The 56,407-nt window shown below is 67.5% G+C and carries 48 protein-coding genes, 3 tRNA genes, 1 rRNA gene and 3 pseudogenes (1 of these 55 cut by a window edge); 26 read left to right on the top strand and 29 right to left on the bottom strand.

The features are described from left to right. Positions 1-565, top strand: partial view of a uracil phosphoribosyltransferase gene (gene upp / locus EV691_RS04245; RefSeq protein ID WP_039802249.1) — the 3' portion only. It extends 74 nt beyond the left edge of the window; only the last 565 of its 639 coding nucleotides appear in the window; the start codon falls outside the window, past its left edge; its stop codon occupies positions 563-565. A 46-nt stretch (positions 566-611) separates the two neighbouring features. Here the strand turns inward: upp and hemH are convergent, their stop codons facing one another. Continuing rightward, on the bottom strand, positions 612-1,652 hold the full coding sequence (gene hemH / locus EV691_RS04240; RefSeq protein ID WP_131299894.1) for a ferrochelatase: 1,041 nt from the start codon (positions 1,650-1,652) through the stop codon (positions 612-614). Further along, positions 1,649-2,569, bottom strand: a complete 921-nt coding sequence (locus EV691_RS04235) for a TIGR01777 family oxidoreductase (protein ID WP_207390235.1) — start codon at positions 2,567-2,569, stop codon at positions 1,649-1,651. The genes hemH and EV691_RS04235 overlap by 4 nt, the downstream gene beginning before the upstream one ends. A gap of 185 nt (positions 2,570-2,754) precedes the next feature. On the opposite strand from EV691_RS04235, the gene EV691_RS04230 reads away from it, so the two are divergent. The 4 genes from EV691_RS04230 (at position 2,755) to EV691_RS04215 (ending at position 7,291) form a co-directional block, all read left to right on the top strand. Next, the gene (locus tag EV691_RS04230) at positions 2,755-3,744 is read left to right on the top strand and encodes an NAD(P)/FAD-dependent oxidoreductase (protein ID WP_131299888.1); all 990 of its coding nucleotides are present in this window, start codon (positions 2,755-2,757) and stop codon (positions 3,742-3,744) included. A gap of 233 nt (positions 3,745-3,977) precedes the next feature. Further along, positions 3,978-4,931 (top strand): YbgA family protein, encoded by a 954-nt coding sequence (locus tag EV691_RS04225; protein ID WP_131299886.1) that lies wholly within the window; start codon positions 3,978-3,980, stop codon positions 4,929-4,931. 3 nt (positions 4,932-4,934) lie between these two features. Further along, a complete protein-coding gene (locus tag EV691_RS04220; RefSeq protein ID WP_131299883.1) occupies positions 4,935-5,891 on the top strand; it encodes a MerR family transcriptional regulator in 957 nt (318 codons plus the stop codon). Further along, positions 5,879-7,291, top strand: coding sequence for a cryptochrome/photolyase family protein (locus tag EV691_RS04215; RefSeq protein ID WP_131299880.1), 1,413 nt, complete (start codon positions 5,879-5,881; stop codon positions 7,289-7,291). Before EV691_RS04220 ends, EV691_RS04215 begins: the two co-directional genes overlap by 13 nt. Before the next feature lie 6 nt (positions 7,292-7,297). On the opposite strand, the gene murI is transcribed toward EV691_RS04215, so the two are convergent. From murI to hemA, 5 genes are all read right to left on the bottom strand, one after another. After that, positions 7,298-8,089 (bottom strand): glutamate racemase, encoded by a 792-nt coding sequence (murI, locus tag EV691_RS04210; protein WP_131299877.1) that lies wholly within the window; start codon positions 8,087-8,089, stop codon positions 7,298-7,300. Next, the gene (locus EV691_RS04205) at positions 8,079-8,837 is read right to left on the bottom strand and encodes a molybdopterin-synthase adenylyltransferase MoeB (RefSeq protein ID WP_090900076.1); all 759 of its coding nucleotides are present in this window, start codon (positions 8,835-8,837) and stop codon (positions 8,079-8,081) included. Before EV691_RS04205 ends, murI begins: the two co-directional genes overlap by 11 nt. A gap of 171 nt (positions 8,838-9,008) precedes the next feature. Beyond that, the gene (gene prmC / locus EV691_RS04200) at positions 9,009-9,839 is read right to left on the bottom strand and encodes a peptide chain release factor N(5)-glutamine methyltransferase (protein WP_131299875.1); all 831 of its coding nucleotides are present in this window, start codon (positions 9,837-9,839) and stop codon (positions 9,009-9,011) included. A gap of 47 nt (positions 9,840-9,886) precedes the next feature. Beyond that, positions 9,887-10,969 carry a peptide chain release factor 1 gene (gene prfA, locus EV691_RS04195; RefSeq protein ID WP_131299872.1) on the bottom strand — a complete coding sequence of 361 codons (1,083 nt, stop codon included), beginning with the start codon at positions 10,967-10,969 and terminating at the stop codon, positions 9,887-9,889. Then, on the bottom strand, positions 10,966-12,234 hold the full coding sequence (hemA, locus tag EV691_RS04190; RefSeq protein ID WP_131299869.1) for a glutamyl-tRNA reductase: 1,269 nt from the start codon (positions 12,232-12,234) through the stop codon (positions 10,966-10,968). The genes prfA and hemA overlap by 4 nt, the downstream gene beginning before the upstream one ends. Before the next feature lie 175 nt (positions 12,235-12,409). Between hemA and EV691_RS04185 the strand changes: the two genes are divergently transcribed. The 9 genes from EV691_RS04185 to ychF all read left to right on the top strand — a co-directional run bounded on the left by EV691_RS04185 (position 12,410) and on the right by ychF (position 19,369). Continuing rightward, entirely contained in the window at positions 12,410-14,146 is a 1,737-nt protein-coding gene (locus EV691_RS04185) for a tetratricopeptide repeat protein (RefSeq protein WP_207390234.1), read from the top strand. A 3-nt stretch (positions 14,147-14,149) separates the two neighbouring features. Continuing rightward, on the top strand, positions 14,150-14,776 hold the full coding sequence (gene lolB / locus EV691_RS04180; RefSeq protein ID WP_131299866.1) for a lipoprotein insertase outer membrane protein LolB: 627 nt from the start codon (positions 14,150-14,152) through the stop codon (positions 14,774-14,776). A 5-nt stretch (positions 14,777-14,781) separates the two neighbouring features. Beyond that, positions 14,782-15,648 (top strand): 4-(cytidine 5'-diphospho)-2-C-methyl-D-erythritol kinase, encoded by an 867-nt coding sequence (gene ispE / locus EV691_RS04175; protein WP_131299863.1) that lies wholly within the window; start codon positions 14,782-14,784, stop codon positions 15,646-15,648. A 21-nt stretch (positions 15,649-15,669) separates the two neighbouring features. Further along, a tRNA-Gln gene (locus tag EV691_RS04170) sits at positions 15,670-15,744 on the top strand. 53 nt (positions 15,745-15,797) lie between these two features. After that, positions 15,798-15,872: transfer RNA gene (locus EV691_RS04165), tRNA-Gln, on the top strand. A 97-nt stretch (positions 15,873-15,969) separates the two neighbouring features. Next, complete coding sequence (locus tag EV691_RS04160; protein ID WP_131299860.1) at positions 15,970-16,911, top strand: ribose-phosphate pyrophosphokinase; 942 nt, start codon at positions 15,970-15,972, stop codon at positions 16,909-16,911. A 105-nt stretch (positions 16,912-17,016) separates the two neighbouring features. Continuing rightward, entirely contained in the window at positions 17,017-17,613 is a 597-nt protein-coding gene (locus EV691_RS04155) for a 50S ribosomal protein L25/general stress protein Ctc (RefSeq protein ID WP_039802219.1), read from the top strand. A gap of 28 nt (positions 17,614-17,641) precedes the next feature. Beyond that, a complete protein-coding gene (pth, locus tag EV691_RS04150) occupies positions 17,642-18,226 on the top strand; it encodes an aminoacyl-tRNA hydrolase (protein ID WP_039802217.1) in 585 nt (194 codons plus the stop codon). A gap of 42 nt (positions 18,227-18,268) precedes the next feature. Then, positions 18,269-19,369 (top strand): redox-regulated ATPase YchF, encoded by a 1,101-nt coding sequence (gene ychF / locus EV691_RS04145; RefSeq protein WP_039802215.1) that lies wholly within the window; start codon positions 18,269-18,271, stop codon positions 19,367-19,369. 55 nt (positions 19,370-19,424) lie between these two features. Here ychF and EV691_RS04140 read toward each other — a convergent pair whose 3' ends face one another. The 9 genes from EV691_RS04140 to EV691_RS04100 all read right to left on the bottom strand — a co-directional run bounded on the left by EV691_RS04140 (position 19,425) and on the right by EV691_RS04100 (position 31,148). Further along, positions 19,425-20,717: a coiled-coil domain-containing protein gene (locus EV691_RS04140; RefSeq protein WP_131299857.1), complete on the bottom strand. Its 1,293-nt coding sequence runs from the start codon at positions 20,715-20,717 to the stop codon at positions 19,425-19,427. Positions 20,718-20,851: 134 nt separating this feature from the next. Beyond that, complete coding sequence (pqqF, locus tag EV691_RS04135; RefSeq protein ID WP_131299854.1) at positions 20,852-23,374, bottom strand: pyrroloquinoline quinone biosynthesis protein PqqF; 2,523 nt, start codon at positions 23,372-23,374, stop codon at positions 20,852-20,854. A gap of 11 nt (positions 23,375-23,385) precedes the next feature. Then, a complete protein-coding gene (locus EV691_RS04130; RefSeq protein WP_131299850.1) occupies positions 23,386-25,329 on the bottom strand; it encodes an alpha/beta hydrolase family protein in 1,944 nt (647 codons plus the stop codon). Between the two features lie 244 nt (positions 25,330-25,573). Further along, a complete protein-coding gene (gene pqqE / locus EV691_RS04125; protein WP_131299846.1) occupies positions 25,574-26,716 on the bottom strand; it encodes a pyrroloquinoline quinone biosynthesis protein PqqE in 1,143 nt (380 codons plus the stop codon). After that, positions 26,688-26,966: a pyrroloquinoline quinone biosynthesis peptide chaperone PqqD gene (gene pqqD / locus EV691_RS04120; RefSeq protein WP_131299842.1), complete on the bottom strand. Its 279-nt coding sequence runs from the start codon at positions 26,964-26,966 to the stop codon at positions 26,688-26,690. The genes pqqE and pqqD overlap by 29 nt, the downstream gene beginning before the upstream one ends. Before the next feature lie 213 nt (positions 26,967-27,179). Further along, positions 27,180-27,932, bottom strand: coding sequence for a pyrroloquinoline-quinone synthase PqqC (pqqC, locus tag EV691_RS04115; protein ID WP_131299838.1), 753 nt, complete (start codon positions 27,930-27,932; stop codon positions 27,180-27,182). Between the two features lie 114 nt (positions 27,933-28,046). Further along, positions 28,047-28,955, bottom strand: coding sequence for a pyrroloquinoline quinone biosynthesis protein PqqB (gene pqqB, locus EV691_RS04110; RefSeq protein ID WP_131299834.1), 909 nt, complete (start codon positions 28,953-28,955; stop codon positions 28,047-28,049). Between the two features lie 45 nt (positions 28,956-29,000). Continuing rightward, a complete protein-coding gene (gene pqqA / locus EV691_RS04105) occupies positions 29,001-29,072 on the bottom strand; it encodes a pyrroloquinoline quinone precursor peptide PqqA (RefSeq protein ID WP_072432761.1) in 72 nt (23 codons plus the stop codon). A 192-nt stretch (positions 29,073-29,264) separates the two neighbouring features. After that, positions 29,265-31,148 carry a sigma-54-dependent Fis family transcriptional regulator gene (locus tag EV691_RS04100; RefSeq protein WP_131299830.1) on the bottom strand — a complete coding sequence of 628 codons (1,884 nt, stop codon included), beginning with the start codon at positions 31,146-31,148 and terminating at the stop codon, positions 29,265-29,267. Between the two features lie 304 nt (positions 31,149-31,452). Between EV691_RS04100 and EV691_RS04095 the strand changes: the two genes are divergently transcribed. The 6 genes from EV691_RS04095 to EV691_RS04070 all read left to right on the top strand — a co-directional run bounded on the left by EV691_RS04095 (position 31,453) and on the right by EV691_RS04070 (position 37,625). Further along, entirely contained in the window at positions 31,453-32,253 is an 801-nt protein-coding gene (locus EV691_RS04095) for an SDR family NAD(P)-dependent oxidoreductase (RefSeq protein ID WP_131299827.1), read from the top strand. A 17-nt stretch (positions 32,254-32,270) separates the two neighbouring features. Further along, entirely contained in the window at positions 32,271-33,329 is a 1,059-nt protein-coding gene (locus EV691_RS04090; protein WP_131299823.1) for an ATP-NAD kinase family protein, read from the top strand. Positions 33,330-33,349: 20 nt separating this feature from the next. Continuing rightward, complete coding sequence (locus tag EV691_RS04085; protein WP_131299819.1) at positions 33,350-34,327, top strand: thiamine pyrophosphate-dependent dehydrogenase E1 component subunit alpha; 978 nt, start codon at positions 33,350-33,352, stop codon at positions 34,325-34,327. A gap of 24 nt (positions 34,328-34,351) precedes the next feature. Beyond that, a complete protein-coding gene (locus tag EV691_RS04080) occupies positions 34,352-35,371 on the top strand; it encodes an alpha-ketoacid dehydrogenase subunit beta (RefSeq protein ID WP_090623850.1) in 1,020 nt (339 codons plus the stop codon). Further along, positions 35,368-36,480 carry an acetoin dehydrogenase dihydrolipoyllysine-residue acetyltransferase subunit gene (locus EV691_RS04075; protein ID WP_131299816.1) on the top strand — a complete coding sequence of 371 codons (1,113 nt, stop codon included), beginning with the start codon at positions 35,368-35,370 and terminating at the stop codon, positions 36,478-36,480. The genes EV691_RS04080 and EV691_RS04075 overlap by 4 nt, the downstream gene beginning before the upstream one ends. A gap of 86 nt (positions 36,481-36,566) precedes the next feature. Next, a complete protein-coding gene (locus tag EV691_RS04070) occupies positions 36,567-37,625 on the top strand; it encodes a 2,3-butanediol dehydrogenase (RefSeq protein ID WP_242672599.1) in 1,059 nt (352 codons plus the stop codon). A gap of 613 nt (positions 37,626-38,238) precedes the next feature. On the opposite strand, the gene EV691_RS04065 is transcribed toward EV691_RS04070, so the two are convergent. Both EV691_RS04065 and EV691_RS04060 read right to left on the bottom strand, forming a co-directional pair. Then, on the bottom strand, positions 38,239-39,945 hold the full coding sequence (locus tag EV691_RS04065; RefSeq protein ID WP_131299808.1) for an AIPR family protein: 1,707 nt from the start codon (positions 39,943-39,945) through the stop codon (positions 38,239-38,241). Positions 39,946-40,826: 881 nt separating this feature from the next. Next, entirely contained in the window at positions 40,827-42,272 is a 1,446-nt protein-coding gene (locus EV691_RS04060) for a SulP family inorganic anion transporter (RefSeq protein WP_131299805.1), read from the bottom strand. Positions 42,273-42,695: 423 nt separating this feature from the next. On the opposite strand from EV691_RS04060, the pseudogene EV691_RS04055 reads away from it, so the two are divergent. Continuing rightward, positions 42,696-42,983: pseudogene (locus tag EV691_RS04055) on the top strand (type II toxin-antitoxin system RelE/ParE family toxin). A gap of 13 nt (positions 42,984-42,996) precedes the next feature. Continuing rightward, on the top strand, positions 42,997-43,284 hold the full coding sequence (locus EV691_RS04050) for a HigA family addiction module antitoxin (protein WP_090900022.1): 288 nt from the start codon (positions 42,997-42,999) through the stop codon (positions 43,282-43,284). Positions 43,285-43,467: 183 nt separating this feature from the next. Here the strand turns inward: EV691_RS04050 and EV691_RS23740 are convergent. Continuing rightward, positions 43,468-43,587: pseudogene (locus tag EV691_RS23740) on the bottom strand (DUF4172 domain-containing protein); the annotation flags it as partial. Positions 43,588-43,688: 101 nt separating this feature from the next. Continuing rightward, positions 43,689-44,576 (bottom strand): LysR family transcriptional regulator, encoded by an 888-nt coding sequence (locus EV691_RS04040; RefSeq protein WP_131299802.1) that lies wholly within the window; start codon positions 44,574-44,576, stop codon positions 43,689-43,691. Between the two features lie 118 nt (positions 44,577-44,694). Between EV691_RS04040 and EV691_RS04035 the strand changes: the two are divergent. The 3 genes and pseudogenes from EV691_RS04035 (at position 44,695) to EV691_RS04025 (ending at position 46,735) form a co-directional block, all read left to right on the top strand. Next, a pseudogene (locus EV691_RS04035) lies at positions 44,695-45,916 on the top strand (benzoate/H(+) symporter BenE family transporter). A 185-nt stretch (positions 45,917-46,101) separates the two neighbouring features. Further along, positions 46,102-46,178 (top strand) — tRNA-Met (locus EV691_RS04030). Between the two features lie 323 nt (positions 46,179-46,501). Continuing rightward, on the top strand, positions 46,502-46,735 hold the full coding sequence (locus EV691_RS04025; RefSeq protein WP_089167264.1) for a hypothetical protein: 234 nt from the start codon (positions 46,502-46,504) through the stop codon (positions 46,733-46,735). 37 nt (positions 46,736-46,772) lie between these two features. On the opposite strand, the gene otsA is transcribed toward EV691_RS04025, so the two are convergent. Together otsA and otsB are read right to left on the bottom strand one after the other, a co-directional pair. Then, on the bottom strand, positions 46,773-48,179 hold the full coding sequence (otsA, locus tag EV691_RS04020) for an alpha,alpha-trehalose-phosphate synthase (UDP-forming) (RefSeq protein ID WP_089167263.1): 1,407 nt from the start codon (positions 48,177-48,179) through the stop codon (positions 46,773-46,775). Beyond that, positions 48,176-48,937, bottom strand: a complete 762-nt coding sequence (otsB, locus tag EV691_RS04015; protein WP_039802131.1) for a trehalose-phosphatase — start codon at positions 48,935-48,937, stop codon at positions 48,176-48,178. The genes otsA and otsB overlap by 4 nt, the downstream gene beginning before the upstream one ends. A gap of 151 nt (positions 48,938-49,088) precedes the next feature. On the opposite strand from otsB, the gene EV691_RS04010 reads away from it, so the two are divergent. Beyond that, positions 49,089-49,607 carry a hypothetical protein gene (locus EV691_RS04010; RefSeq protein ID WP_089167261.1) on the top strand — a complete coding sequence of 173 codons (519 nt, stop codon included), beginning with the start codon at positions 49,089-49,091 and terminating at the stop codon, positions 49,605-49,607. A 4-nt stretch (positions 49,608-49,611) separates the two neighbouring features. On the opposite strand, the gene rimI is transcribed toward EV691_RS04010, so the two are convergent. From rimI to rrf, 7 genes are all read right to left on the bottom strand, one after another. Beyond that, positions 49,612-50,064: a ribosomal protein S18-alanine N-acetyltransferase gene (gene rimI, locus EV691_RS04005; RefSeq protein WP_131299798.1), complete on the bottom strand. Its 453-nt coding sequence runs from the start codon at positions 50,062-50,064 to the stop codon at positions 49,612-49,614. Further along, positions 50,057-50,851, bottom strand: coding sequence for an energy transducer TonB (locus EV691_RS04000; RefSeq protein ID WP_131299794.1), 795 nt, complete (start codon positions 50,849-50,851; stop codon positions 50,057-50,059). The genes rimI and EV691_RS04000 overlap by 8 nt, the downstream gene beginning before the upstream one ends. Then, positions 50,848-52,398 (bottom strand): 2-isopropylmalate synthase, encoded by a 1,551-nt coding sequence (locus tag EV691_RS03995; RefSeq protein ID WP_039802123.1) that lies wholly within the window; start codon positions 52,396-52,398, stop codon positions 50,848-50,850. The genes EV691_RS04000 and EV691_RS03995 overlap by 4 nt, the downstream gene beginning before the upstream one ends. A 222-nt stretch (positions 52,399-52,620) precedes the next feature. Further along, positions 52,621-54,933 (bottom strand): PqiB family protein, encoded by a 2,313-nt coding sequence (locus EV691_RS03990; RefSeq protein ID WP_131300255.1) that lies wholly within the window; start codon positions 54,931-54,933, stop codon positions 52,621-52,623. Continuing rightward, positions 54,926-55,549 (bottom strand): paraquat-inducible protein A, encoded by a 624-nt coding sequence (locus tag EV691_RS03985; RefSeq protein ID WP_039802121.1) that lies wholly within the window; start codon positions 55,547-55,549, stop codon positions 54,926-54,928. Before EV691_RS03985 ends, EV691_RS03990 begins: the two co-directional genes overlap by 8 nt. Then, a complete protein-coding gene (locus EV691_RS03980) occupies positions 55,536-56,195 on the bottom strand; it encodes a paraquat-inducible protein A (RefSeq protein ID WP_131299791.1) in 660 nt (219 codons plus the stop codon). The genes EV691_RS03985 and EV691_RS03980 overlap by 14 nt, the downstream gene beginning before the upstream one ends. A 120-nt stretch (positions 56,196-56,315) precedes the next feature. After that, positions 56,316-56,407, bottom strand: a 5S ribosomal RNA gene (gene rrf / locus EV691_RS03975); the annotation flags it as partial.

Here is a 56,407-nt window from a genome sequence, read left to right as displayed (position 1 = left end):
CAAGAGCTTCCGCGAACTGGCCCAGGAGGTTGGCGCCCTGCTCACCTACGAGGCCACCCAGGACCTACCCCTGGAGAGCTGCCAGATCGAGGGCTGGTGCGGTCCGGTGGAGGTGGACAAGATCGCCGGCAAGAAGATCACCGTGGTGCCCATCCTGCGCGCCGGGATCGGCATGCTGGACGGCGTGCTGCGGCTGATCCCGAGCGCCAAGGTCAGCGTGGTCGGCCTGTCGCGGGACGAGGAAACCCTGGTCGCGCATACCTACGTCGAGAAGCTGGTGGGCGAGATCGACCAGCGCCTGGCGCTGATCATCGACCCCATGCTCGCCACCGGCGGCTCCATGATCGCCACCATCGACATGCTGAAGAAGGCCGGCTGCAAGGAGATCCGCGCCCTGGTGCTGGTCGCCGCGCCGGAGGGCATCCGCCTGCTCGAGCAGACCCACCCCGACGTGACCATCTACACTGCGGCCATCGACCAGCGCCTCAACGAGAACGGCTACATCATCCCCGGCCTCGGCGATGCCGGCGACAAGGTGTTCGGCACCAAGCAGAAGCCGAGTTGAGGCTTAGGGTCTGTTGCCGTTTTGGCGTGAGCCGCGTTGCTGCGGCCTACGCCAAAACGTCAGCAGACCCTACGTTCGGCGCACGGCAAAGCTGCGCCAGCGCGGCCGCCCACGCCGGATGGTCGTTGAGGCAGGGCACCAGGAGCAGTTCCTCGCCGCCGGCCGCCCGGAACTGTTCGCGACCGCGCTGGCCGATTTCCTCCAGGGTCTCGATGCAGTCGGTGACGAACGCCGGACACATCACCAGCAGCTTCTTCACCCCGCGCGTGGCCAGCGCGTCGAGCTGCTCCTCGGTGTAGGGACCGATCCACTTGGCGCGGCCCAGGCGCGACTGGAAGGCTACCGACCACTGCCCCTCGCTCAGCCCCATCTGCCGAACGAAGCCCTCGGCGCTGCGCAGGCACTGCGCCCGGTAGCAGCGCGCCAGCACCTCCGGCGGCGCCTGGCGGCAGCAATCGGCGCCGCTCAGGCAATGCCTGCCGCTCGGATCGGCCTTGCGCAGATGCCGCTCCGGAAGGCCGTGAAAACTCAACAGCAGATGGTCGAAGCCCTGCTGCAGGTGGGGCCTGGCGCTCTGCACCAGGGCCTCCAGGTACTCCGCCCGGCCGAAGAAGGGCGCCAGTACCTCCAGCTCCAGTTCCAGACCGCTCGCGCGCAGCACCCGCCGGGTCTCCTCCACCACGGTGGTCACGGTGCTGTCGGCGAACTGCGGATAGAGCGGCGCCAGGGTCACCCGGCGCACGCCATCCTCCGCCAGCCGGTTCAGCGCCGCCTCGATGGACAGGCTGCCGTAGCGCATCGCCAGCTCCACGGGTCCCTCGTGCCAGTGGGCCTGCACCGCCTCCTGCAGGCGGCGGCTGAGGGCGACCAGCGGCGAGCCCTCCGGCCACCAGATCGAGGCATAGGCATGCGCCGACTGCTCCGGCCGCTTGCGCAGGATCAGCGAGACCAGCAGGCGGCGCAGCGGCCAGGGCAGGTCGATCACGTAGGGGTCCATGAGGAACTGGTCGAGGTAGCGGCGCACGTCGGCCACCCCGGGGGAATCGGGCGAACCCAGATTGACCAGCAACAGCGCGTGATCGGTCATGCGGCATCCTTGAGTCGGTGGTCGCCCAGCAGATCGGCCAGGGCGGCGTTGAGATCGGTGAAGCGAAACGCGAAGCCCGCGTCGGACAGGCGGGCCGGCACGGCGCGCTGGCTGCCGAGCAGCAGGCCGGCGAGTTCGCCGAGGCCCAGGCGCAGGGCGAAGGCCGGCGCCGACAGCCGCGCCGGCCGGTGCAGCGCCTGGCCCAGGGCGCGGGCGAACTCGCCGTTGCGCACCGGCTGCGGCGCGCAGGCATTATAGGGACCCTGCGCATCCTCCCGGTGCAGGAGAAAGTCGATCAGCGCGACCTGGTCGGCGATGTGCACCCAAGGCATCCACTGTCGGCCGTTGCCGAGCGGCCCGCCCAGCCCCAGGCGGAACACCGGCCGCAGGCGCTGCAGAAAGCCGCCATCGGGCGCCAGCACCAGCCCGCTGCGCAGCAGCACCACGCGGATGCCCAGTTCCTCGGCGCGCCGCGCCGAATCCTCCCAGGCGCCGCACAGCTGGCTGGCGAAATCCGTGCCGACCGGCCCCATGTCCTCGCGCAGCTCGCGCTCGCCGCCATCGCCGTACCAGCCCACCGCCGAGCCGGAAATCAGCACCCGCGGCCGCTGCAGACGCGTCTGCAGCCAGCCGACCAGCTGCTCGGTCAAGGTGATCCGGCTGGACCAGAGCACGGCCTTGCGCCGGCGCGTCCAGGGCCGTTCGGCGATGGGCGCGCCGGCCAGGTTGATCACCGCATCCAGCGTCTCGCCGTCCAGTTCCTCGAGCCGCCCGATCCCGCGCACGGCAGATCCGCAGAGGCCGGGAACCTGGTCCGGCGAGCGGCTCCACACCGTCAGCCGGTGCCCCTGGGCACTCCAGTGTCGGCACAGGGAACGCCCCATCAGTCCGGTACCGCCAGTCAGCAAAATGTGCATTGTCCTCTCCTCGCATTGCCCAAAGGCACGCATGGCCCTACTTTGAATTTATGACGCTTTTACGCTTTCGCACTTGTGGATTTAGGAGTACAGATGAAGGAGCACCAACCGTTGTGATCTGCGCCGGGTGCACGGAGCGGGGAGTTCGTCGGCGGCGCGCCTGCTGAAGGGGTACGAGGTAAACCATGACTTTTCCTATTGCCATCATTGGCACGGGTATCGCGGGGCTCTCCGCGGCGGGGGCACTGCACGCGGCGGGACTCGAGGTTCAGTTGTTCGACAAGGGCCGCGGCAGCGGCGGCCGCATGGCCAGCAAGCGCACCGAGGTCGGCACCCTCGACCTGGGGGCCCAGTATTTCACCTGCCGCGACCGCCGCTTCGCCGAGGCGGTCCAGCAATGGCGCGGCCACGGCTGGGTCGCCGAATGGCAGCCCAGTCTTTACGACTCCGCCAACGGCATGCTGCGCCCGTCCCAGGACGAGCAGATCCGCTGGATCGGCACGCCGCGCATGAGCGCCCTGACCCGCGGCCTGCTCGGCGACATGCCGGCACGCTTTTCCTGCCGGATCACCGAGGTCTTCCACGGCCAGCAGCACTGGATGCTGCAGGATGCCGACGGCAAGGCCTACGGTCCGTTCAGCCAGGTGGTGGTGGCCACGCCCTCGCCCCAAGCGGCGCAGCTGCTGGCGGCGGCACCCAAGCTGGCTAGCAGCGTGGCCAGCGTGGCGATGGAGCCGAACTGGGCGGTCGCCCTGTCCTTCGAGCAGACGCTGGACACACCGGTGGACGGCTGCTTCATCCAGGACAGCCCGCTCGAATGGGTGTCGCGCAACCGCGGCAAGCCCGGTCGCGCCAGCCAGCCGGACACCTGGGTGCTGCAGGCCAGCAGCCGCTGGACCCGGCAACACCTCGATCTGCCCAAGGAGCAGGTGATCGAACAGCTGTACGGCGCCTTCGCCGAAATAATCGGCTGCACCGTGCCGGAGCCGGTGTTCAGTCTCGCCCACCGCTGGCTCTACGGCCGGCCGGTCGGCAGCCACGGCTGGGGTGCCCTGGCCGATTCCAGCCTGGGCCTCTACGCCTGTGGCGACTGGTGCCTGTCCGGACGCGTCGAAGGCGCCTGGCTCAGCGGCCAGGAGGCCGCCCGCAAGCTGCTGCAACACCGCGCGAACTGAACGCCGCGCCCCTCCCGAAGCACACCTGCCCGACGGCCACCGCAAGGCGGCCGTCACCGATGCCAGCCCAGCCGCCCGACTGCCGCGCAGCCATGCCATCTCCATGTCTCGCCCCTTCCCGGCGCCAGCGGCCGAAAGCTATACAAACAGTTGATCATGTATAGGAATGCTCCTAGGCTGGGCGCATACTTATACAAGTAAAAGACCATGTACAGCTATTTGCGAGGTCGCCCATGTCCACCGCTAGACCGAAGATCGCCATCAGCGCCTGCCTGCTCGGCGAGCGGGTGCGCTTCAATGCCGGCCACAAGGAGTCGCCGTTGTGCAGCCGCGTGCTCGCCAGCCACTTCGACTTCGTGCCGCTCTGCCCGGAAATGGCCATCGGCCTCGGCGCGCCGCGCCAGCCGATCCGCCTGGTGGGCGATCCGGCCCGTCCGCGGGCGGTCGGCACGCGCGATGCCGGGCTCGACGTCAGCGCGCCGCTCAGTGCCTACGGCGAGCGCATGGCCGGCGAGCTGGACGACATCGACGGCTTCATCTTCATGCAGAAATCGCCGTCCTGCGGCCTGGAGCGGGTCAAGGTCTACCAGGCCAACGGCCACCCGGCCGAGGGCGGCGGCCGCGGCCTGTTCGCCGCCGCCTTCTGCGCACGCCGTCCGGAACTGCCGGTGGAGGAGGACGGCCGCCTGCACGACCCGGTGCTGCGCGAGAACTTCGTCACCCGGGTGTTCGTGCATGCCGACTGGCGACGCCTGCTGGGCGAGGGCCTAAGCCGCCAGGCGCTCCTCGACTTCCATGCCCGCCACAAATACCTGCTGATGGCCAGCCATCCGCAACAGTACCGGGCGCTCGGCCGGCTGCTCGGCGAGGTCGGCCGGCATGCGCCGGAGGAACTCGGCCCGCGCTACTTCGCCCAGCTGATGATGGCGCTGCGCCAGTGCGCCAGCCGCGGCAGTCACGGCAACGTGCTGCAGCACCTGTGCGGCTACCTTCGGCCGGCCCTGGAGCCGGACGAACGCGCGGAGCTCCAGCAGCTGATCGAGCAATACCGTCTCGGCATGCTGCCGCTGGTGGTGCCCCTGACCCTGCTCAAGCACCATTTCCGCCGTCATCCCCACCCCTACGTGGCCCGACAGGTCTACCTGCAGCCGCACCCTGAAGAACTCGGCCTGCGCAACGCGATTTGAACGATGTCCGAAAAACAACTGCCCGCCTCGCCGCTCGACGAGCCTGAAGTATCCCCCGAGCCCGGCTGGCTGCCGATCCGCGAGGTCGCCCGGCAGACCGGGGTCAACCCGGTCACCCTGCGCGCCTGGGAGCGCCGCTACGGCCTGATCCTGCCGCGCCGTACGCCCAAGGGGCACCGCCTGTACAACGAGGCCCACGTGGCGCGCATCCATGCGGTGCTCGCCTGGCTGAACCGCGGCGTGGCCGTCGGCCAGGTCCGCGATCTGCTCGACCGTGAGCCGCCGAGCGAGGCCGAAGCGGCCCCCGACAGCCCCTGGCAGGTCTTGCAGGGGGAACTGCTCGCCGCCACCGAGGCGCTGGCCAGCCGCCGTCTCGATAGCCTGTTCGACCAGGCCGGCGCGCTCTACCCGACACCCCTGCTCTGCGCGCGCCTGCTCCAGCCGCTGCTCGCCGAGCTGGAGCGGCGCGAACGGGCCGGCGCCGGGCTGGAGCGCGCGTTCTTCCTGTCCTGGCTACGCAGCCGGCTCGGTGCCCGGGTACAGCAGCACAACCGCCAGAGCGGCGGCGCGCCGCTGCTGCTGGCCGGACTCGGCGGGCCGCCGCTCGAGCCCGGTCTGTGGCTCTGCGCCTGGCTCGCCACGGCGACCGGCAGCCCGCTGGAAGTGCTCGACGGCCCCGTATCCCTTACCGAACTGGAACTGGCGCTGCCACGCCTCGCGCCGCGCGCCCTGCTGCTCCATGCCGCCCAGCCGCTGACCGCGGCGCAGCTGCGCCAGCTGGGACACCTGACCAATGGCAGCACACTGCCACCACTGCTGGCCGGCCCGGCAGCGGCCATCCAGCGGGAAGCGCTCGCCTCACTGCCCGGCCTGCTGCTGGCCGAAGATCCGCCTGCCGCGCTGCAGGCCCTGCAGAACCTGCCCGCGCGCGCCCCCGAAGAGCCGCCATGCGTCAGCTGATCTGGCTGCGCAGCGATCTGCGTGTCCACGACAACCGCGCCCTGGGCGCCGCGATGGCCGCCGGACCGACCCTCGCCCTCTACCTGCCCAGCCCCGGCCAGTGGCGCGCTCACGACGATGCCGCATGCAAGGTCGACTTCTGGCTGCGCAACCTGGCCGAGCTGTCGCACAGCCTGGCGCGCCTGGGCGTGCCGCTGCTGATCCGTCAGGTCGAGCGCTGGGACGAGGCGCCTGCCGCCCTCGCCCGCCTGTGCCGCGAACAGGACATCGTCCAGGTGCACGTCAACGACGATTACGGGGTTCACGAAAGCCGCCGCGACGCGGCGGTGGAGGCCGAGCTGAAGGCGCAGGGCATCGGTCTGCAGCGGCACCTCGATCAGTTGCTGTTCGCCCCGGGCAGCCTGCTGACCCGCGCCGGCGGCTGCTTCCAGGTGTTCGGCCAGTTCCGCCGGGCCTGCCACCAGCGCCTGGCCGGCAACCTCCCTGCAGTCGCCGGTCTGCCCGCCGCGCAGCCGCCGCCGGGCATCGCCGGCGATGCCATTCCCGTTGCGGCGGAAGGCTTCGCCACGCCGCCGGAATCCCTGCGCCGGCTCTGGCCGGCTGGCGAGACAGCCGCGCAGCGGCGCCTGCACGAATTCGTCGAGAACCGCCTCGCCGCCTACGCCGAAGCCCGCGACTTTCCCGCCGAGCCCGGCACCAGCCGGCTGTCGCCCTACCTCGCCGCCGGCGTGCTGTCGCCGCGCCAGTGCCTGCACGCAGCATTGCAGGCCGGTGGCGGCGACTTCGACCGCCCGGGCGTCTCCGCCTGGCTCGACGAGCTGCTCTGGCGCGAGTTCTACAAGCATGTGCTGGTCGGCTATCCGCGGGTGTCGATGGACCGCGCCTTCCTCGCGGAAACCGAGGCCCTGCCCTGGCGCGATGCCCCGGCGGAACTGGCGGCCTGGCAGCAGGGGCGCACCGGCTTTCCGCTGGTCGATGCGGCGATGCGCCAGCTGCTCGCCAGCGGCTGGATGCACAACCGCCTGCGCATGGTGGTCGCCATGTTCCTGAGCAAGAACCTGCTGATCGACTGGCGGCACGGCGAGCGCTGGTTCATGCGCCACCTGATCGACGGCGACCTCGCCGCCAACAACGGCGGCTGGCAGTGGAGCGCCTCCACCGGCACCGATGCGGTGCCCTACTTCCGCCTGTTCAACCCGCTCGCCCAGTCGCGCAAATTCGACCCGGGCGGGCGCTTCATCCGCCAGTGGCTGCCGGAGCTGGAGGGTCTGGACAAGCGCGACATCCACGCGTCGGCCGGATTGTTCCGCCCCGCCGGCTATCCGCCGCCGATCGTCGAGCTGCCCTTTAGCCGCGCACGCGCCCTGGCCGCCTTCAAGGCCCTGCCCCGCCGCGGCTGAGCCGATTCAGCAGGACAGCGCCTCGACCGTCGCGGCCTCGCCCCACAGCCGCGGCAGCACCCGCGCCAGTCCGGCCGGATCGCCGCTCGACCAGAAACGCGCCGTGGCCGGCCCGGCGGCCAGCAGATCGCAGGCCTCAAGCAGGCGCTCGAGCTGGCGGGCCACCGCGGCGCCGGTGTCGATCAGGCTGACCGACTCCGGCACCAGCTCCCTGAGCAGCGGCCTGACGAAGGGGTAATGGGTGCAGCCGAGGATCAGGGTGTCGCAGCCCTCGGCCAGCAGCGGCGCGACGAAGCCCTGCAGCAGTTCACGGGTCTGCGGCCCGTCCAGCTCGCCGGCCTCGATCCGCTCCACCAGGCCGGGACAGGGCTGGGTGATCACCCGCACGTCGCCAGCGAAGCGGTCGAGCAGCGCGGCGAAGCGGGCGCTCTTAAGCGTCCCGGTGGTCGCCAGCACACCGACCTGGCCACTGCGGGTGGCCGCCGCCGCCGGCTTCACCGCCGGCTCCATACCGACCACCGGCAGCTCGGGATACAGCTCGCGCAATTCGGCCACCGCCGCCGCGGTGGCGGTGTTGCAGGCCAGCACCAGTGCCTTGGCGCCCCGTTCGAGGAGGAAGGCGGCGATCGCCCGGCAGCGCTCGCGGATGTACTCGGGACTCTTCTCGCCGTAGGGCACATGGCCGCTGTCGGCGACGTAGAACAGCGATTCCCGGGGCAGCCGGGCGCGGATCTCGCCCAGCACCGACAGGCCGCCGACCCCGGAGTCGAAGACGCCGACCGGCGCCTCACTGGCCATGCCGCGCTCCACAGACCGGGCACTGCGGATCGCGCCGCACGCGCAGCTCGCGGAAGCGGCTGGTCAGCGCATCGACCAGCAGCAGGCGGCCGACCAGCGGCTCGCCGAAGCCGGCCAGCAACTTGAGCGCCTCCAGCGCCTGCAGGCTGCCGACCAGACCGACCAGCGGGCCGACCACACCGGCCTCGCTGCAGGTCAGCTCGGCCTCGCTGCCGTGGCCGTAGAGGCAGTGGTAGCAGGGACTGTCCTCGCTCCGCGGGTCGAACACCGAGAGCTGGCCTTCCAGGCGGATCGCCGCGCCGCTGACCAAGGGCTTGCCGGCGGCCACGCAGGCGGCGTTGACCGCCTCGCGGGTGGCGAAGTTGTCGCTGCAGTCGAGCACCAGGTCCACCGCCGCCACCGCCGCGGCCAGCGAGTCGGCGTCCAGGGCGCCGCGCAGCGGGCGCAGGGCGACCTCGGGGTTGAGCGCCGCCAGCCGGGCCAGCGCCGAATCCACCTTGGACTGGCCGACGCTCGGCGTGTCGTGCAGGACCTGCCGCTGCAGGTTGGTCAGGTCCACGCTGTCGAAGTCCGCCAGATGCAGCGCGCCGACCCCCGCCGCCGCCAGGTAGAGCGCCACCGGCGAGCCCAGCCCGCCGAGGCCGACGATCAGCGCGCGGCTCTGCTTCAGGCGCAGTTGGCCGTCCACGTCGATCTGCGGCAGGAGGATCTGGCGGCTGTAGCGCAGCAGTTCTTGATCACTGAGCATGGGGATGTCCTAGCAAGAAAGGGGATGGATTCGAATGGTCGCGCCGGCAAGCGCAAGGTGGAAAACTCGCGCAGCGATTTTCCACCTTGCCATGCCACTGGCGGGAAAGGCCTGCGGCCGTTTCCCCCCCTACAAGAGCCGTGCAGCAGGGTGACAGCCCTCGCCCCGAACTCATGCAGGCAGCCGTCCCAGGCTGATGCGCTCGTGGCCGCCGAGGTCGCGGCGGCTGTGCACCTCGCTGAAACCGCCGGCCGCCAGCAGCGCGCGCACCGCGCCGGCCTGCTCGAAGCCGTGCTCGAGCAGCAGCCAACCGCCGTCGGCGAGATGGTCGGGCGCCGCGGCGACGATCCGGCGGATGTCGTCCAGCCCGTCGGCGCCGGCCACCAGCGCGCTGGCTGGCTCGAAGCGCAGGTCGCCCAGCACCAGATGCGGATCGTCGGCGGCGATGTACGGCGGATTGCTGGCGATCAGCTCGAAACGCCGGCCGTCCAGCGCGGAAAACCAGTCGCTCTGCAGGAACGCGGCGTTGCCCAGCCCCAGCCGCCGGCGGTTGCGCTCGGCCAGTTCGACCGCCTCCGCGACCCGGTCGACGCCGGTCAGCCGCCAGGCCGGGCGCTCCGCGGCCAGCGCCAGGGCGATGGCGCCCGTGCCGGTGCCGAGGTCGAGCACCGCGGCATCGCTCGCCGGCAGCAGCTCCAGCGCGGTCTCCACCAGCAGCTCGGTGTCCGGGCGGGGAATCAGGGTCGCTGGCGCCACCTCCAGATCGAGGCTCCAGAAGCCCTGCCGGCCGAGGATGTAGGCCACCGGCTCGCCGGCCCGGCGGCGCGCCAGGTCGGCGGCGAAACGTGCGGCCACCTCCGCCGGCACTTCGCGCTCGGGCCAGGTGCGCAGGTAGCTGGCCGGCTTGCCCAGCGCCGCGGCGAGCAGCCACTCGGCATCCAGCCGCGGGCTCGGCGAGTCGGGCAACTCGGCGCTGTTCAGCAGGTTCTCGATGGTCGGCATGCGTCGATTCCGTAGGCGTCGTAGGGGGGTGAAACCCGCCCTACGCATCAATCGCCCAGGGCGGCCAGCTGGTCGGCCTGGTATTCGCTGAGCAGGGGCTCGATCACTGCGTCCACCCCGCCGGCCATGACCTCGTCGAGGGCGTAGAGGGTCAGGTTGATGCGGTGGTCGGTGACCCGCCCCTGGGGAAAGTTGTAGGTGCGGATGCGCTCGGAGCGGTCGCCCGAACCGACCAGCAGCTTGCGCGTCTCGGAGATTTCCTTGTGCGCGGCGGCGTCCTGGCGGTCCTGCAGCTTGGCCGCCAGCCAGGCCATGGCCTTGGCGCGGTTCTTGTGCTGCGAGCGCTCCTCCTGGCATTCGACGACGATGCCGGTGGGCAGGTGGGTGATGCGGATCGCCGAGTCGGTCTTGTTGACGTGCTGGCCGCCGGCGCCCGAGGAGCGGTAGGTGTCGACGCGCAGCTCGGCCGGGTTGATCTCGATCGCCGCCTGCTCGTCCGGCTCCGGCAGCACCGCGACGGTGCAGGCCGAGGTGTGGATGCGGCCCTGCGACTCGGTTTCCGGCACGCGCTGCACGCGGTGGGCGCCGGACTCGAACTTCAGCTTGCCGTAGACGTGGTCGCCCTCGACGCGGGTGATGATCTCCTTGTAGCCGCCGTGCTCGCCGGGGTTCTCGGAGAGGATCTCGATCCGCCAGCCCTGCTTCTCGGCGTAGCGCGAGTACATGCGGAACAGGTCGCCGGCGAAGATCGCCGCCTCGTCGCCGCCGGTGCCGGCGCGGATTTCCAGGAACACGTTGCGCCCGTCGTTGGGGTCCCTGGGCAGCAGCATGCGCTGCAGGCGGTCCTCCAGGCCGACCAGCCGCTCGCGGGCCTCGGCCACCTCCTCGGCGGCCATCTCGCGCAGGTCCGGATCGCTGTCCTTGAGCAGCGCCTGGGCGCCCGCCAGGTCGTCCTGCACCTTGCGGAATTCGCGGTAGGCGGCGACCACCGGCTCGACCTCGGCGTACTCCTTGGAGTAGGCGCGGAACCGGGTCTGTTCGGCGATCACCTCGGCGTCGCCGAGCAGCGCGGTGAGTTCCTCGTAGCGGTCGTGCAGCAGGTCCAGTTTGTTCAGCAGGGAAGCTTTCATCGTTTCGACTCACCCTCGTCGAGGGCAAAGAGTTCCTGGGCCACGGCCAGCGCATCGAGGCGGCCGTCGGCGGAGAGTTTCTTCAGCTGCACGCTGGGCGCATGCAGCAGCTTGTTGGTCAGCCCGCGCGCCAGGGCGACAGCCACCTCCAGCGGATCGGAACCATTGGCCAGCAGGCGCTGGGCCTTGGCCAGCTCCTCGTCGCGCAGGCGCTCGGCCTGCTGGCGGTAGGCCTTGAGCACGTCCACCGCGGCCAGCTCGCGCAGGCGCAGCATGAAGTCGTCGGCGCCGGCGGCGACCAGCTCCTCCGCCGCCTGCGCCGCGCCCTGGCGGCTCCTCAGGTTTTCCTCGATGACCTCGTGGAGGTCGTCGACGCTGTACAGGTAGATGTCGTCCAGCTCGCCCACTTCCGGCTCGATGTCGCGCGGCACGGCGATGTCGACCATGAACATCGGCTTGTGCTTGCGCTGCTTCAGGGCGCGCTCGACCGCACCCTTGCCGAGGATCGGCAACTGGCTGGCGGTGGAGCTGATGACGATATCGCTGTTGGCCAACTCCTGGCCGATGTCGGCGAGCATGATCGCCTGACCACCGACCTGTTCGGCCAGGAGCCGGCCGCGCTCCAGGGTGCGGTTGGCGACGACGATGCGCTTGACGCCCTGTTCGTGCAGGTGGCGGGCGACCAGGGTGATGGTTTCGCCGGCGCCGATCAGCAGCGCCTGGCTGCGCTGCAGGTCGCTGAAGATCTGCTTGGCCAGGCTGACCGCGGCGAAGGCCACCGACACCGGATTCTCGCCGATGGCGGTGTCGGTGCGCACCGCCTTGGCGGTGCTGAAGGTGGCCTGGAACAGCCGACCGAGCAACGGGCCGACGGTGCCGGCCTCGCGCGCCACGGCATAGGCGGTCTTCATCTGGCCGAGGATCTGCGGCTCGCCGAGCACCAGGGAGTCGAGCCCGGAGGCGACGCGCATCATGTGGCGCACCGCGGATTCGTCCTGATGCACGTAGGCGCAGGCGCGCAACTCGTCCAGGCTCAGCCGGTGGTAATCGGCCAGCCATTGCAGCACCGTATCGACCCCCGGGCTATCCTGCTCCAGGTAGAGTTCGCTGCGGTTGCAGGTAGAGAGGATCGCCGCCTCGCGGCTGTCGGTATGCCGGCAGAGCTGCTGCAGTGCTTCGGCAAGCTGCGCGGGAGTGAACGCCACGCGCTCGCGGACATCCACCGAGGCGGTCTTGTGGTTGATACCGAGGGCGATGAATGCCATTCAGGTGCGCAGATCCGAACAGGGAAAGCACGCGATTGTCCTACTTCGTCAGATGGAGAACAACCTCCGCCCGCCTGTCCTGCGCCCCGCCGGCCCCCGTAGCCATGGGCTTGACCGGCGGCTTGTGTCATGATGCCTCCCACTTTTCCGGTGCAACCATCGCTTTCCCCTCCCTATGAATAAAATCTTCGCCTCGCTGGCCGTCATGATGTTTCTCGGCGGCTGTCAAAGCCTCTCCCAGCCGGGTAGCAGACCGCCGGCGAAAGAGGCGCTCGCACCGTCGCCCGCCCCGGCCAGCCCACCGCCGCCGCAGCCGGTCGGCTCATTCCGCGAAGACACCCTCTACAGCCTGCTGGTCGGCGAACTGGCCGGGCAGCGCAACCGCTTCGACATCGCCCTGGAAAACTACGCCGCACAGGCCCAGACCACCCAGGACCCCGGCATCGCCGAACGGGCCTTCCGCATCGCCGAATACCTCGGCGCCGACCAGAGCGCCCTGGACAGCGTGCTGATCTGGGCGGACAACGCCCCGGCCAACCTCGACGCGCAGCGCGCCGCCGCCATCCAGCTGGCGCGCAACGGCCGCTACGACGAGTCCATGCGCTACATGGAGAAGGTCCTGCAGGCCCAGGGCGATACCCATTTCGACTTCCTCGCCCTGGCCGCCGCGGAGAGCGACCCGGAAACCCGCGCCGGGCTGCTGCAGAGCTTCGACCGGCTGCTCGCCAAGTCGCCGGAGAACGGCCAGCTGCTGTTCGGCAAGGCGCTGCTGCTGCAGCAGGATAATCGCCCGGAAGAGGCCCTCGAGCTGCTCGAGGAGCACCCGGCGAGCGAGCAGGAAATCGCCCCGCTGCTGCTGCGCGTGCGCCTGCTGCAGGGCCTGGAGCGCAGCGACGAGGCCACCGCCCTGCTGAAGAAGGGCATGCGCCAGCACCCCGACGACAAGCGCCTGCGCCTGACCTACGCCCGCCTGCTGGTCGAGCAGGACCGCCTCGACGATGCCAAGGACGAGTTCGCCACCCTGGTCGAGCAGTTCCCCGAGGACGACGACCTGCGCCTGTCCATGGCGCTGGTCTGTCTGGAGGCCCAGGCCTGGGACGAGGCGGAGGTCTACCTGGAGGAGCTGATCGAGCGCGGCAGCTACGTGGATGCCGCGCACTATCAGCTGGGTCGCGTCTACGAGGAGCGCGAGGACCCGGAAAGCGCGCTGATCGAATACGCCCTGGTCAGCCCCGGCAACCACTACCTGCCGGCGCAGTTGCGCCAGACCGAGATTCTCTTCGAGCGCGGCCGCCCCGAGGAAGCCTCGGCGCGTCTGGCGCGCTCCCGCGACAACCAGCCGGACTACGCCCTGCAGCTCTACCTGATCGAGGCCGAGGCGCTGACCAACCGCGATCGTCTCGAGGAGGCCTGGCAGGTCATCGACCGTGCCTTGAAGCAGTTCCCGGACGACCTCAACCTGCTCTACACCCGCGCCATGCTGGCCGAGAAGCGTGGCGACCTGGCCCAGCTGGAGCGCGACCTGCGCATCATCATCGCGCGCGAACCGGATAACGCCATGGCCCTGAACGCCCTCGGCTATACCCTGGCCGACCGCACCACCCGCTACGCCGAGGCCAAGGCGCTGATCGAGCAGGCCCACCGGCTGAACCCGGACGACCCGGCGATTCTCGACAGCCTCGGCTGGGTGCATTACCGCCTGGGCCAACTGGCCGAGGCCGAGCGCCTGCTGCGCCAGGCCGCCGAACGCATCTCCGACCACGAGATCGCCGCCCACCTGGGCGAAGTGCTCTGGGCCCGCGGCAAGCAGCGCGAGGCCCGCAAGGTCTGGGCCAGGGCCCTCGAGGAGCAGCCCGACAGCGCCATCCTGCGCAGCACGCTGCTGCGCCTGACCGGATCCGAGACCTTCTGAGCCATGCCCACCCCCCTTCTCCGCCACGGCCTGCTCTTCGCCCTGCTCGCCCTGCTCGCCGGCTGCGCCGGCCTGACCTCCCGGGAAGCCCTCGAGGGCCAGGGCGATCCCGAACGCTGGCGGGCGCACAAGCGCGAGATCGGCGCCCTCGACGCCTGGCAGATCAGCGGCAAGGTCGGCATCCAGGCGCCCCGCGAGTCCGGCAGCGGCACCCTGTTCTGGCTGCAGCGCCAGGACTACTACGACATCCGCCTGTCCGGTCCGCTCGGCCGCGGTGCGGCGCGGCTGACCGGGCGCCCCGGCGGCATCGAACTGGAGGTCGCCGGCCAGGGACGCTACCAGGCCGAATCGCCGGAAGCCCTGCTCGAGCAGCAGCTCGGCTGGCGCCTGCCGGTCTCCCACCTGCTGTGGTGGGTGCGCGGCCTGCCGGCTCCCGGCAGCCGCAGCCAGCTCACCCTCGACGGCGACAGCCATCTGGCCCGCCTGCGCCAGGACGGCTGGCAGGTCGAATATCAGCGCTACGCCGAGCAGAACGGCTTCTGGCTGCCCGAGCGCCTGAAGCTGTACGGCCAGGACCTGGTCATCACCCTGGTGATCAAGGACTGGCAACCGCGCCGTCTGGGACTCTGAACGCCATGCAGCATGCACCACTGATCCTGCCGGCACCGGCCAAGCTCAACCTGATGCTGCACATCCTCGGCCGCCGCGCCGACGGCTACCACGAGCTGCAGACCCTGTTCCAGTTCCTCGACCATGGCGACGAGCTTGGCTTCGCCGTGCGCGAGGACGGCATGATCCGTCTGCACACGGAGATTCCCGGAGTCCCCCACGACAGCAACCTGATCGTCCGCGCCGCCCGCCAGCTGCAGCGGCAAAGCGGCTGCCGGCTGGGCGCCGACATCTGGCTGGACAAGCGCCTGCCGATGGGCGGCGGCATCGGTGGCGGCAGCTCCGACGCGGCGACCACCCTGCTCGCCCTCGACCACCTCTGGCAGTTGGGCTGGGGCGAGGAGCGCCTGGCCGAACTGGGCCTGGCCCTGGGCGCCGACGTGCCGGTCTTCGTGCGCGGCCGCGCCGCCTTCGCCGAGGGCGTCGGCGAACGCCTGCAACCGGTCGAACTGGAAGAGCCCTGGTTCCTCGTCGTGGCACCGCAAGTCACTGTCAGCACAGCAGAAATTTTTTCCGACCCGGAGTTGACACGCAACACACCGGCCATTACAGTTCGCAGCCTCCTTGCTGGGGATGGTCATAACGACTGCCAGCCAGTCGTCGAAAAGCGCTATCCGGAAGTCCGTAACGCTTTGAACTGGCTGAACAAATTCGTCCCGACCAGAATGACCGGGACTGGAGCTTGCGTGTTTGGGAGCTTCCCAAACCGGGACGATGCTGATAAAGTCGCCCGCCAACTTCCAGTGACCATGCCGGGTTTCGTCGCCCAAGGTCGCAACATTTCCATGTTGCATCGCAGGCTAGAAGCGCTGGTGCAGGGAGTGAATGCCTAGCATTCGATGATTGTGCGCTACAGGGGCGTCGCCAAGCGGTAAGGCAGCAGGTTTTGATCCTGCCATGCGTTGGTTCGAATCCAGCCGCCCCTGCCATCTCCCACCCGGAGTTCGCATGCATCGCCGGGCATTCAAGGATGTAACGCCACAGGGGCGTCGCCAAGCGGTAAGGCAGCAGGTTTTGATCCTGCCATGCGTTGGTTCGAATCCAGCCGCCCCTGCCATATTTCAGGAAGCTGTTCAAAAATGCCGCAATCACGCCGCCTTTTTGAGCAGCTTTTTAATTTCATCAGGTCCACCCTCAGCCGGCAGGTACTGCGCGTGTCCAAGATGATGGTCTTCACGGGGAATGCCAACCCCGATCTGGCGCGTCGCGTCGTACGTCAGCTGCATATTCCCCTCGGCGATGCCTCCGTAGGCAAGTTCTCCGATGGCGAAATCAGCGTTGAAATCAACGAGAACGTCCGCGGCAAGGACGTCTTCCTGATTCAACCGACTTGCGCGCCGACCAACGACAACCTCATGGAACTGGTGGTGATGGCCGACGCCTTCCGCCGCTCCTCGGCCTCGCGAATCACCGCGGTCGTCCCCTACTTCGGCTATGCCCGCCAGGACCGCCGCCCGCGCTCCGCCCGCGTGGCGATCAGCGCCAAGGTGGTGGCCGACATGCTCGACGTGGTCGGCGTCAACCGCGTGCTCACCGTCGATCTGCACGCCGACCAGATCCAGGGCTTCTTCGACATCCCGGTGGACAATATCTACGGCTCGCCGGTGCTGGTCGACGACATCCAGGCGCAGCGCTTCGAGAACCTGATGATCGTCTCTCCGGACATCGGCGGCGTGGTGCGCGCGCGCGCCGTCGCCAAGTCCCTGGGCGTGGATCTGGCCATCATCGACAAGCGCCGGCCGAAGGCCAACCAGTCGGAAGTCATGCACATCATCGGCGATGTGGAAGGTCGTACCTGCATCTTGGTCGACGACATGGTCGACACCGCCGGTACCCTGTGCCACGCGGCCAAGGCCCTCAAGGAACATGGCGCCGCCAAGGTATATGCCTACTGCACCCACCCGGTGCTGTCCGGTCGCGCCATCGAGAACCTCGAGAGCTCGGTGATGGACGAGCTGGTGGTGACCAACACCATTCCGCTGTCCGCCGCTGCCCAGGCCTGCCCGCGCATCCGCCAGCTGGACATCGCCCCGGTGGTAGCCGAAGCAGTGCGCCGCATCAGCAACGAGGAATCCATCAGCGCCATGTTCCGCTAGGAGCGGGCGCCGATATCACCGCCCCGCCAAATGCGGGGCCCTCAGCCATCGCCCGGATGCTGGTCGCAAGCATCGCGGGCGATGCTGTCATTCTGGAGAAACGCAATGACCAATTTTGCCCTGAATGCCGAAGTGCGTTCCGACCTGGGGAAAGGTGCGAGCCGCCGCCTGCGTCGTAACGCCAGCCTGGTTCCCGCCGTGATCTACGGTGGCGACAAGGCTCCGCTGTCCATCAGCGTGCTGGCCAAGGAAATCGCCAAGCTGATCGAAGACGAGGCCGCCTTCAGCCATGTGATCGCCCTGAACGTCGCCGGCACCACCGAGACCGTGCTGATCAAGGCCCTGCAGCGCCATCCGTCCAAGGCCGTCGTGATGCACGCCGACTTCCTGCGCGTGGTTGCCGACCACAAGCTGACCGCCCACGTGCCGCTGCACTTCGTCAACGCCGAGAACTCGGTCGGCGTGAAGCAGCAGGGTGGCGAAGTCTCCCACACCATCTCCGAAGTGGAAGTGTCCTGCCTGCCGAAGGACCTGCCGGAGTTCATCGAAGTCGACCTGGCCAACGTCGAAGTCGGTCAGATCGTCCACCTGTCCAACCTGAGCGTTCCGGCCGGCGTCGAGCTGGTGGCCCTGGCCCACGGCAACGACCTGGCGGTGGCCAACATCCACGCTTCCCGCGTGAAGGAAGAAGGCGCCGAGTAATTCCTCGGAGTCCAGGAGGGCCCCTGCGATGACTGCCGTGCAACTGATCGTCGGCCTGGGAAATCCCGGCCATGAATACGAGCAGACCCGGCACAACGCAGGGGCCCTCTTCGTCGAGCGCGTGGCGTCCGCCAAGGGCGTCGGCCTCAGCGCCGACAAGAAGTATTTCGGCCTGGTCGGCAAGTTCAGCCACCAGGGCCGCGACGTTCGTCTGCTCATCCCCACCACCTACATGAACCGCAGCGGCCAGTCCGTGGCGGCGCTGGCGAACTTCTTCCGCATCCCGCCAGCGGCCATCCTGGTGGCCCACGACGAACTCGACATGCCCCCCGGCACCGCCCGACTCAAGCAGGGTGGCGGCCATGGCGGGCACAACGGGCTCAGGGACATCATCGCCCAGCTCGGCAACCAGAATTCCTTCCATCGCCTGCGGCTCGGCATCGGCCACCCCGGCGACAAGACTCTCGTCTCCGGCTTCGTGCTCAGCCGGGCTCCGCGCAGCGAACAGGAAAAGCTCGAGGCCAGCATCGACTTCGCCCTCGACGTGCTGCCGGACATGCTCGACGGCCACTGGACCCGCGCCATGCAGCAGCTGCACAGCAGGAAAGCCTGAGCCACCCTTTTCCACCGACTTCAGCTCTGCGAGGGACACACCATGGGATTCAACTGCGGCATCGTCGGCCTGCCCAACGTCGGCAAGTCCACCCTGTTCAACGCCCTCACCAAGTCCGGCATCGCCGCCGAGAACTTCCCGTTCTGCACCATCGAGCCGAACAGCGGCATCGTGCCGATGCCCGACTCGCGCCTCGATGCCCTGGCCGAGATCGTCAAGCCCGAGCGCGTGCTGCCGACCACCATGGAGTTCGTCGACATCGCCGGCCTGGTGGCGGGCGCCTCCAAGGGCGAGGGCCTGGGCAACAAGTTCCTCGCCAACATCCGCGAGACCGATGCGATCGCCCACGTGGTGCGCTGCTTCGAGGACGACAACGTGATCCACGTGTCCAACAGCGTCGATCCCAGGCGCGACATCGAGATCATCGACCTCGAACTGATCTTCGCCGACCTCGACAGCTGCGAGAAGCAGCTGCAGAAGGTCGCGCGCAACGCCAAGGGCGGTGACAAGGAAGCCCTCGCGCAGAAGGCCCTGCTGGAAAAGCTGATTCCCCACTTCAGCGCCGGCAAGCCGGCCCGCTCGCTGATGAAGAGCCTGGGCGACGAGGAAAAGCGCCTGATCAAGGGCTTCCATCTGCTCACCAGCAAGCCGGTGATGTACATCGCCAACGTTGCCGAGGACGGCTTCGAGAACAACCCGCACCTCGACGTGGTGAAAGCCATCGCCGAGGAAGAAGGCGCCATCGTGGTGCCGGTGTGCAACAAGATCGAAGCGGAAATCGCCGAACTCGACGACGACGAGGAAAAGCAGATGTTCCTCGAGTCCATGGGCATGGAGGAGCCGGGCCTGAACCGGGTGATCCGCGCCGGCTACCAGCTCCTCAACCTGCAGACCTACTTCACCGCCGGCGTGAAGGAAGTGCGCGCCTGGACCGTCAAGATCGGCGCCACCGCGCCGCAGGCCGCCGCGGTGATCCACACCGACTTCGAGAAAGGCTTCATCCGCGCCGAAGTCATCGCCTACGACGACTTCATCCAGTACAAGGGCGAAGCCGGCGCCAAGGAAGCCGGCAAGTGGCGTCTGGAAGGCAAGGACTACATCGTGAAAGATGGCGACGTGATGCACTTCCGGTTCAACGTCTGATCGCTCCCCGCTTCAGCCAGGGCCCCAAATACGGGGCCTTGGCCTGCCCTTCCCCTCACCCCCCCCCTACCAGCCCGGCCAGCTGCCAGCCCAGCGACACCAGCGCCAGTCCGGCGACCGCTGCCAGGGCCAGGCGATTGCGTCCGGCGTTCCGATCCTGCGCCTCCTCCAGAAACTGCAAACGAGCCTCCACATTGCCCAGCGCCTCGGCCCTGGCCGTCACCTCGCTCTCCAGCCGTTCCAGCGCCTCATCCTTGCGCTTCGACTCGTCCGCCAGTTGCGCCAGTGCCTCGCCCCGGAGCCTCAGCTCGCCCTCCACTTGCAGCAGCGCCTTGCGCTGCGCCTCCAGGACGCGGGCCTGTTCCTGTTGCCAGGCCCCCTGGCGCAGCTCGAGGTTGCCGAGCGCCTTGCGCAGCGGCAGGACGTTCTGCTCCAGCATGGCGACGACTTCCTGGCGAAACTTCGCCAGCCGCTCCGACAGCGCCTCGCGCAGTTGCCGGGCCGCCGCCTCCTGGGCCTCGATGCGCGCCTGGCCGGCCTGCGCCTGCTGCTGCAGCTTCCGCTCCAGCTCTACCGCACAGGCGGCACTCCTGTCCGCAGCGGCCTCCAGCTCGGTCCGCACCTGGTCGAGATGGTCGCGGAACTCGTCGAACAGCTTCTTCTCCAGCCCGGCCTGGCGCTGGGTGAAGTCGCGGCCCAGGTCGTCGAGCCGGGTGCGCCAGTCGCTGACCGCGGTGACCAGATCCTCGGCCACGCAGACGACCATCTGCTGGTTGAGCGCCTCCATCTGCGATTCGGCCTGCTCCAGGCGCTTCACGCTGCCGACCAGCCGGTCGGTCTGCTCCGCCGTGACGTCCCGGGCCTCCAGCAGGCCCCGGTTGGCCAGGTCGATTTCCTGCTGCTGCTGCTCGAGCGCCCGCTGCTGACCGAGAATCCTGCGGTTCTGCTCCTCGAGGAGGTCGGCCTGCTGCCTGAGCATGTTCTGCTGCTGCAGGAGAACCCGCTGCTGGTCGCTCAGGACCTTGGAGATCGCCGCATTGACGATCAGCAGTTGCGAGGACTTCTGCGACAGGCTGCCGATCGACTTCTGCAGATCGATCTGCGCATCCTGCAGCTTGTCGTCGCGGTCCTTCCACCAGTTGCCGATCAGGCTGCCGCCCTTTTTCTCCTGGCGCGCCCGCTCCAGTTCCTCGGCGCTCCGACCGACCTCGTCCTGGGCGGACAGCATGCCGCCGACCAGTCCCTTGATGTCGGCCGAGCGGATGATCTGCTCGGAAACCTCCACGGAGGAGAAGGCCTGCACGATCTGCAGCTCCTGTCCGCTCCGCTTGTCCGCATCGTGTTCCACAAAAATCGCCCCGGGGAAAGCTCAATGGTACGGATATTGTCCAGAAAACCACCGATGCCTTTGCCCGGTCGGTTGGCAAATTCGTCACATCGCGCGGCAGCCGGTCGGCCAGAATGTCGCACGGGCCGATCCTTTCAGCCGGACATCACCCAGCACCAGCCAATGTCCGCTCCCGCCAACGCCGCGAGCAGGTCACCCACCTGCAGCCGCTCCAGCTCGGCGCGCAGCCGCTGCGACCAGTCGTCCGCCCGGCCGCCGCGCCAGGCCGTGGCGGCGCGTTGCAGACATGCCGGGCGGTTGCCCTCGTCGAGGGCCTCCAGCGCCGCCCGGCGGGCCGAAGCCAGTCGCTCGGCGTCCAGACCGGCGAGGCGGTGCTGCTGCACGACGAGAAACTCCCGGATCGCCTGCTGCAGGCGCGCGACCGGAACGTGCGGCGATTGCACACCGAACTGCAGCTCGGCGCCCTCCTCGGCGTCGACGAAACGGCAGAACAGCGCATAGCCCAGCCCCTGCTCGACGCGCAGGGCCTGATGGAAGGCGCCCGGCCAGAGGATCGCCAGCAGGCGCCAGGCCGCCTCCCGGCGCGGCTCGCCGGGCGGCGCCAGCAGACGCAGCAGGACCGCCTGTTCGCTCCCCGCGATCCCCAGATGCAGTTCGCGTTCGCCGCCGGCCGCCAGCCGCGGCGGAGCCGGTGCCGCGGGACGACCGATTCCCTGCAGCAGCGGCAGCACGGCGGGCGGCACCTCGCCCATGCGCCAGCCGCACAGGCCGGCGGCCATCAGGCACTCGGCAACCCGTGCAGACAGGCCGGCCTCGTCCAACGCCTCCAGCCGGCAGGCGAGCGCATCCTCATCGACCGGCTGGCGCGTCCGCGCCGCCGGATGGGCCAGCAGGCGGCGCAGGAGGATCTGCCGTGCCTGCTCGTCGCGGCGCCGCTGCCAGGCCTCGCGCCAGCATGCCGCGTCGCCCTCGCGCAACGCCGCCAGCAGGCGCTCCAGCGCCAGCGGCAAAGCGGCCGGCGGTCCGCTCAGGCACAGGCTCAGGCGTCCGGCACCGCTCGACAGCTGGCAATCGAGACCGAACGGCTGCGCTTCGCCGAGCAGCGCGGCCCAGCGCTCGGCCAGCGCCAGCTCCGCCAGTTCCGCCGCCAGTTGCGCCTCCAGGCCCGATTCTGCCGCCTGCCAGGCAAGCAGCAATGCGGCATGGCCGGGACGCAGCAGCTCCGCGCCGGTGCTGCGCCACTCCGCCGGCCAGTCTTGCGCCACTGTCGACGGCGGTGGCGCCTGGAAAGGATTGAGCGGCGCAAGCTGCCAAGCCTCCTGCACCGGCGGCAGCTCGGCCAGCGGCATCACCAGCCGGCGCACCGGAAAGCGCGGAGTGAACTCGCCCTGCGGCAGGGCGGCGCGGCAGCACTGCAGGACCAGCGGCGGCTGCGCCAACGGCCTCAGCCATTCGCCCAGCTCGGCACCGGCCACCGGTGCCGGCCACAGCGTCGGTACGGCGCCGCCCTGGCGCTGCCAGCGCTCCAGCCAGAGCGCGGCACGCTCCAGCGGCGCCCGCTCGTACTCGTCCCAGGCCTGGCTGATGCGCCCGTTTTCGGCCAGGAGCGGATCGCCGATCCGCTCGGGCGCCGCCTGCAGACAGGCCAGCCAGTCGCGGCAGAGGGCGGCGATCTCCTCCTCACGGCCACGGCCCTCCTCCAGCAGCTCCAGATGCAGGGCCAGCAGCGCCTGCCCGGCATCCGCCGGGTGCAGCTCCAGACGGGCCTGCTGCGCCAGACCACGGGCGCGCAGCACGCCGGGCAGGCTGCCGGCATCGCTGCGCCACAGCGCCTGGCGCAGCAGATCCAGAGCCGGCTCGTCGCGCGCGGCGACATGCTCCAGCGCCCACCACAGGCTCATGCGCCGCTGCGCCGGCTGCTCCAGCTCCAGACGCAGGCAGCCCTGTCCGACCGGCCAGGGCGACGGCCAGTCGGGTACCGACACATGGGCGCCGCCCGGCAGCGCGCCGGCGACGGCACGGACCTGCGTCTCCAGCTCGCCCAGGGACTGCGGCCCGCAAACCAGCAGGCGCAGGTTTTCGCCCCGGTAATGCCGGGCATGCCAGGCGCGCAGCTCGGCGAGAAAGGCCGCTGACGGCGAATCGAGGCTGTCGCGCGCGCCGGCATGAAAATGCGCCAGCGGATGGGCCGGATCGAGCAGGCCGGCCAGCGCACCGAACAGCTGGCTGTCGCCGTCCTGGCAGCGCGCCAGGTATTCGGCATGCAGTACCTCGCGCTCGGCGAGCAGCCGCTCGGGCAGCAGCAGCGGCCGCGCCAGCAGGGCGCACAGCCGTTCGAGGGCCGGGACCAGCTCGCCCGCCGGCATTTCCAGGTAGTACTGGGTATGGAGGCCGAGGGTGCGGGCGTTGTAGCGCCCGCCCCGGCCGTGCACGTACCCGGCGAAGGCGCCGGCTTCGGCCAAGCCTTCGCTGCCGAGGAACAGGCAATGCTCGAGAAAGTGCGCCAGCCCCGGCCAGGCCGGCGGCTCGTGCAGGCTGCCGGCCTCCACCCCGGCGGCCAGGGCGACGCGGCTGGCCTGCGGGTCGTGCAGCAGGGTCGCCTGCACGCCGTTGTCCAGGCGCAGGCTGCGTTGGCGCAGCGGCGGCAGTTCCCCCATGGCCTGGCCCCTCAATCCAGCAGATCCACATAGAAGCGCCATTCGCGCTCCAGCGCATCGGCCAGATGGGCGGCCTGGCGAAAGCCGTGGCGCTCGTCGGGATACAGGCGGTACTCCACCGGCACACCCCGCGCGCGCAAGGCGGCGACCATCGCCTCGGTCTGCTCCGGCACCACCACCGCGTCCAGACCGCCCTGGAAGAAGATCACCGGCGCCTCGATGCGCCCGGCGTGCAGCAGCGGGGTGCGCTGCCGGTAACGTTCGGCGTCGCGCTCGGGATCGCCGATCAGCCAGTCGAGGTAGTCGCCCTCGAACTTGTGGGTGACCCGGCGCAGGCTCAACGGATCGCTGACCCCGTACAGGCTGGCGCCGCCGCGGAACAAGTCGCGGAAGGCCAGGGCGCACAGCGCGGTGTAGCCGCCGGCGCTGGCACCGCGGACGAAGGCCCGCGCCGGGTCGATCAGCCCCGCCTCGCCCAGGCGGCGGACCAGCGCACAGGCGTCCTCCACCTCGATGCGCCCCCACTCGCCCGCCAGGCGCAGCCGGAAGGCCCGACCGAAACCGCTGGAGCCGCGGTAGTTGAGGTCGGCCACGGCGAAGCCGCGCTGGGTCCAGAACTGGATGCGCGGATCGAACACCGGGTAACAGGCCGAGGTCGGCCCGCCGTGGAGAAACACCACCAGCGGCGGCCGCTCATCCGCGGGCACGGCGCAGGCGGCATTACGCGGCGGGTAGAAGAAGGCCTGGGCGGACTCGCCCTCGCCCGTGGCGAAGCGGATCGACGCAGGGCGCGACAGCTCCTCCGCGGAGAGCGGCCGCTCGCCGCCGGCCAGCACGTGCACGCGACCGGAATCGCGGGCGATGGCCAGCACGGCCGGCAGGCGGTCGGGCGCCGCCGTGATGCAGTAGAAGTGCTGCGCGTCGCTGGCCAACTGACGGAAACGCGAGAACTCGGCAGCCAGGCGCCGCTCGCGGCCATCGGCGGCACGCTCGACCAGCAGGCCCCAGCCTTCTTCCAGGCGCGCCAGCAGCCAGCCGCCATCTTCCAGTGGCAGGTGGCTGACCGTGCCCAGTTGCCAGGGCGCCGGGGCGTGGTCGGCCTCCGCCATGAGCCGAGGCTCGCTCCAGCCGGTGCCGGTGCTGGACAAGGCTGTGCCGTTGTCCAGCGGGTGGCCGGCCTCGGGAGCCGGATGCCATTGCCCGCCCTGCTCCGCCCACGGCTGCCACCAGCCGGCGCGGTCGGTGAGGCACCGCAGCCGCCCGTCGGCGGCGAAGCCGGGCTGCTGCACGGATTCGTCGCCCGCCGCGCCGGCCAGCACCTCGCGGTCGCCAAGCGAACCATCGGCAAGTACCTCCGCCAGGCACAGGCGGGTGGCGGTCCACGGCAGTTCGGGACGGTCCCACTCGATCCAGGCCAGGCGCCGGCCGTCGTCGCTCAGCCGCGGCGCGGCATAGAAGTCGGCGCCCTCGGCCAGCACCCGCCGCGTGCCGTCGGCCAGGCTCAGGTCGACCAGGCGATGGATCACGCGGTTCTGTTCGCGGCTTTCCTCCACCGCCAGCACCGCGTTCCAGGCCGGGGCGAACTGCAGGTCGCCGTAGCGGCAGTGGGAACGCGCGGTCAGCGCTTCGGGGACGCTGCCGGCGGCGACGCCCAGGCGGTAGAGCTGCTGGTCCTCCTCGTCGACCAGGACCACGCCGTCCCCGACGACGCAGAAGGCGCCGCCGCCGTATTCGTAGACCCGGCTGCGCACCGAGTGGCCGGGCGGGGTCAGGCGTTGCGGTTCGCCCTCGCGCCACAGCCACAGGCTGCAGCCCGCCTCCTGCGGGTCGAACTGCAGCCAGAGCAGCCCGCCGAGGCCAACGCGCAGCTCGGCGAAGTCGCGGCTGGCCGCGGCGGCGTCGCCGGCCGACCAGCGACTGGGCCAGGAACCGTAGGGTTGCGTGGACACGGGCAAACCTCCCGAAAATGGCCAATCGAGGGCCGATGGAGAAGCTCATCGGCCGCCGGGTGGAGAGCCACCGATGCGGCCTCCCCACTCATTCGGATGTCGATGGCTCCCACGCTCCTGCGTGGGAGCCATACCCGAGCGACTCGAACGCTCCCCGGACGCCAGAGCGTCCACGGCAGCATTCCCACGCGGGAGCGTGGGAACGATCGGCCCTGCCCGATACCCCGGCACTGCTCATCTGCCTTCCCCCTCAGCCCTTGCAGATGATCTGCGAGGCGCGGACGTTGCGCTGAACCAGCTCGTCGAGGCCGCGCGGCGCCTCCTCCGCCTGGCGGCGGGCGTCGAGGATCAGGCCGTGATGAGCCGACTTGCCGCACACCGGGTCGGTCGCCTCGGCGTCGCCGGTGAGCAGGAAGGCCTGGCAGCGGCAGCCGCCGAAGTCGCGGTCCTTCTCGTCGCAGGAGCGGCACGGCTCGGGCAGCCAGTCGTCGCCGCGAAAGCGGTTGAAGCCGAAGGAGTCGAACCAGATGTGCCTGAGGCTGTGCTCGCGCACGTTGGGAAACTGCACCGGCAGCATCTTCGCGCTGTGGCACGGCAGTGCCGTGCCGTCCGGGGCGATGTCGAGGAACAGGCTGCCCCAGCCGCCCATGCAGGCCTTGGGACGTTCCTCGTAGTAGTCCGGGGTGACGAAGATCAGCTTGCACGGGTGCTTGCGTGCGGCGAGCTTTTCCCGCCACTCGTTGGTGATGCGCTCGGCGCGCTCCAGCTGGGCGCGGGTCGGCAGCAGCCCGGCGCGGTTCAGCTCGGCCCAGCCGTAGAACTGGCAGGTCGCCAGCTCGACGAAGTCGGCCTCCAGTTCGAGGCACAGCTCGATGATCCGCTCGATGTGGTCGATGTTGTGCCGGTGGGTGACGAAGTTGAGCACCATCGGGTAGCCGTGGGCCTTGACTGCGCGGGCCATCGCCAGCTTCTGGGCGAAGGCCTTGTCGGAGCCGGCCAGGAGGTTGTTCACCTCCTCGTCGGCGGCCTGGAAGCTGACCTGGATGTGATCGAGGCCGGCCGCGGCGAACTCGGCGATGCGCGCCTCGCTGAGGCCGATGCCGGAGGTGATCAGGTTGGTGTAGTAGCCCATGCCGCGGGCGGCGCGGATCAGTTCGGTCAGGTCCTGGCGCACCAAGGGCTCGCCGCCGGAGAAGCCGAGCTGGGCGGCGCCCAGCTCGCGGGCCTGGCGGAACACCTCGATCCACTGCGCGGTGGACAGCTCCTCGCCGTGGCGGGCGAAGTCCAGCGGGTTGGAGCAGTACGGGCACTGCAGCGGGCAGCGGTAGGTCAGCTCGGCCAGCAGCCACAGCGGCGGGCCCGGCTCAATGCAGCTCGATCCAGGACCGCTCACGCGCCACCTCCAGGAACTCCAGGACGTCCGTCTCGATGTCCTCGGCCTTGGGAAAGCGCTCGCGCAGCGCAGCGACGATGGCGGCGATGCTGCGATCGCCGTCGACCTGGCCGAGGATCGCCGCGGCGCTGTCGTTGAGCTTGACCATGCCCTCGGGGTAGAGCAGTACATGGCAGTTCTGCGCCGGCTCCCACTGCAGGCGGAAGCCGCGGCGCAACTGGGGGATATCGTTCAGGGTGGTTTCGCTCATGGGCATTTTCCCTCTGTAGGGTGAAAAACGACCGCAGGTCTTTTCCACCAGTGTGGACTGCGCTGGAAAATCGCGGCGCGCGTTTTCCATCCGACCGGAACTTCGTCGCTCATCGGCACACCTTCGTAGGGTGGGAAACGCGCGCAGCGCTTTCCCACCACTCGCCGCCACGCTGGAAAAGACCTGCGGTCGTTTTCCATCCTACATTCGGGATCACCACGCGATCCCCCGGTGCCAGACCCGCTCGCCGGTCACCGTGTGGTACGGCGGGCGGTTCAGCTCGTAGGCCATGCTCATGGCGTCGAGCATGCTCCAGAGGATGTCCAGCTTGAACTGCAGGATCTCCAGCATGCGTTCCTGGGCCTCGCGGGTGGTGAAGTGCGCGAGGGTGATGCGCAGGCCGTGCTCGACGTCGCGGCGCGCCTCCTTCAGGCGCTTGCGGAAGTAGTCGTAGCCGCCGGCCTCGATCCACGGATAGTGCTGCGGCCAGGTGTCGAGGCGCGACTGGTGGATGGTCGGGGCGAACAGCTCGGTCAGCGAACTGCCGGCCGCCTCCTGCCAGCTGGCGCGGCGGGCGAAGTTGACGTAGGCGTCCATCGCGAAGCGCACCCCGGGCAGCACCAGCTCCTGGGACAGCAGCTGCTCGCGCCTGAGCCCGACCGCCTCGCCGAGGCGCAGCCAGGCCTCGATGCCGCCCTCCTCGCCGGGTGCGCCGTCGTGGTCGAGGATCCGCTGGATCCACTCGCGGCGGACCTCGCGGTCCGGGCAGTTGGCCAGGATCGCGGCATCCTTCAGGGGAATGTTCACCTGATAGTAGAAGCGGTTGGCCACCCAGCCCCGGATCTGCTCGCGGGTCGAGCGGCCCTCGTACATGGCGACCTGGAACGGGTGGTGGATGTGGTAGTAGGCGCCCTTGGCGCGCAGCGCCTGCTCGAATTCGGCAGGGTTCATGGCTGGCTCGGTCATCATGGCTCCTCGTGGGGGTGTGGCGCTGGCGCAGGGCGGGTTAGCCGCGAAGCGGCGTAACCCGCCAACCGGCCCTGCGCCAACGGTAGGTTACGGCCTGCGGCCTGACCCGCCCTACAGTTCGATATCCATCCCGTCCCAGGCGACCTCGATCCCGCGCGCGCTCAGTTCGGCGCGCTCGGGCGAGTCCTCGTCGAGGATCGGGTTGGTGTTGTTGATATGGATGAGCACCTTGCGCCCGTCCAGGCCGTCGAGCACCTCGAGCATGCCGCCCGCGCCGCTCTGCGGCAGATGGCCCATCTCGCTGCCGAGCTTGCTGCCGCAGCCGGCGTGGATCATCTCGTCGTCGCGCCACAGGGTGCCGTCGACCAGCAGGCAGTCGGCGCGGCCCATCCAGTCGAGCAGCGGCGCATCCACCTGGCCGAGGCCGGGGGCGTAGAACAGCACGCCGCCGGTGCGGCTGTCCTCGACCAAGAGGCCGAGGTTGTCCCCCGGGTGCGGGTCGTTACGGTGCGGCGAGTACGGCGGCGCCGCACTGCGCAGCGGAATCGGCGTGAAGCGCAGGGCCGGACAGGCATCGATCACGAACGGCCGGTCCAGTTCGATGGGCTTCCAGCGCAGGCCGCCGTTCCAGTGCTCGAGCATGTCGAACAGCGGAAAGCCGCTGGTCAGGTCCTGGTGGACCATCTCCGTACACCAGACCTCGTGCGGGCAGCCTTCGCGCAGGCTGAGCAGGCCGGTGGTGTGGTCGATCTGGCTGTCGAGGAGGATCAGAGCGCGGATCGCCGTGTCGCGCACCGCGCGGGCCGGCTGCAGGGCCGGGAAGGCCTCGATCTGCGCGCGGATGTCCGGCGAGGCGTTGCAGAGAATCCAGTTCGCCCCGTCGTCGGACAGGGCGATGGAAGATTGGGTACGCGCCGTGGCACGCAGGGTGCCCTCGCGCAGGCCGCGGCAGTTGCGGCAGTTGCAGTTCCACTGGGGAAAACCGCCGCCGGCGGCCGAGCCGAGAATTCGGATGTGCATGGCAGTTCCGTCTGGGGAAGGCCCCGGCACGCCGGGGCCACTCGTTCAACGGTTGGCGAAATACAGGGTCACTTCGAAACCGATGCGCAGGTCAGTGAAGGCGGGTTTGGTCCACATGACAGACTCCTTGCAAGTGCGTGGTGGGGGGTCAGGTTCATCCCGTTCCGACTATTTCGACGGGACATGCAGCGATCCGTTCGGAATGCCGGCAAGGAACGCCTGGCGTCCGACAGGCGAACGAGCGGCCTTGGCAGCCACGGCTCTTCTTTCCATTAAAGAAGAAAAGGCCCCGGGCGGCCGGAGCCGCCCTCAGCCGCGCCTTTTCCCCGGCATCTCGATGCCATGCTGGTTCACCCGACGGTACAGGGTGGCGCGGGAGATGCCGAGGGATTCGGCCGCCGGCCCCGGCTTCCAGCGGTGGCGGACCAGCGCGTCGAGCAGCGCCTGGCGCTCCGGGTCGGAGGCCAGGGCGGCGGCGTCCTCGCCGGTGGCCAGGCGCCCGCCGCGCAGTTCGGCCGGCAGGTCGTCCGGCTGGATCACCCCGCCGGCGCACACCGCGCAGGCGTAGCGCAGGGCGTGGCGGAGCTGGCGCACGTTGCCCGGCCAGCGGTAGCCGAGCAGGCACTCCAGCGCCGCGGCGCTCAGGCCGACGGGCTCGCCGCAGGACTCCGCCTCCTCCTCCAGCACGCGGTTGATCAGCGCCAGGCGGTCGCTGCGTTCGCGCAGCGGCGGCAGCTCGAAGCGCGCGCCGCCGATTCGAAAATACAGGTCCTCGCGGAAGCTGCCGTCGGCGACCATCGCCGCCAGGTCGCGGTGGGTGGCGCAGATCACCTGGATGTCCACCGCCTGGCGCCGCGCCGCGCCCAGCGGCGCCACCTCGCCCTCGGCGAGCACCCGCAGCAGGCGGGTCTGCAGGGTCAGCGGCATGTCGCCGATCTCGTCGAGGAACAGGGTGCCGCCGTCGGCCTGCTGCAACAGGCCGCGCATGCCCTTGCTGGAGGCGCCGGTGAAGGCGCCGGCGGCGTAGCCGAACAGCTCGCTCTCGATCAGGCTCTCGGGGATCGCCGCGCAGTTCAGGGCGACGAAGGGCTTGCCGCGGCGGGCGCTGGCCTCATGCACCTGGCGGGCGAAGACCTCCTTGCCGGCGCCGGTCTCGCCCTGGATCAGCACCGGCAGGTTGCGGTCCTTGACCCGCACCGCCAGGCGCAGGTGCTCGGCGATCCGCGGATCGAGCTCGGCGCCGCGCGCCGCGACCCGCGGCACCGGCCGGCTCTGGCGCGGCGGTGCGCTCAGGCGGACGTACAGGGCCGGCGCGTCGCCGCGCCCGAGCAGCGGCTGGGCAACGCCGTCCCCGGCGGCACGCAGGGCGTCCGGATCGAACACCTCGGCGATGTGGCCCGGCACCTCGCCGAAGCGCTGGCGCAGGTAGCGGCGCGCCGCCGGGTTGAGCGCCAGCAGGCGGCCGTCGGCGTCCCAGGCGAACAGGTAGTCGGGCTGGCTGTCGACGTAGCCCGGCGCAGCATGGGCGCGCAGTATCCAGTGCCCGCCGGCGCTGTGCATGAAGAAGGCGTTCTCGATCTGCCGGGCGCTCTGCGCCACCAGCTGGCGGACCAGGGTCTGGCTGCGGCGGTCGTCGGGCGACTGCACCGCCGAGACGTCGAGCACCCCGAGCAGTTCGCCCTGCGGGTCGAAGACCGGCGCCGCCGAGCAGGTCAGGCCGATGAAGGCGGCGCGGAAGTGGTCGCGCTTGTGCACCGTCAGCGGCATCTTGCTGGCCAGCACAGTGGCCACCCCGCAGGTGCCCTCCTCGCCCTCCGACCACCAGGTGCCGAGGTCGAGGCCGGCCTTGCGGCAGTCGCTGCGGATCGCCGGATCGACCCGGTAGTCGAGGGTCCGCCCCTGGGCATCGGCGAGCAGCACGCAGTAGTCGGCGCCGCGCACCTGGCCGTGCAGGCGGCCGACCTCCTCGCTGGCGATGCGCAGGAACAGCTCGGCGCGCTCGCGGCACTCCCTGAGCAGGGTCTGGTCGAGGATGCGCGGCCCCTGCAGGGAGCCGGGGTCGAGCCGGTGCTGCTCCGAGCGGCGCCAGGAATCGAGGATGGGTGCGGGAACCGGCGCCTGGGGCAGGCCGGAGGCGTTCTTCAACACGCGGCTGACACAGTCCACGTGGGCTTTCGAGTGTGCGGAAAGCATGCAGTCTCCGTTTCTCGTCGTCTTGTTGTTGTTTCCCCATTAAGCACCCTTCCCCCCGCAGCGACAAGCGCCGGAGCGGAGAAGCCCGACGCTGAGACGGAGCGTCTCGGCATCTCAGCGCAACGGCCGTCGCGCTGACACCCGGCGTCTCGCCCGGGCCTCCGCCAAGCCCGCCAGCCTGCCGAGAAAACCGCTCTAGCACGGGGCTTTTCGGCAACTTCCAGCACTCTGGCACCGCCCTTGCTCTCTCCCTTGGCAGAAGCGGCCGGCAGCCCCGGCCCATAACAACAAGCACAGGTGCCCCATGTCCGAGTCATCCCTTCCCGAATTCTCCCTGTCCGGCAAAGTCGCCCTGGTCACCGGGGCCGGCCGCGGCCTCGGCCAGGGCATCGCCCTGAGCCTGGCCCGCGCCGGCGCCGACGTGGCGGTGGCCGACCTCGATCCGGCCGGCGCCGAGGAAACCGCCGCCCAGGTCCGGGCCCTCGGCCGGCGCAGCCTGGCGCTGGCGGTCGACGTCGCCCGCCAGGACAGCGTGCAGGCCATGGTCGCCAAGATCGTCGAGGGCTTCGGCCACCTCGACGTGGCGGTCAACAACGCCGGGGTGATCGGCATCCACAAGGTCGGCGAGCTGACCGTCGAGGAATGGGACCGGGTGCTGAACGTCAACGCCCGCGGCGTGTTCCTCTGCTGCCAGGCCGAGCTGGAGCCGATGCGCGCGCAGCGCTGGGGGCGGATCGTCAACGTCGCCTCGATCGCCGGCAAGGTCGGCTTTCCCGACCTGTCCCACTACTGCGCCTCGAAGTTCGCGGTGGTCGGCTTCAGCAACGCCCTGGCCAAGGAGGTCGCCCGCGAGGGCATCACCGTCAACGCGCTCTGCCCCGGCATCGTCGGCACCGGCATGTGGCGCGGCGAGCAGGGCCTGGCCAGCCGCTGGCGGCAGGCCGGCGAGAGCGAGGCGCAGTCCTGGGAGCGCCACCAGGCCAGCCTGCTGCCGCAGGGCGAGGCGCAGACCGCCGAGGACATGGGCCAGCTCGCCGTCTACCTGGCCTGCGCCCCGCACGTCACCGGCCAGGCCATCGCCGTCGACGGCGGCTTCTCGCTCTGACTCCAGGGAACTCCGCCATGAACCGACCTCCGCTGACCGTGGGGATCATTCCCAACCCGGCCTCCGGCCGCGACCTGCGCCGCCTGACCGCCAACGCCGGGCTGTTCTCCAGCACCGACAAGGCCTCGGTGGTGCAGCGCCTGCTCGGCGCCTTCGGCGCCACCGGCGTCCAGCGCGTGCTGCTGCCGACCGACATGACCGGCATCGCCGCCGCGGTGCTCAAGGCCAGCCGCGGCCGCCACGCCCGGGACAACCGCTGGCCGGAGCTGGAAATCCTCGATATCCGCCTGCGCCAGACCGTCGAGGACACCCGCCTGGCGGCGCGCCTGATGGCCGAGCGCGGCGTCGCGCTGATCGCCGTGCTCGGCGGCGACGGCACCCACAAGGCGGTGGCCGCCGAGGTCGGCGACATTCCCCTGCTGACCCTCTCCACCGGCACCAACAACGCCTTTCCCGAGCTGCGCGAGGCGACCGGCGCCGGGCTCGCCGGCGGGCTGTTCGCCAGCGGGCGGATTCCGCCGGAGATCGGCCTGCGCCGCAACAAGCGCCTGCTGGTCCGCGAAGCCCGCCGCGGCCTCTGCGAATGGGCGCTGGTCGATGTGGCGGTATCGCCGCTGCGCTTCGTCGGCGGCCGGGCGATCAGCCGCGCCGAGGACCTGGCCGAGGTCTTCGTGACCTTCGCCGAACCCCACGCCATCGGCCTGTCGGCGCTCTGCGGGCTCTGGTGCCCGGTTTCCCGGCAGGCCCCGGAAGGCGCCTGGATGCGCCTGCATCCGCAGGCCCGCAACGCCCTGCTGGCGCCGCTCGCCCCCGGCCTGCTGCAGGGCTGCGGAGTGGTCGCCGCCGGCACCCTGGAGCCGGGCGTCGCCCATGCGCCCAGCCTGAACGGCGGCACCCTGGCGCTGGACGGCGAGCGCGAGATCGCCTTCGCCGCCGGCGACCGGCCGACCGTCACCCTCGATTCCCACGGCCCGCTGAGCATCGACGTGGAGGCCGCCCTCGCCTACGCGGCACGCCACCGTCTGCTGTCCATCGGCCGCGAACACCCGCAACACCCCGTGAACCTTTCGTGTTGAAACAACCCAGGAGAACAACAATGACCACCCACCTGTCAGCCGAGCAGCTGCTGCATGCCTACCGGGTGATGCGCACCATCCGCGTCTTCGAGGAGCGCCTGCACATCGAATTCGCCACCGGCGAGATTCCCGGCTTCGTCCACCTCTACGCCGGCGAGGAAGCCTCCGCCGCCGGAGTCATGGCCCACCTGCGCGACGACGACTGCATCTCCTCCAACCACCGCGGCCACGGCCACTGCATCGCCAAGGGCGTGGACGTGCACGGGATGATGGCCGAGATCTACGGCAAGAAGACCGGCGTCTGCCAGGGCAAGGGCGGCTCCATGCACATCGCCGACCTGTCCAAGGGCATGCTCGGCGCCAACGGCATCGTCGGCGCCGGTGCGCCGCTGGTCGCCGGCGCGGCGCTGGCCGCCAAGCTCAAGGGTACCGATGCGGTGGCCGTGGCCTTCTTCGGCGACGGCGCCTCCAACGAGGGCGCGGTGTTCGAGGCGATGAACCTCGCCGCGATCATGAACCTGCCGTGCATCTTCGTCGCCGAGAACAATGGCTACGCCGAGGCCACCGCCTCCAACTGGTCGGTGTCCTGCGACCACATCGCCGACCGCGCCGCCGGCTTCGGCATGCCCGGGGTGACGGTGGACGGCTTCGACTTCTTCGCCGTCCACGAGGCGGCCGGCGCCGCCGTGGCCCGCGCCCGCGCCGGCGAAGGCCCGTCGCTGATCGAGGTGAAGCTGACCCGCTACTACGGCCACTTCGAGGGCGACGCCCAGACCTACCGCGACATGGACGAGCTCAAGGAAATGCGCGAGCAGCGCGACTGCCTGAAGCAGTTCCGCGACCACACCGTCGCCGCCGGCCTGCTCGACATCTCGCAGCTCGACGACATCGACGGCGAGGTCGAGCGGCAGATCGAGGACAGCGTGATCAAGGCCAAGAGCGATCCCAAGCCGCCGGCGGCCGATCTGCTCGCCGACGTCTACGTCTCTTACCCCTGAGCCCCCATTCCTAGGAGAACCATCATGGCAAGAAAAATCAGCTACCAGCAGGCCATCAACGAAGCCATGGCCCAGGAAATGCGCCGCGACGAAACCGTCTTCCTGATCGGCCAGGACATCGCCGGCGGCGCCGGCGCACCGGGCGAGCAGGACGCCTGGGGCGGCGTACTCGGCGTCACCAAGGGGCTCTACCACCAGTTCCCCGGCCGGGTGCTCGACGCCCCGCTGTCGGAGATCGGCTACGTCGGCGCGGCGGTCGGCGCCGCCACCCGCGGCATGCGCCCGGTGTGCGAACTGATGTTCGTCGACTTCGCCGGCTGCTGCCTGGACCAGATCCTCAACCAGGCGGCGAAATTCCGCTACATGTTCGGCGGCAAGGCGGTCACCCCCTTCGTGCTGCGCGCCATGTACGGCGCCGGCCTGCGCGCCGCCGCCCAGCACTCGCAGATGCTCACCTCGCTGTGGACCCACATCCCCGGCCTCAAGGTGGTCTGCCCCTCCTCGCCCTACGACGCCAAGGGCCTGTTGATCCAGGCGATCCGCGACAACGACCCGGTGATCTTCCTCGAGCACAAGATGCTCTACGGCATGCAGGGCGAGGTGCCCGAGGAGCTCTACACCGTGCCCTTCGGCGAGGCCAACTTCCTGCGCGAGGGCGACGACGTGACCCTGGTCACCTACGGCCGGATGGTCCACCTGGCGATGGACGCCGCCGCCAGCCTGGCGCGCCAGGGCATCGGCTGCGAGGTGCTCGACCTGCGCACCACCAGCCCGCTGGACGAGGACAGCATCCTCGAAAGCGTCGAGAAGACCGGCCGCCTGGTAGTGATCGACGAGGCCAACCCACGCTGCTCGATGGCCACCGACATCTCCGCGCTGGTCGCGCAGAAGGCCTTCGCCGCCCTCAAGGCGCCGATCGAGATGGTCACCGCGCCGCACACCCCGGTGCCCTTCACCGACTCCCTGGAAGACCTGTACATCCCCAACGCGGCGAAGATCGAAGCCGCCGTCCTGAAGATCGTCGACAAGAGGAAAGTTGCATGAGCCAGATCCATACCCTGACCATGCCGAAGTGGGGTCTGTCGATGACCGAGGGCAAGGTCAACGCCTGGCTCAAGGAAGAAGGCGCCAGCATCGCCAAGGGTGATGACGTGCTCGACGTGGAAACCGACAAGATCTCCAGCAGCGTCGAGGCGCCCTTCTCCGGCGTGCTGCGGCGCATCGTCGCCCAGGAGGACGAAACCCTGCCGGTCGGCGCCCTGCTCGCCGTGGTGGTCGAAGGCGAAGCCTCCGACGCGGAGATCGACGCCGTGGTGCAGCGCTTCCAGGCCGAGTTCGTGCCCGGCGGCGAAGACGAGGAAGCCAGCGGCCCGGCGCCGCAGAAGGTCGAACTGGACGGCCGCACCATCCGTTTCTTCGACCGCGGCGAGGGCGGCGCCCCGCTGCTGCTGATCCACGGCTTCGGCGGCGACCTGAACAACTGGCTGTTCAACCACGAGGCACTGGCCGCCGGCCGCCGGGTGATCGCCCTCGACCTGCCGGGCCACGGCGAGTCGGGCAAGACCCTGAAGAGCGGCGACCTCGACGAACTGAGCCGGGCCGCACTGGCCCTGCTCGACCACCTGGACATCCAGCGCGCGCACATCGCCGGCCACTCGATGGGCGGCGCGGTGTCGCTGAACCTGGCGCGCCTGGCGCCCGAGCGGGTGCTCTCGCTGACCCTGATCTGCAGCGCCGGCCTGGGCGCGGAGATCAACGGCGACTACCTGCGCGGCTTCGTCGAGGCGAGCAACCGCAACGCCCTCAAGCCGCAACTGGTGCAGCTGTTCTCCGACCCCGCGCTGGTCACCCGGCAGATGCTCGAAGACATGCTCAAGTACAAGCGCCTGGAGGGCGTCGAGGCGGCGCTGCGCCAGCTGGTCGAGCGGCTGTCCGCCGATGGCCGCCAGCAGATCGACCTGCGCGGCGTGCTGGAACAGGGCCGCCATCCGGCGCTGGTGATCTGGGGCAGCGACGACGCGATCATCCCCGCCGCCCATGCCCAGGGCCTGCCGGCGCAGGTGGAGATCCTGTCCGGCCAGGCGCACATGGTGCAGATGGAAGCGGCCGACGCGGTCAACAAGCTGATCCAGGCCTTCCTCGCCCAACACTGAAACCGGCGGCGGCCGGCCCGTGCCGGTCGCCGCTACCCTGCAAGTCCCGAAGGAGAACAACAATGACAACATCCCTTGGTGCAACCATGCGTGCCGCTGTCTGGCATGGCCGTCAGGACATCCGCGTGGAGGACGTGCCGCTGCCGGCCGAGCCGCCGCCCGGCTGGGTGCAGATCCGCGTCGACTGGTGCGGCATCTGCGGCTCGGACCTGCACGAATACGTCGCCGGCCCGGTGTTCATCCCGGTCGAGAAGCCCCACCCGCTCACCGGCATCCAGGGCCAGTGCATCCTCGGCCACGAATTCAGCGGCGAGATCGTCAAGCTCGGCGCCGGCGTGAGCGGCTTCGCCCCCGGCGAGCGGATCGCCGCCGACGCCTGCCAGCACTGCGGCACCTGCTACTACTGCCGCAGCGGCCTGTACAACCTCTGCGAAAAGCTGGCCTTCACCGGGCTGATGAACAACGGTGCCTTCGCCGAGCTGGTGAACGTGCCGGCCGAACTGCTCTACAAGCTGCCGGCCGATTTTCCCGCCGAGGCCGGCGCGCTGATCGAACCGCTGGCGGTGGGCATGCACGCGGTGAAGAAGGCCGGTAGCCTGCTCGGCCAGAACGTGGTGGTGGTCGGCGCCGGCACCATCGGCCTGTGCACCATCATGTGCGCCAGGGCGGCCGGCGCGGCCCAGGTGATCGCCCTGGAAATGTCCTCGGCGCGCAAGGCCAAGGCGCTGGAAGTGGGCGCGAGCCTGGTGCTCGATCCCAAGGAATGCGACGTGCTGGCGGAAATCCGCGCCCGCACCCACGGCCTCGGCGCCGACGTCAGCTTCGAGTGCATCGGCAACAAGCACACCGCCAAGCTGGCCATCGACGTCATCCGCAACGCCGGCAAGAGCGTGCTGGTCGGCATCTTCGAGGAACCCAGTTCATTCAACTTCTTCGAACTGGTCTCCACCGAGAAGCAGGTCCTCGGCGCCCTCGCCTACAACGGCGAATTCGCCGACGTGATCGCCTTCATCGCCGACGGCCGCCTGGACGTCAAACCGCTGATCACCGGCCGCATCGGCCTGGAGGAAATCGTCGGCCGCGGCTTCGAGGAGCTGGTCAATAACAAGGAACACAACGTCAAGATCATTGTTTCGCCGCACTGACGATGGAGCCGGCGCGAGGCGGTGGGGGCCGCTTCGCGTGGGGGGTTAGAAGGGCATGTGCACTGATGGGGCTTCGCCTTTCCAACTGATTCGTCGCATAGGCAGAAAGCGGCCAGAAGCGGACAGCCGCTGGAGCGGAGACGAATGCGCCCTCGGAGAAGCTGTGAGCCGCCGGCTGCTAGCCTTCTAGCCACCGGCGTCCGGGGGCTACGATTAATGCTAGGGAGTGCCCCCACCATTCTCGCATATCGCCAGAATATGAATAAAACAGGTAATCCCCCGGCTTTGCCGGGGGACTCCGTTAGGTTTGACCGTGTGAGACGGTCGCCCTTCAAGAGTTTGGCGTTGAGAGCTGCATCGAAGGCCAAGGCGAATAAGCCACAATAGGGAGATGGTATTTGGGCGTATGGTTACTCAGTGGAGCTAAGCCATGTATGTCCTGGGGCCAAGAGAGTGAAGATAAGCCTTACGACTAGCTCAAATCTGGCCTGTGACGACAGCCGCCTTCAGGCGGCCCCACTACTAGCCCCTTTGAGGGGCTAACAGACTAAAGCCACCGGCTTTGCCGGTGGATATTTACTATCTCGACTATTTAAGCCAGACCAGCTCACCTCTAACCCGGTATAGAATTCTCGAACTCAGCCCGCAGCGCGTTTGTGAACTCTCTGCTTCGCTCGGCATCCTTTACTTGAAGCCCTGACTTTCCTAGAGCAATCTCCAAGGAATTCTTTGCAGCATCAAAAAGAACCTGGCTATCACGTTTATCATTATAGAATGATAGTATTTGCTCAAAACCATAGCCTTTCTTGTTTTTTCGCAAAAAATCATGATAGCAATGCATAAGATAAAGCAGTTGGAACTTGAAGTCTTTGTACAGCCTCGAAACTCCAGGCACTCGAAGCATACGCTCTAGTCTATTTAGCGCCAAGCACGAGATATAGTACAACTGGTGGGAGTCGCTAGGCTTGAACATGCTTTTTCGGTTAGCTTCCAGTAGCTCCCCGTAATACCGATGAGTACTATGCGGCTGCGCCAGGGTCGTTGCCACGTATGCTTTAATTTGCGTGCTAAGCGTCATTACCTGTGATGCGGGGACATCAGGTGCACTATCATATTGCTTAGATCGACGCTCATAGTATATAGGATGATCAACTTTACTTGCTGTTGCCTTATAAAACTCCTCCAAGTCTTTATGGAAAGGAGAAAGTGACTCAAAGGCCTCATCAGTTACAAGTGTCTGTTTATTCGTCGCCTGAATAACCTTCGAGGAAAGCTCATGATTAGTTGTTTCGATAATTTTAACAACAACATGGGTGCCAGCTGATAGTTTTGATCTATTCTCATACAAAACATAAGAGGACTGACAGCCGTTCACGATCTGAAAGTCGGTGAGCTTCATTTTTCCGCCAATGGGCTCAACTTTCTTCGCAATAATTGTAATGCCATTATTAAGGATAGCCATTGCAGCCTGAAGAGCAGGATCATTCAATGTCTTTCCAATATCCACATTTATCTTATTCTTGCCTTGAAAATCCCTGACATTGTCATCAAATAGGCTTTTTTGCAAATCCCCCTCAGCATCGGTTATCAGCTTTATGTATTCACTCGCAGCCAAGCTACCGACAAAGGATTGCCTAACATGATTGATTTCAGGAAGAGCGACATGATTTGCGAACTCAATTTCTTTTACCGTCTTCCTCTTAAGTTCTCGAAATGTACTTTTTAATCTTTCAGCATCCACAAAGCTCAAATCTACCGATCGAAAAATCTTCATCCTTTCAAGATCTTGGAGTTCGTGCTTTGTTCGGCCCGTGATAGCTTCAGGCGACTTCCACTCACCCGTGCTTACAAAGTACACATCCAGCACAGGCAACCCGTCAAATTGAATGCTGTGCGAGTAAATCCTATCTTTCAGCTCGCGCAGGTTTTGCACCTGGGCATTTTCTGGAATAGATGACTTTTTAGCAAAGAAGTTTTTTAGACCAAAAACAAAAGTTCCTACCTGTTCACCCTTGAACTTACTAGACGACTTTGACTGAACAAAAATGAACGCAACATCCAAATAACCATTTTTCTTTAGAAGGTAGTCAATCTCCTCCACCTTCTTAACAATATTCCCATTAACTATTATTGCAACGCCGTCAAACCCGCAGTCATCACTCCCCCCTACCGAAATAGAGTCCAAATCAAAATCCCGCGGATATTGCTTAGACACCATGCAATAATTTACGAAATGTTCAAACTTATCGGAATCTTCTAGGTTGCTATAGCCTCGCTCATCAGAAAAGCTGTCAACGTAACCTTTGAGTATTTGATCCATTGCTTAATCCTTACTTAATCCATCCTCACAGTAGCACAGCGCCATCGCACTTCGCAATAAGCTACACAGGGCCGACACCGATACAGCGAAACATGTGCAAGGAGACTGCCAATAATCATACTCGAAGGACAAACCTATCTAGGCGATACCTGCCAGACCATCAACTCGCTATCGATAAGCACAGAACCCCGCCTTACTCAGCGGCCACATATTTCAACCATTGTTTACTTTCTCTAGCCGCCCCCATGTTAATACCCATCGAGAACTTTAAAAGCCTCCTTGCCTGTATGAAGCGCCTCAAGACATGACCCAGCCAACAGATTAACCAACTTCAAGCCGCAGAGTGCAGGCCCTAGAACAAATGCAGCTGCATCGCAAACATCAGCATGGTACGCATATGCATTGTTATTACTGCTCCGATCGCCACATTGGAGTTATCTATTCTTGAGGATAGCGCTAGCGTACTTAGGAAAGAGGGAGCCTCCCCTTGCCAAGCAACTGATTTAAACAATCGTCCTATTGCGTTTGAGTGCCAGATGCCATCAGGCCATGGTGCTGAATGTGACTATTTGTGAGCAATAAAGAACTGGGACTGAATACGCTCTATATCTTAGAGGCCGACTTTCCTATTTATTTTTCAGTGCTACCGCCTAACAATGTATATGGACTCTCCTCACAAGCAGTGAGTAACGTTCTTCCAGCCCTGCCCTCAGTGTCTGCTTCTGGCCGGTCCCGGCCAGATGAAACAGGCAGCTTCGGGTCGTTCTGAACCAGTCGATGAACACTCACAGGCACAATGTCAGTGCCGGTAATGAAGATCAAACGCCGCCCTCGGCAACGCCGGTGGCGGGCACTCACGCAGTCCCCCGTAATCCCTCCCCTCACTCATGCTGCACCCCCGCCCGCTTGAGCAGTTGCCTGCAGCGCTCGGACAGGTGCAGCACGCGCAGGTGCTTGCCGGCCTTGGCGTAGCGCTCGCGCAGGGTCTTCAGCGCGGCGATGGCCGAGTAGTCGACGAAGCTCAGGTGGCGGCAATCGAGGGTCACCTGGGGCGGGTCGCCGGCGGGATCGAACTGGTTGAGGAAGGGTGTCGTGGAGGCGAAGAACAGCGTGCCGTGCAGGCGGTAGAGCTTGCTGCCGTCGGCTTCCCGATGGGTGTCGGCGTACAGCTCGCGGGCCTGCTGCCAGGCGAAGTTGAGCGCGGCGATGACGATCCCGCACAGCACGGCGGTGGCCAGGTCGGTGAACACGGTGACGATGGTCACGGCGACGATCACCAGCGCGTCGTTCAGCGGCACCTTGTCGAGCACCCGCAGCGAGGCCCAGGCGAAGGTCTGCTGCGCCACCACGAACATCACCCCGACCAGCGCGGCGAGCGGGATGCGCTCGATCAGCGGCGAAAGGAACAGCACGAAGAGCAGGATCATCACCCCGGCGACCACCCCGGAGAGCCGGCCGCGGCCGCCGGAGCCGAGGTTGATCATGGTCTGGCCGATCATCGCGCAGCCGCCCATGCCGCCGAACAGGCCGGACACCAGGTTGGCCGCGCCCAGCGCCGCGCACTCGCGGTCCGGGTAGCCGCGGCTCTCGGTGATCTCGTCGGTGAGGTTCAGGGTCAGCAGGGTTTCCAGCAGGCCGACCAGCGCCATCAGCACCGCGTAGGGGGCGACGATGCCCAGGGTTTCCAGGTTCCAGGGCACGTCCGGCATGGCCGGGACGGGCAGGCCGCCGGCGATGTGCGCCATGTCGCCGAGGGTGTGGGTCGGCAGGCCGAGCAGGTATGCCAGCAGGCCGACGCCGAGGATCGCCGCCAGCGCCGGCGGCACGGCGCGGGTCAGGCGCGGCAGCAGGTAGACGATGGCCATGGTCGTCGCCACCAGCCCGAGCATCAGGTAGAGCGGCGTGCCGCTCAGCCAGGCCTCGCCGTCCCTGAAGTGCTCCAGCTGGGCCAGGGCGATGATGATCGCCAGGCCGTTGACGAAACCGAGCATCACCGGATGCGGCACCATGCGCACCAGCTTGCCCAAGCGCAGCAGGCCGAAGGCGACCATGATCAGCCCGCCGAGCAGCACGGTGGCGAGCAGGTACTGCACGCCGTGCTGCACCACCAGCGCGACGATCACCACGGCCATCGAGCCGGCGGCGCCGGACACCATGCCCGGACGGCCGCCGAACAGGGCGGTCAGGGTGCAGATGATGAAGGCGCCGTACAGGCCCATCAGCGGGTTGAGGTGGGCGACCAGGGCGAAGGCGATGCACTCGGGCACCAGGGCGAAAGACGTGGTGAGCCCGGCCAGGACATCGGCACGCAGGTGTTTCGATTTCATGGTTTACCTGAGCGGTTGGCCGGCGAAGCCGGCCGCAGGAGATGGCTGGAAAAAAGGCCTCGGATGTTACGGATTCGAAGCGGACGGGGCCAGCCATCGGATGGGCGCCACAGGGCAAGCGCATGAGCATGTAGGAGCGAATTCATTCGCGACCCGCACTTCTACGCCCCGCATGCGGGGCGGTCGCGGATGAATCCGCTCCTACAGGGGCGCATGCATACCGACACTGCGCTTCATGCGATTGCCCTGATGGTCGCCAACCCCGCGCGGCGGTCTTGCGCTGCCGGGGCGTTTCGGGCGTCCATCGCCAGTCTTTTCAAGTGAGGTCGATAGCATTTCGGTAGGAGCGAATTCATTCGCGATGCTTCCGGTCTTGCCGATGAGCATACGTCACGATTGCGAACCGTGATGCGATAAGTCACGCTGCCAACCCATGATCACGGCTTCCAGCACAAGGGCCCTCGCTTCTATTTACGAAACGGATTCAACCAAGGGGATTCGCGCCGATCATGCCAAGCGCCTGGCCCGCATGCAGGCCTTCATGGATCGAGCCACAGCGCCGGGAGACCTCGACCTTCCGGGCTGGAGACTCCACCCCCTCAAGGGGATCGCGCGGAATTCTGATCGCTGACCGTCAGCGGCAATTGGCGGGTGATTTTCCGCTTTGCCGGCAACGATATCGAACTGGTCGACTACCTCGACTACCACTGAACAGGAGGGCAACATGGTCATGTTCAACCCACCGCATCCGGGGGAAACGCTCCTCGAAGACGTGCTCCCCGAATTGGATATCAGCATTGCCGAGCTTGCCCGTCGGCTGGGCTTCGCGCGAGAAACCCTGTCTCGCATCCTGCACGGGCGCGCGCCTATCAGCCCGGACCTGGCCGTTCGCCTGGAAATGGCCGGTATCGGTACGGCACGTACCTGGCTTGGCGTACAGGCCGATTACGACCTGTGGCAAGCCCGGCACCGCGAGCAGCCTCGCATAGAGCGATTCGCCTCGATTGCCTGATACGACACAGGACCCGGGCACCAAGCCTGGGTCTCATCCGCGCCCCGAGCTCCCGCTCGCCTCAGGATGAAACCCCGCTTTCACCCCCTCACCCGAACACCCCCATCAAGCAATCGATGAACACCCGCAAACGCGGCGCCGGGTGCCAGGCATTCGCGACGCTTCCAGTCTTGCCGATGACTGCTACAGGGGAGTATCGGGCACGCCGGAGGCCGGCCAGTCGATCTGGTAACGGGTGCTGCGCCCGCCGCCGGGCAGGCGGACCAGGCAGCCCTTGTCGAGCAGGTCGCCGAGGTGGCGGGTGGTGAGCCGATTACGGAGGTTATTCGGCTCATTCGGTGAGCCGATTAAGGGAGCTATTCGGCTCAGGGTGCAGCCGCGAGTCGATGGTTGCCGCCCCGCCCTCAGCCGAACAGCGCCACCAGCCAGTCGATGAACACCCTCAGGCGCGGCGTCAGGTGCCGGTGATGGGGATAGAGCACGGTCAGCGGCAGGGCCGGCGGCGGATGTTGCGGCAATAACTCGACCAGGCTGCCGGCGGCCAGCTGGCGTTCGACGTGGTAGCGCGGCACCTGGACGATCCCCAGCCCCGCCTCGCAGGCCGCCACGTAGGCTTCGCCGTGGTTGACCGCCAGGCTGGCCGGCAGGCTGCGCGTCTCGATGCGGCCGTCGACGGCGAATTCCAGCGGCGCCAGCCGGCCGGTGGTGGGCGAGAGGTAGTCGACGCAGCGGTGCCCCTGCAGCTCGTCGAGGCCGGACGGCAGGCCGTGGCGGGCCAGGTAGCTAGCGCTGGCGCAGGTGACCTGGGGCAGCGCCGGCAGGCTGCGGGCGATCAGCGTCGAGTCGCTCAGCCCGCCGATCCGCACCACGCAGTCCACCCCTTCGCGCACCAGGTCGATCATCCGGTCGCCGATACCGAGTTCCAGGGTGATTTCCGGGTAGCGGGCGTAGAAGTCCGGCAGCGCCGGGATCACCAGCAGGCGGCCGAGGGAAGCCGGCAGATCGATCTTCAGCCGGCCGCGCGGGTGCCCGGCGCTCTGCGACAGCACGCTCTCCACCTCCTCGATCTCGCCGAGGACCGACAGGCAGTGCTGGTAGTAGGAGCGCCCGTCGAGGGTGGCGCTGACCTGCCGGGTGGTACGCTGCAGGAGGCGCACGCCGAGGTGGTTCTCCAGTTGCCGGATCAGCGCGCTGGCCGAGGCGCGGGACATGCCCTGCTGCTCGGCAGCCTTGCTGAAGCTGCCGAGTTCGACGATGCGGGCGAAGAGCTGCATGGCCTGGAAGCGGTCCATGGCGCTGGCCTTTGTTCGTTGAGACTGAACAGTGTTGCCGGTTTTCGCGGCTTTATCCAGCCAGACAATGACAATAAGGTGGAGCCTCGTCCGCACAGCCGCCAGGAGCCGAGCCCGCATGCAGCCCCTCACCCTCCACAAGGATTTCTCGCTGTCCGCCGTCACCGCCGGCTTCCTCGCCGTGCTGATCTCCTATTCCGGCCCGCTGGTGATCTTCTTCCAAGCCGCGCAGAGCGCCGGGATTTCCGCCGGGATGATGTCCTCCTGGGTCTGGGCCATCTCCATCGGCGCGGCGCTGTCCGGCATCCTGCTCAGCCTCTGGCTCAGGGTGCCGGTGGTGACCGCCTGGTCGGCGCCCGGCACCGCCCTGCTGGGTCACCCTGTTCCCGGCGCTCAGCCTCAACGAGGCGGTCGGCGCCTACCTGACGGCCGGCGCGATCCTCTTCCTGATCGGTATTTCCGGCTGGTTCGACCGGCTGGTGCAGGCCATTCCCCGAGGCATCGCCTACGCCATGATGGCCGGCATCCTGTTCCAGTTCGGCGTCGGCGCCTTCCAGTCGGTGGCCTCGATGCCGGCGCTGGCCTTCGGCATGCTCCTCGCCTACCTGGTGTTCAAGCGGCTGTTCCCGCGCTACTGCCTGGTCCTGCTGTTGGTCGTCGGCGTGGCCCTGGCCGTCGGCCTGGAAGGCAGCAACCTCGCTGGCATCGGCGCGAGCCTGGCCGCGCCGCAGTTCATCGCGCCGGCCTGGAGCTGGAGTTCGACCCTGAGCCTGGCGATCCCGCTGGTGCTGGTCAGCCTGACCGGGCAGTTCCTGCCCGGCATGGCCATCCTGCGCAATGCCGGCTACGACACTCCGGCCAGACCGGTGCTCGCCACCACCGGGCTGGCTTCGCTGGCGGTGGCCTGCTTCGGCGGCATCAGCATCGTCATCGCCGCCATCACCGCCGCCCTGTGCACCGGCCGGGACGCCCACGAGAACCCGGACAGGCGCTACGTCGCCGGTATCGCCAACGGCGTCTTCTACCTGCTCGGCGGCACCTTCGCCGGCACCATCATCCTGCTGTTCAGCGCCATGCCGAAGACCTTCGTCGCCGTGCTCGCCGGCCTGGCACTGATCGGCGCCATCACCAGCAACGTGATGGGCGCGGTGAACGAGGAAGACCACCGCGAGGCGTCCATGCTGACCTTCCTGGCCACCGCGTCGGGGATGAGCTTCTTCGGCCTGGGCTCGGCCTTCTGGGGGGTGGTGATCGGCGCCCTCGCCTACCTGATCCTGCACAGGTCGGGCTGGATGCCGAAGAACCTGCTGGCCGGGCTGCTGGCGGCGGGGAAGGAGTGAGTAGTACACGCCACCCTCGTCAGGAATGAACATCCGGGCCTTGATCAACAATGTCAGCCTGGTACTTCGTGCGAGGCTGACGATTCGAACGCCCATCCGAGCATGGCAACATCCGGATTTTCCTGATTTTTTTAACGAAGGAGGGTTGACACTCGAATCTGCGGCGAGAATAATGCGCGCCACTTGGCTACATAGCTCAGTCGGTTAGAGCGCAGCATTCATAATGCTGATGTCCCAGGTTCAAGTCCCGGTGTAGCCACCATATCGCTGTATCAAGAAAGCCCGCCTCGTGCGGGCTTTCTTGTTTCCGGGCATCCTGTCCCTCCCCTCTGTTTCTCCATTCGCCCTCCGACGTATTGGTCCACCGCGACAAGTCCCGGAACGCCGGTTCATCCCTTCTTCCGCCGTGCGGCGGGAAAACATCCGGGCAAGATGCGGTAAGATTCATCCGGAACCTGCAGACAGCATGCCTTATCCCCCGCAGATGATTCCCCCGACTCTCACGCAAGCACGGATCGCCTTTGCATTCGTACTCGACACGGCCGGCTCCAGCGACAGCGGAGCACGGCGCAGCAGGGTAAGTTGATGAACAAGCTAAACAGACTGGAAGGCTTCAGCGCCCGCGAGGATGAACCGGAAGACTTCGACCTAGAGGTTGAGCAACCCCGTTTCACCGAGCGCCGCCGGAGCAGAAACGGCAGCCAGGTGCTGCAGATCGCCCTCGGTGTCTGGCTCGGCGGCCTGGCGCTGATGCTCACCTGGTACGGCCTGTCGCTGGTGCTGCCGGCCGCGGCGGACCTGCAGATACAGCTACGCTGAAGCCCGGCAGGCCGGCTTTTCGCCGGCGCAGCATGGCTCAGAAGGCGGCAGCCCGGCGCGCCGTCACCACCCGGTGCCGGCCAAAGCTACGCAGGTCGCGGAGGAAGGTGTCCCGCCAGGCGTTCAGGTCCGCCGCGCGCAGGGCCTGCATCATGTCCTCGTAGCGCTCCTTGCGCTCCTCCAGCGGCATGCGCAGGGCGCGGTCCAGAGCCTCGGCCATGCCGAGGCAGTCGTAGGGATTGACGATCAGTGCCGCGCTCAGCTCACGGGCCGCACCGGCGAAGCGCGACAGCACCAGCACGCCCGGGTCGGCCGGGTTCTGCGCGGCGACATACTCCTTGGCCACCAGGTTCATGCCGTCGCGCAACGGGGTGACCAGACCGACATTGGCGGTGCGGAACAGCCCAATCAGAGTACGCCGGTCGAGGCTCTTGTTGAGATAGTGCAGCGGCGTCCAGTCGAGGTCCGACAGACGCCCGTTGACATGTCCAGCCACGGTCTCCAGCTGCTTGCGGATGGCCTGATAGGTCTTCACGTCCGAGCGTGAGGTCGGAGCGATCTGGATGAACTCCACGTTGTGCCGATGCTCGGGAAAGTGCTCGAGAAAACGCTCGTAGGCCTGGAAGCGCTCGACCAGCCCCTTGGAGTAGTCCAGCCGGTCGACGCTGATGAGCGTCTTGCGCCGCCTGCCTTCCGTGGTCAACCCGATAATGGGACGGCGGCCCCGGTAGGACTCGGCCTGACGGCGTATCTCGTCGGGCATCACGCCGATGGGATAGACACCGGCGCAAAAGCTCTGCCCGTAGGCGCTCAGGCTGCCGTCCGCCTCTACCCTCCCACCGGCTTCGCGGCTGATGTAGTCCTGGAAGGCCAGCCGGTCTGTCTCGGTCTGGAAGCCGATCAGGTCGTAGTAGCAGAAGCTTCGGAACAGATCCTCGTGCGGGGGGATGGCGGTGAGGACTTCCGGCGCCGGAAAGGGGATGTGCAGGAAGAAGCCGATGCGGTTGCCGATGCCCAGCTGACGACAGGCGGCGGCGAAGGGAATCAGGTGGTAATCGTGGACCCAGAGGATGTCGTCGGGGCGCAGCAAGGGCTTGAGCTTTTCCGCCAGCATGGCGTTGACCCGCCGGTAGCCCTCGTACTCCTTGCGGCAGTAGCGCGCCAGATCGATGCGGTAGTGGAAGACCGGCCAGAGCGTGGCATTGGAAAAGCCGCGGTAGTACTGATCGTAGTCCGGCTTGCTGAGGTCCAGGGTGACGTAGGTGATATTGCCGATGGTCTCGCAGGCCGTTTCCGGTCGCTTGCTGACCTCCCCGTTCCAGCCGAACCAGATGCCGCCACTCTGCCGCAAGGCATCGTGCAGGCCCACGGCCAGCCCCCCCGCAGTGGCCTTGCCCTGGCGGATGGGAGCGACCCGATTGGAAACCACGACTAGACGGCTCATGGATAAACCTCCGTTTTGAGAGGCCGGACCAGCTCGTCCAGCCATTTTTCCACCGCCATGACGGAGTCCAGCCGCCGTTGCGCGATCGTCTCGCCCGGACCTACCTTGAACGAATGCCCGCCCAGGGCGTTGACCGTCTGGAAACCGGCCTCGTCGGTGAGGTCGTCGCCGATGAATACCGGCACCCGCCCACTGAACGGCGGCTCGTGCATGAATTCGCGGATCACTTCCCCCTTGCTGGCGCCACGGGGCTTGAGCTCGAACACGCACTTGCCCGGCTGCAGGGTCAGCAGCCTGGCATGCCTCCGGCTGAAGTCCTCGGCCAGGGTGCGAGCGGCCTCCTCCAGCTCGGGCGCCAAGCGAAAATGCAGCGCGAAGGCCAGGCCCTTGTTCTCCAGGCGCAGTCCGGGGTGCCGGGCACAGGCCTGCACCAGTTCGTCCTCGATCTGGCGCAGGGCCTCCAGATCCAGATCCAGCCGCCGCAGCCGACCGTCGGCAGCGCGGCGTTCGGCGCCATGGACCCCGGCGGCCGGCAGGCGCAGCGGCTCGAACAGGCGGTCGAGATCCGCCAGCCGGCGTCCGGAGATCACCGCGATCGGCACGCCGACGGCCTGCAGCCGGTCGAGGGCAGCGAGGGTGGCGGGAGGAATGAATACCAGCTCGGGACGGGGCTGTATTTCGGCAAGCGTTCCGTCCACATCGAAGAAGAAGGCGCAGTTCTGCAGGTCCTGCGCACTGGGGGGGCATTGACCGTTCATATTGATTGGGACCGCCAATCAGCGGTTCAGTTTCGCCAAACATGCATCACTGGCGCAGAGCGGCTGTCCATGCCGGCCGGCGGCCCGCCTGAATCATCGGCGGCGGCACGGGTCACACTCAGCAAGAGCGCAGCCCCGGCAGGAGGTTCCCATGAAAGATCGCAAACCCCAGGCGCAGGAAATCGATGACCTCGAGGATCGCATGGGTTCGCTGGAGCCGCTGGACTTCAGCAGCCGGAGGGACGAGCGCCAAGGGCGTATCGGCGACGTGCGACCGGCCGAGGAAGTGCATGAGGAGTTCCCGCCACAGCGGGTTCGTGAAGCCGGCATGACGGGTGGAGAAATGCCTGGCGGCGAGCCGACCATGGATGATGCGGACCCGGAGATCCTCATCCCTGAGGATGGCGCCCGCTCGCCGAACGAACGTGGTCACGGTCTGCCGGCCGACAAGGATCTGAGCATCGTCTCCGCCGACCGGATCGGCGCGGGTGGCGGTCTGGACGAGGCCGAGGCGGCACGTATCCTTCCCCTCGACGGACAGCCCTGGGATGGCCGTACAGACACGGAGGCTTCGTCGGACGAAGACGAGGAAGAGAACGAGGAGGTTCTTTCCGACGAAGAACTCAAAGGCCCCGAGCCGCTGCACTCGTCGCGCGACCGGGAGCCCTGAGCGCTCAATCGAGCAGGGTGCAGACCATCACCAGGGCGTCCTCGCGCCCGCCGGCGGCCGGGTAGTAGTCTCGGCGCCGGCCAACCTCGTTGAAACCGTAGCGCTCGTAGAGCCGGTAGGCGCCGCCGTTGCTGGCCCGTACCTCAAGGAAGCACTCGGCGGCCTGACGCTCTCGCGCCCGCCTCATCAGGTGCTCCAGCAGCCGCAGGCCGAGTCCGCGACCCTGGTTCTGCGGTTTGACGGTGATGTTCAGCAGGTGCGCCTCGTCGAGGATCACCTGGATCACGCCATGACCGACCTGCTGGCCGCCCTCGAACATCAGCCAGCATTCGTAGGACTTCAGGGCATCCTGGAAAATGCCGCGCGTCCAGGGGTGGCTGAAGGCGGCGTATTCAACCTTCAGCACGGTTTCCAGATCCGCCTCGGTCATCGGGCGGAAGCTAATCGCATCACTCATTCGCAGATATCCAGCGCACACGTACCTGGCGCATCGCGCGCCACAGCTCGGCCTTGCGGGCCGGCTCTTCCATCAGGGTTTCCAGACCGGGCAACGCCCAGACTGGCGGCAGGCCCTCGACCTGCAGTTCGCGATTGAAGGCATCGGCCTCGAGCGCGGCGGCAAAACGCAGGGCCGGCAGTCCGACCAGCCACAGGCAGGCGCAGTCGCCCTCCTCCTCCAGCCGCGCGGCGACGAAGGTCTGCACGTACTCCCGCGCCGCCTGCGGCCCCTGGTCCAGATTGCCGCCCCTGAGCAGCGGCCAGCGCACCGGCTCGCCGAGCGGGCGCGGACTGTCCGCCAGACCGGCGGCGCGCAGCAGATCGCGGAGCAGCAGATAGCCCGGGTCGCGACTCTGGAAGGGCTCGCCGGTGGGCAGCTCGACCAGCAGGGCGCAGCGTCCGGCACGCAGCAGCTGCAGGGCGAAGCGCGGCGGCGGCAGCGGCGCGGCCTTGGGCGCGACGGGCTCGACTGCCCCCTCGCTGGCGGCGGCTGGCGCCTCGACGCGGGCCGCAGGGCGCGGCACCTCGATCTTCGCCCGCTCGACCGGCCGCGGGCGCGGCGGAGCCTCGGGCACGATCTTGAGTTCTACGCCAGGGCGCACCGGAGCTGGCGGCGGCACCTGCGGCTCGAGCGGCTCGAGCAGCTCCGGCCGCGACGGCGCAGCGAACGGCAGAGCCACCCGCGGCAGCCAGCTGACCACCTGCATGGCGCCGAGATAGGCGCGGCGGCGGGCTTCGTCGATCAAACGTCGGCCGCCTGCGGATGGGCCTTGGGCACGCCGGCACGCATCAGGTTCAGCGCGTTGATGTAGGCCTTGGCCGAGGCCACCAGGATGTCGATGTCGGCGCCGTTGCCGTTGACGATGCGCCCGCCCTTCTCCAGACGCACGGTGACCTCGCCCTGGGAGTCGGTGCCCTCGGTGATGGCGTTGACCGAATAGAGCTGCAGGCTGGCCTGGGAAGCGGCGACCGACTCGATGGCCTTGAAGATCGCGTCCACCGGGCCGGCACCCTCGGCCGTCGCCTCCTGGTCGCTGCCGGCGACGGTGAGCCGCAGGTGCGCCCGCGGCACCGTACCGCTCTTCGAGACGACCTCCAGGGCGTGCAGCCGGTAGTGTTCCGGGGCCTCCTCGTCCTGGGTTTCGGAGACCAGCGCCTGCAGGTCCTCGTCGAAGATCTCGTGCTTCTTGTCGGCCAGTGCCTTGAAGCGGGCGAAGGCCGCATTCAGCGCAGCGTCGTCGGCGAGCTGGATGCCCAGCTCCTCCAGACGGGTACGGAAGGCGTTGCGCCCGGAGTGCTTGCCCAGCACCATCTTGTTGGTGTGCCAGCCGACCGACTGCGCCGACATGATCTCGTAGGTCTCGCGGTGCTTGAGCACGCCGTCCTGGTGGATGCCCGACTCGTGGGCGAAGGCGTTGGCGCCGACGATGGCCTTGTTCGGCTGTACCGGGAAGCCGGTGATTCCCGAAACCAGCCGCGAGGCAGCGAGGATGTGCGGAGTGTCGATGTTGGTGTAGACGCCAAGCAGGTCGTGGCGGGTCTTGATCGCCATGACGATCTCCTCCAGCGCGGCATTGCCGGCACGCTCGCCAAGGCCGTTGATGGTGCATTCCACCTGGCGCGCCCCGGCCACCACCGCGGCCAGCGAATTGGCCACGGCCAGGCCCAGGTCGTTGTGGCAGTGCACCGAGAACACCGCCTGGTCGGCGTTGGGGATGCGCGCGAGCAGTTGGCCGATCATCTCCCCGTACTGGTGCGGGATGGCGTAGCCGACGGTGTCCGGAATGTTGATGGTGCGTGCGCCGGCGGCGATGGCCGCCTCGATGATCCGGCAGAGGAAGTCGATTTCCGAACGACCGGCATCCTCGCAGGAGAACTCCACGTCGGCACACAGGCTGCGCGCCTTCTTCACCGCCCGCACGGCCTGCTCGACCACCTGGTCGGGCTGCATGCGCAGCTTGTATTGCATGTGGATCGGACTGGTGGCGATGAAGGTGTGGATACGCCCCGAATTGGCGTTCTTCAGCGCCTCGGCAGCGCGCTCGATGTCGGCATCCACGGCGCGCGCCAGGCTGCACACGGTGCTGTCCTTGATGCTCTCGGCGATCGCCTTGACTGCCTCGAAGTCGCCCGGGCTGGCAATCGCGAAGCCGGCCTCGATCACGTCTACCCTGAGCCGCTCCAGTACCTTGGCGATACGCAGCTTCTCGTCCTTGGTCATGGAGGCGCCGGGGCTCTGTTCGCCGTCGCGCAGGGTGGTGTCGAAGATGATGACGCGGTCTTTGCTGCTCATTGCGGGCTCCTCACGGCCCCGCCGGGCGAGCGGCGGGGTTCGGGCTTGTTTAACGCTTGCCGGCGGGCAAGCCAATAGCGGAATTGTGGCCGGAAACCTGGCAGGCGGAAAGCCACCGGAACCGAATCGAAGAGGCCTTCGCGTCGAAGGCTTGCCCTCGGAAACGGCGAAAAGCCGCAGCGGCGGGCCCTTCGCTCAAGGCGATGCGCCCCACAGCCGGCGTTATTTCCTCTCCCTCTCCAGAGCGATCTTCGGCGCCCACTGCAGCCATTCGCTGTTCGCCTCATCGAACAGTGGGAAGGTCTGCCCCGGGGTCGCCAGCCTGCCCATCTGCTCGCCCTCCGGGGTGGCGAAGGCGATGCCGCCCTCGAGCAGGGTTTCCAGCGACTCGGTACGCAGTTGCGCCCCCTTGAGCAGGCCGAAATCGAAGCCGAAGCCGCTGGTATTCCAGAAACGGCTGCCGCTGCGCACCAGCGGCGCGTAGCGCGGCTCGATGAGGATGCCAATCAGCACCCGGTCGGCATTCGGACCCAGTTCGAATCCGGTGACCTTGCCGACCGTCACCTCCCGATAGGTGACCGGCACGCCCGCCTTGAGCGAACCGCGTCGCGGCGTGCTGAGCACCAGCCGGAGTCCGGCCTCCTTGATGGAGGCGGCCGGCGTTTGGGACGCAGCGACGAAATGGGTCTGCCGGGGGGAGTTGCCCGGATCCGGACGCACCTCGATGTAGGGGCCGCTGACCAGGGTGTCCAGGTTGGCCGTGCGCATCAGCCCCAACTCGGGCCTGACCACCCAGAACAGGCTGCCGGCGCGGGCGATGCGTTCGCCGGCCTGGGTGATCCGGGCCTTGAGAAGCACCGACTGCAGGTCCTCGCTCAACTCGACCCGCTCCACCTTGCCGACGTCCAGCCCCTTGTAGCGGATCGGCGTACCAGCCTTCAGCCCATCGCCGCTGTCCACGCGGATCTGCAACTCCATCCCCGCCTGCAGGGCGCTCTCGCGGTCGGCATGCAGCGCATAGCGCGGAATCCGCCGGGTACTGGCGGGCGCCTCGGGATCCGGCGTTTCGAAGGCGACGCCGCCGGCCAGCAGGCTCTGCAGAGACTCGCTCTTCACCTCGACCCCGGACAGGCCGCCAGTCAGGGTGATGCCGCTGGCATTCCAGAAACGCGTCGAGCCATTCACCAGGCTGGAGTATTCCGGCTCGATGTGCACGCCCAGCAGCACGCGGCGACGGTTGCGGGACAACTGGTAACTCTGCACCGAGCCGACCTTGATCTGTCGGTAGAGTATCGGGCTGCCGATATCCAGCGAGCCTAGGGTATCGCTGGTCAGCACCAGATGCAGACCGGGGGCGCCAAGATCCAGCGGCGGAGCCTTGGGCCAGGCGACGAATTCGCGCTTGAGCGCAGCGCCCTTCTCGCCCGGACGCATGCCGATGTAGTTGCCCTTCACCAGCGCCTCGAGGCCGGTGACACCGCCCAGGGAAATCGAGGGCTTGACCACCCAGAAGTCGCTTCCCTCGACCAGGAAGTCCTCGGCCAGCGGGTCCATGGTCAGCTCGGCCGTGGCGCTGGACAGGCCGGACTCGATCTTCAGCGTCTTCAGGATGCCAACCTGGATGCCCTTGTACACCACTGGCGTGCGTCCGGCCTGCAGCCCCTCGAAGTCGCTCAATTCGAGCATGACCTTGATGCCGGTCTGGGCAGCATCGAAGCTGTCATAGAGACGAAACGGCAGGCGCGGATCGGTGGGCGGGCTGTCCTGGCGATTCTCCGGCGTGGCAAAGGCAATGCCGCCGGCCACGATGCTGGCCAGGGACTCGGTACGGAACTTGACACCGCCGAGCCCGGCATCGACCGTGATACCACTGGCGTTCCAGAAACGCGTGTGCTTGCGCACCAGATGGGCATAGGCCGGCTCGATGAAAATCTTGATCTCCACAGTGCTCAGATCCTCGGCCAGCCGGTAGCTCTTCACCCGGCCGACCTGGATCTGCTTGTAGAACACCGGACTGTCGCGATTCAGCGAGCCCAGCCGCTCGGCCTTCAGGGTGACATGCAAGCCTGGCGTGGTATCCGGCAGCGGTGGCTCTTCGGACAAGGCGGTGAACTTCTTGCTCGGCTCGCCATCTCCCGGACTGACTGCGATGTAGTTGCCCGACACCAGGGTTTCCAGACCGGTGATGCCGGCCAGGGTGACCCGCGGCCTGACCAGCCAGAAGCGTGTATTGCTGCGCAGATAGGACTCGACCTTCTTGTTCATTTCCAGTGTGGCGATCACTCCCTTGTTCGAGCCTTCGTCATCCAGGGTAAGTTCCACGACCTTGCCTACCGGCATTCCCTTGTAGATCACCTCGGTCTTGTTGACCTGAATGCCCTCGCCGCTGGTGAAGCGTACCTGGACCTCGATGCCGGCCTGGCTATAGGCATTCCAGGCCAGCCAGGCGCCGATCAACAGGGCGATCAGCGGCAGCACCCAGATCGCCGACCAAGTGGAGGCCGGGCGGGTTCTGGCCTCTGGCAGATCACTCATGGTCATCGTCGGACTCCGTGTTGTCCCAAATCAGGCGAGGATCGAAGGTAAGGGCCGCCAGCATGGTCAGAATCACCACTGTGGCGAAGGCCACAGCTCCCAGGTTCGGCTCGACCCTGGCCAGGGTGCCGAAATTGACCACGGCGACCAGGATGGCGATGACGAAGATATCCAGCATCGACCAGCGGCCGATCCACTCGATGAAGCGGAACATGAAGATGCGCTGGCGTGCGGAGAGCGGCTGGTGACGCTGCACGGAAATCAGCAGCAGGGCAATGCCGACCAGCTTGAAGGTCGGCACCAGAATGCTCGCCACGAATACTACCAGCGCGACGGGCAGGGACCCCATATGCACCAAGGCAATCACACCGGACATGATGGTGTCCGGCTCTCCCTTGCCCAGGGACCTGACGGTCATGATGGGCAGCAGATTGGCCGGGATATACAGGATGGCGGCGGTAATCAGCAGTGCCCAGGTGCGGGCCAGGCTATTCGGATGACGCGCATGCACGCGCGCACCACAGCGAATGCATTGCTGTCCATGCAGACCGCTTTCGTGGCGATTGAGCTGATGGCACTCCGGGCAAACCAGGATACCGGCATCAATGGCTCGCATGGGTCCTCCCCCGAGACAGGGCTTCCCAAACTTGGTGCGGAGACATGGTGATCTCGAGCCAGACCTGTACCAGCAGCAGGCAGACGAAACAGATCAAGCCGGCCCCAACGGCCAGGTCGGCAAGGGAGACCAGCTTGACGATCGAAACCAGAATGCCCATGAAGTAAACCTCCAGCATTCCCCACTCGCGTAGATGGTGATAGATGCGATACAGCAGCAAGCCATAACCGCGCCCCACACCCCAGCGGATGCTCAACAAGACCGCTAACTGGCAGAGCAGCTTGAGCAGTGGAATCCCCATACTGCAGAGAAAGACGACCACCCCAATGCCCTGCAGGCCACTTTCATAAAGAGCGACAACAGCGCTCCAGACTGTGTCTTGGCTCGTCTGCCCCAAAAGGCGTAGCTGCAAAATCGGCAAGAAGTTGGCCGGCACATAGAGCAGCAAGGCGGCGATGACCAATGCCAGACTGCGTCCCAGCATATGAGGCTGATGGCTGAACAACTCGAAACCGCAGCGGGGGCATTCGGCGCGCTCGCCCGGCGTGAGCTCGGGCTTGAGCATCAGCAGGTCGCACTCATGGCAGGCGACCAGTTTGTCCAAGGGAAACTCCCTCAAGTCGTGAGACCGACTCGAATCATGCATGGCAACTGCCCAGGTGAAACGGCCGCCCATTCTAAACGAGCCTAGATAGCTCGTAGAGTGCCACTAGGCCATCAAGCAAAAACCCCCGAGCCATGGCTGGCTCGGGGGTTTGCAATAGGCGCTTGACGATGACCTACTCTCGCATGGGGAAACCCCACACTACCATCGGCGATGCGTCGTTTCACTGCTGAGTTCGGGATGGGATCAGGTGG

The organism is Azotobacter chroococcum, from assembly GCF_004339665.1.
In the GTDB taxonomy this organism is placed as follows: domain Bacteria; phylum Pseudomonadota; class Gammaproteobacteria; order Pseudomonadales; family Pseudomonadaceae; genus Azotobacter; species Azotobacter chroococcum.
This window is presented reverse-complemented; position numbering and strand designations above follow the sequence as displayed.

Coding starts and splice junctions, on each gene's coding strand:
- hemH (WP_131299894.1), bottom strand. CDS start 1,652: ATGACCGATCACGCGCTGTTGCTGGTCAATCTGGGTTCGCCCGATTCC.
- EV691_RS04235 (WP_207390235.1), bottom strand. CDS start 2,569: ATGCACATTTTGCTGACTGGCGGTACCGGACTGATGGGGCGTTCCCTG.
- EV691_RS04230 (WP_131299888.1), top strand. CDS start 2,755: ATGACTTTTCCTATTGCCATCATTGGCACGGGTATCGCGGGGCTCTCC.
- EV691_RS04225 (WP_131299886.1), top strand. CDS start 3,978: ATGTCCACCGCTAGACCGAAGATCGCCATCAGCGCCTGCCTGCTCGGC.
- EV691_RS04220 (WP_131299883.1), top strand. CDS start 4,935: ATGTCCGAAAAACAACTGCCCGCCTCGCCGCTCGACGAGCCTGAAGTA.
- EV691_RS04215 (WP_131299880.1), top strand. CDS start 5,879: ATGCGTCAGCTGATCTGGCTGCGCAGCGATCTGCGTGTCCACGACAAC.
- murI (WP_131299877.1), bottom strand. CDS start 8,089: ATGGCCAGTGAGGCGCCGGTCGGCGTCTTCGACTCCGGGGTCGGCGGC.
- EV691_RS04205 (WP_090900076.1), bottom strand. CDS start 8,837: ATGCTCAGTGATCAAGAACTGCTGCGCTACAGCCGCCAGATCCTCCTG.
- prmC (WP_131299875.1), bottom strand. CDS start 9,839: ATGCCGACCATCGAGAACCTGCTGAACAGCGCCGAGTTGCCCGACTCG.
- prfA (WP_131299872.1), bottom strand. CDS start 10,969: ATGAAAGCTTCCCTGCTGAACAAACTGGACCTGCTGCACGACCGCTAC.
- hemA (WP_131299869.1), bottom strand. CDS start 12,234: ATGGCATTCATCGCCCTCGGTATCAACCACAAGACCGCCTCGGTGGAT.
- EV691_RS04185 (WP_207390234.1), top strand. CDS start 12,410: ATGAATAAAATCTTCGCCTCGCTGGCCGTCATGATGTTTCTCGGCGGC.
- lolB (WP_131299866.1), top strand. CDS start 14,150: ATGCCCACCCCCCTTCTCCGCCACGGCCTGCTCTTCGCCCTGCTCGCC.
- ispE (WP_131299863.1), top strand. CDS start 14,782: ATGCAGCATGCACCACTGATCCTGCCGGCACCGGCCAAGCTCAACCTG.
- EV691_RS04155 (WP_039802219.1), top strand. CDS start 17,017: ATGACCAATTTTGCCCTGAATGCCGAAGTGCGTTCCGACCTGGGGAAA.
- pth (WP_039802217.1), top strand. CDS start 17,642: ATGACTGCCGTGCAACTGATCGTCGGCCTGGGAAATCCCGGCCATGAA.
- ychF (WP_039802215.1), top strand. CDS start 18,269: ATGGGATTCAACTGCGGCATCGTCGGCCTGCCCAACGTCGGCAAGTCC.
- pqqF (WP_131299854.1), bottom strand. CDS start 23,374: ATGGGGGAACTGCCGCCGCTGCGCCAACGCAGCCTGCGCCTGGACAAC.
- pqqD (WP_131299842.1), bottom strand. CDS start 26,966: ATGAGCGAAACCACCCTGAACGATATCCCCCAGTTGCGCCGCGGCTTC.
- pqqC (WP_131299838.1), bottom strand. CDS start 27,932: ATGACCGAGCCAGCCATGAACCCTGCCGAATTCGAGCAGGCGCTGCGC.
- pqqB (WP_131299834.1), bottom strand. CDS start 28,955: ATGCACATCCGAATTCTCGGCTCGGCCGCCGGCGGCGGTTTTCCCCAG.
- EV691_RS04100 (WP_131299830.1), bottom strand. CDS start 31,148: ATGCTTTCCGCACACTCGAAAGCCCACGTGGACTGTGTCAGCCGCGTG.
- EV691_RS04095 (WP_131299827.1), top strand. CDS start 31,453: ATGTCCGAGTCATCCCTTCCCGAATTCTCCCTGTCCGGCAAAGTCGCC.
- EV691_RS04090 (WP_131299823.1), top strand. CDS start 32,271: ATGAACCGACCTCCGCTGACCGTGGGGATCATTCCCAACCCGGCCTCC.
- EV691_RS04085 (WP_131299819.1), top strand. CDS start 33,350: ATGACCACCCACCTGTCAGCCGAGCAGCTGCTGCATGCCTACCGGGTG.
- EV691_RS04080 (WP_090623850.1), top strand. CDS start 34,352: ATGGCAAGAAAAATCAGCTACCAGCAGGCCATCAACGAAGCCATGGCC.
- EV691_RS04075 (WP_131299816.1), top strand. CDS start 35,368: ATGAGCCAGATCCATACCCTGACCATGCCGAAGTGGGGTCTGTCGATG.
- EV691_RS04070 (WP_242672599.1), top strand. CDS start 36,567: ATGCGTGCCGCTGTCTGGCATGGCCGTCAGGACATCCGCGTGGAGGAC.
- EV691_RS04065 (WP_131299808.1), bottom strand. CDS start 39,945: ATGGATCAAATACTCAAAGGTTACGTTGACAGCTTTTCTGATGAGCGA.
- EV691_RS04060 (WP_131299805.1), bottom strand. CDS start 42,272: ATGAAATCGAAACACCTGCGTGCCGATGTCCTGGCCGGGCTCACCACG.
- EV691_RS04050 (WP_090900022.1), top strand. CDS start 42,997: ATGGTCATGTTCAACCCACCGCATCCGGGGGAAACGCTCCTCGAAGAC.
- EV691_RS04040 (WP_131299802.1), bottom strand. CDS start 44,576: ATGGACCGCTTCCAGGCCATGCAGCTCTTCGCCCGCATCGTCGAACTC.
- EV691_RS04025 (WP_089167264.1), top strand. CDS start 46,502: ATGAACAAGCTAAACAGACTGGAAGGCTTCAGCGCCCGCGAGGATGAA.
- otsA (WP_089167263.1), bottom strand. CDS start 48,179: ATGAGCCGTCTAGTCGTGGTTTCCAATCGGGTCGCTCCCATCCGCCAG.
- otsB (WP_039802131.1), bottom strand. CDS start 48,937: ATGAACGGTCAATGCCCCCCCAGTGCGCAGGACCTGCAGAACTGCGCC.
- EV691_RS04010 (WP_089167261.1), top strand. CDS start 49,089: ATGAAAGATCGCAAACCCCAGGCGCAGGAAATCGATGACCTCGAGGAT.
- rimI (WP_131299798.1), bottom strand. CDS start 50,064: ATGAGTGATGCGATTAGCTTCCGCCCGATGACCGAGGCGGATCTGGAA.
- EV691_RS03995 (WP_039802123.1), bottom strand. CDS start 52,398: ATGAGCAGCAAAGACCGCGTCATCATCTTCGACACCACCCTGCGCGAC.
- EV691_RS03990 (WP_131300255.1), bottom strand. CDS start 54,933: ATGAGTGATCTGCCAGAGGCCAGAACCCGCCCGGCCTCCACTTGGTCG.
- EV691_RS03985 (WP_039802121.1), bottom strand. CDS start 55,549: ATGCGAGCCATTGATGCCGGTATCCTGGTTTGCCCGGAGTGCCATCAG.
- EV691_RS03980 (WP_131299791.1), bottom strand. CDS start 56,195: ATGCATGATTCGAGTCGGTCTCACGACTTGAGGGAGTTTCCCTTGGAC.